Source organism: Ruegeria sp. G7, assembly GCF_056535465.1.
The window spans coordinates 1,696,646-1,749,574 of the sequence record NZ_JBQFIL010000001.1; the positions used below are offsets into that span (position 1 = coordinate 1,696,646).

The 52,929-nt window shown below is 61.0% G+C and carries 68 protein-coding genes and 1 pseudogene (2 of these 69 only partly in view); 33 read left to right on the forward strand and 36 right to left on the reverse strand.

What is annotated here, in order from left to right; genetic code table 11:
• From ACR3EN_RS08515 to hmgA, 4 genes are all read right to left on the reverse strand, one after another.
• On the reverse strand, nt 1-207 hold the 5' end (the start) of the coding sequence (locus ACR3EN_RS08515) for an FAD-dependent oxidoreductase (protein ID WP_480824774.1). Its footprint begins 1,404 nt before the window's first position; 207 of the gene's 1,611 nt are visible here — the first part of the coding sequence; the start codon lies at nt 205-207; the stop codon falls past the left edge of the window.
• A 137-nt stretch (nt 208-344) separates the two neighbouring features.
• Nucleotides 345-1,295: an MBL fold metallo-hydrolase gene (locus ACR3EN_RS08520; RefSeq protein WP_480824772.1), complete on the reverse strand. Its 951-nt coding sequence runs from the start codon at nt 1,293-1,295 to the stop codon at nt 345-347.
• A 10-nt stretch (nt 1,296-1,305) separates the two neighbouring features.
• Complete coding sequence (gene fahA, locus ACR3EN_RS08525) at nt 1,306-2,562, reverse strand: fumarylacetoacetase (RefSeq protein ID WP_480870968.1); 1,257 nt, start codon at nt 2,560-2,562, stop codon at nt 1,306-1,308.
• A 66-nt stretch (nt 2,563-2,628) separates the two neighbouring features.
• The gene (hmgA, locus tag ACR3EN_RS08530; RefSeq protein WP_480870970.1) at nt 2,629-3,984 is read right to left on the reverse strand and encodes a homogentisate 1,2-dioxygenase; all 1,356 of its coding nucleotides are present in this window, start codon (nt 3,982-3,984) and stop codon (nt 2,629-2,631) included.
• Nucleotides 3,985-4,042: 58 nt separating this feature from the next.
• Between hmgA and ACR3EN_RS08535 the strand changes: the two genes are divergently transcribed.
• Both ACR3EN_RS08535 and ACR3EN_RS08540 read left to right on the forward strand, forming a co-directional pair.
• Nucleotides 4,043-4,495, forward strand: a complete 453-nt coding sequence (locus tag ACR3EN_RS08535) for a MarR family winged helix-turn-helix transcriptional regulator (RefSeq protein WP_480870971.1) — start codon at nt 4,043-4,045, stop codon at nt 4,493-4,495.
• A gap of 62 nt (nt 4,496-4,557) precedes the next feature.
• Nucleotides 4,558-5,793 (forward strand): adenylate/guanylate cyclase domain-containing protein, encoded by a 1,236-nt coding sequence (locus ACR3EN_RS08540; RefSeq protein ID WP_480870973.1) that lies wholly within the window; start codon nt 4,558-4,560, stop codon nt 5,791-5,793.
• Between the two features lie 58 nt (nt 5,794-5,851).
• Here the strand turns inward: ACR3EN_RS08540 and ACR3EN_RS08545 are convergent, their stop codons facing one another.
• Complete coding sequence (locus ACR3EN_RS08545) at nt 5,852-6,787, reverse strand: hydrogen peroxide-inducible genes activator (RefSeq protein WP_480824762.1); 936 nt, start codon at nt 6,785-6,787, stop codon at nt 5,852-5,854.
• A gap of 244 nt (nt 6,788-7,031) precedes the next feature.
• Between ACR3EN_RS08545 and ACR3EN_RS08550 the strand changes: the two genes are divergently transcribed.
• Nucleotides 7,032-7,592 (forward strand): GNAT family N-acetyltransferase, encoded by a 561-nt coding sequence (locus ACR3EN_RS08550; protein WP_480843590.1) that lies wholly within the window; start codon nt 7,032-7,034, stop codon nt 7,590-7,592.
• Here the strand turns inward: ACR3EN_RS08550 and ACR3EN_RS08555 are convergent.
• Nucleotides 7,589-8,398, reverse strand: coding sequence for a division plane positioning ATPase MipZ (locus tag ACR3EN_RS08555; RefSeq protein ID WP_480824758.1), 810 nt, complete (start codon nt 8,396-8,398; stop codon nt 7,589-7,591). The two genes, ACR3EN_RS08550 and ACR3EN_RS08555, sit on opposite strands and share 4 nt — an antisense overlap.
• A 233-nt stretch (nt 8,399-8,631) precedes the next feature.
• Here ACR3EN_RS08555 and ACR3EN_RS08560 point away from each other — a divergent pair, with 233 nt between their 5' ends.
• Entirely contained in the window at nt 8,632-9,504 is an 873-nt protein-coding gene (locus tag ACR3EN_RS08560) for an AEC family transporter (protein WP_480824756.1), read from the forward strand.
• A 99-nt stretch (nt 9,505-9,603) separates the two neighbouring features.
• On the opposite strand, the gene rpmE is transcribed toward ACR3EN_RS08560, so the two are convergent.
• Together rpmE and rplS are read right to left on the reverse strand one after the other, a co-directional pair.
• The gene (gene rpmE / locus ACR3EN_RS08565) at nt 9,604-9,825 is read right to left on the reverse strand and encodes a 50S ribosomal protein L31 (protein ID WP_170428949.1); all 222 of its coding nucleotides are present in this window, start codon (nt 9,823-9,825) and stop codon (nt 9,604-9,606) included.
• An 11-nt stretch (nt 9,826-9,836) separates the two neighbouring features.
• Nucleotides 9,837-10,220, reverse strand: coding sequence for a 50S ribosomal protein L19 (gene rplS / locus ACR3EN_RS08570; RefSeq protein WP_039541573.1), 384 nt, complete (start codon nt 10,218-10,220; stop codon nt 9,837-9,839).
• Nucleotides 10,221-10,597: 377 nt separating this feature from the next.
• On the opposite strand from rplS, the gene ACR3EN_RS08575 reads away from it, so the two are divergent.
• The gene (locus tag ACR3EN_RS08575; protein ID WP_480824910.1) at nt 10,598-11,398 is read left to right on the forward strand and encodes a glycoside hydrolase family 25 protein; all 801 of its coding nucleotides are present in this window, start codon (nt 10,598-10,600) and stop codon (nt 11,396-11,398) included.
• Here ACR3EN_RS08575 and trmD read toward each other — a convergent pair.
• Genes trmD through ffh form a run of 10 tightly spaced genes read right to left on the reverse strand, consistent with a single transcriptional unit; the run spans nt 11,395 to nt 17,625 of the window.
• Nucleotides 11,395-12,198 (reverse strand): tRNA (guanosine(37)-N1)-methyltransferase TrmD, encoded by an 804-nt coding sequence (trmD, locus tag ACR3EN_RS08580; RefSeq protein WP_480824753.1) that lies wholly within the window; start codon nt 12,196-12,198, stop codon nt 11,395-11,397. The two genes, ACR3EN_RS08575 and trmD, sit on opposite strands and share 4 nt — an antisense overlap.
• A complete protein-coding gene (locus tag ACR3EN_RS08585; protein ID WP_480824751.1) occupies nt 12,195-13,010 on the reverse strand; it encodes a hypothetical protein in 816 nt (271 codons plus the stop codon). Before ACR3EN_RS08585 ends, trmD begins: the two co-directional genes overlap by 4 nt.
• Entirely contained in the window at nt 13,010-13,513 is a 504-nt protein-coding gene (rimM, locus tag ACR3EN_RS08590) for a ribosome maturation factor RimM (protein WP_480824749.1), read from the reverse strand. The genes ACR3EN_RS08585 and rimM overlap by 1 nt, the downstream gene beginning before the upstream one ends.
• Nucleotides 13,506-13,652 carry a hypothetical protein gene (locus ACR3EN_RS08595; RefSeq protein ID WP_480824747.1) on the reverse strand — a complete coding sequence of 49 codons (147 nt, stop codon included), beginning with the start codon at nt 13,650-13,652 and terminating at the stop codon, nt 13,506-13,508. The genes rimM and ACR3EN_RS08595 overlap by 8 nt, the downstream gene beginning before the upstream one ends.
• 4 nt (nt 13,653-13,656) lie before the next feature.
• Nucleotides 13,657-14,292 carry a 5,6-dimethylbenzimidazole synthase gene (bluB, locus tag ACR3EN_RS08600; RefSeq protein WP_480824745.1) on the reverse strand — a complete coding sequence of 212 codons (636 nt, stop codon included), beginning with the start codon at nt 14,290-14,292 and terminating at the stop codon, nt 13,657-13,659.
• A 12-nt stretch (nt 14,293-14,304) separates the two neighbouring features.
• Complete coding sequence (rpsP, locus tag ACR3EN_RS08605; protein ID WP_480824743.1) at nt 14,305-14,694, reverse strand: 30S ribosomal protein S16; 390 nt, start codon at nt 14,692-14,694, stop codon at nt 14,305-14,307.
• Between the two features lie 42 nt (nt 14,695-14,736).
• The gene (locus ACR3EN_RS08610) at nt 14,737-15,033 is read right to left on the reverse strand and encodes a chorismate mutase (RefSeq protein ID WP_039541590.1); all 297 of its coding nucleotides are present in this window, start codon (nt 15,031-15,033) and stop codon (nt 14,737-14,739) included.
• Nucleotides 15,030-15,569 (reverse strand): GNAT family N-acetyltransferase, encoded by a 540-nt coding sequence (locus ACR3EN_RS08615; RefSeq protein WP_480824741.1) that lies wholly within the window; start codon nt 15,567-15,569, stop codon nt 15,030-15,032. Before ACR3EN_RS08615 ends, ACR3EN_RS08610 begins: the two co-directional genes overlap by 4 nt.
• Nucleotides 15,566-16,120 carry a GNAT family N-acetyltransferase gene (locus tag ACR3EN_RS08620; RefSeq protein ID WP_480824739.1) on the reverse strand — a complete coding sequence of 185 codons (555 nt, stop codon included), beginning with the start codon at nt 16,118-16,120 and terminating at the stop codon, nt 15,566-15,568. Before ACR3EN_RS08620 ends, ACR3EN_RS08615 begins: the two co-directional genes overlap by 4 nt.
• On the reverse strand, nt 16,117-17,625 hold the full coding sequence (ffh, locus tag ACR3EN_RS08625; RefSeq protein ID WP_480824737.1) for a signal recognition particle protein: 1,509 nt from the start codon (nt 17,623-17,625) through the stop codon (nt 16,117-16,119). The genes ACR3EN_RS08620 and ffh overlap by 4 nt, the downstream gene beginning before the upstream one ends.
• 274 nt (nt 17,626-17,899) lie before the next feature.
• On the opposite strand from ffh, the gene ACR3EN_RS08630 reads away from it, so the two are divergent.
• Nucleotides 17,900-18,430: a prolyl-tRNA synthetase associated domain-containing protein gene (locus ACR3EN_RS08630; protein ID WP_480824735.1), complete on the forward strand. Its 531-nt coding sequence runs from the start codon at nt 17,900-17,902 to the stop codon at nt 18,428-18,430.
• Between the two features lie 66 nt (nt 18,431-18,496).
• Here the strand turns inward: ACR3EN_RS08630 and ACR3EN_RS08635 are convergent, their stop codons facing one another.
• Both ACR3EN_RS08635 and ACR3EN_RS08640 read right to left on the reverse strand, forming a co-directional pair.
• Nucleotides 18,497-19,240, reverse strand: a complete 744-nt coding sequence (locus tag ACR3EN_RS08635) for an aspartate/glutamate racemase family protein (protein ID WP_480534197.1) — start codon at nt 19,238-19,240, stop codon at nt 18,497-18,499.
• Nucleotides 19,241-19,305: 65 nt separating this feature from the next.
• Nucleotides 19,306-19,887 carry an FMN-dependent NADH-azoreductase gene (locus tag ACR3EN_RS08640; RefSeq protein ID WP_480824733.1) on the reverse strand — a complete coding sequence of 194 codons (582 nt, stop codon included), beginning with the start codon at nt 19,885-19,887 and terminating at the stop codon, nt 19,306-19,308.
• Nucleotides 19,888-20,007: 120 nt separating this feature from the next.
• Between ACR3EN_RS08640 and ACR3EN_RS08645 the strand changes: the two genes are divergently transcribed.
• From ACR3EN_RS08645 to ACR3EN_RS08660, 4 genes are all read left to right on the forward strand, one after another.
• Nucleotides 20,008-20,886, forward strand: a complete 879-nt coding sequence (locus ACR3EN_RS08645) for a LysR family transcriptional regulator (protein WP_480824731.1) — start codon at nt 20,008-20,010, stop codon at nt 20,884-20,886.
• Nucleotides 20,883-21,794, forward strand: a complete 912-nt coding sequence (locus ACR3EN_RS08650) for a DMT family transporter (protein ID WP_480824729.1) — start codon at nt 20,883-20,885, stop codon at nt 21,792-21,794. Before ACR3EN_RS08645 ends, ACR3EN_RS08650 begins: the two co-directional genes overlap by 4 nt.
• 59 nt (nt 21,795-21,853) lie before the next feature.
• Complete coding sequence (locus tag ACR3EN_RS08655; RefSeq protein WP_480870977.1) at nt 21,854-22,129, forward strand: hypothetical protein; 276 nt, start codon at nt 21,854-21,856, stop codon at nt 22,127-22,129.
• A gap of 75 nt (nt 22,130-22,204) precedes the next feature.
• A complete protein-coding gene (locus ACR3EN_RS08660) occupies nt 22,205-22,618 on the forward strand; it encodes a universal stress protein (protein ID WP_480824725.1) in 414 nt (137 codons plus the stop codon).
• On the opposite strand, the gene ACR3EN_RS08665 is transcribed toward ACR3EN_RS08660, so the two are convergent.
• Nucleotides 22,615-22,947, reverse strand: a complete 333-nt coding sequence (locus ACR3EN_RS08665; protein ID WP_170715622.1) for a metalloregulator ArsR/SmtB family transcription factor — start codon at nt 22,945-22,947, stop codon at nt 22,615-22,617. The two genes, ACR3EN_RS08660 and ACR3EN_RS08665, sit on opposite strands and share 4 nt — an antisense overlap.
• 82 nt (nt 22,948-23,029) lie before the next feature.
• Here ACR3EN_RS08665 and ACR3EN_RS08670 point away from each other — a divergent pair.
• From ACR3EN_RS08670 to ACR3EN_RS08695, 6 genes and pseudogenes are all read left to right on the forward strand, one after another.
• Nucleotides 23,030-23,940, forward strand: a pseudogene (locus tag ACR3EN_RS08670) (DMT family transporter).
• Nucleotides 23,941-24,124: 184 nt separating this feature from the next.
• Nucleotides 24,125-24,457: an AtpZ/AtpI family protein gene (locus ACR3EN_RS08675; protein WP_170673619.1), complete on the forward strand. Its 333-nt coding sequence runs from the start codon at nt 24,125-24,127 to the stop codon at nt 24,455-24,457.
• Between the two features lie 2 nt (nt 24,458-24,459).
• On the forward strand, nt 24,460-25,218 hold the full coding sequence (locus tag ACR3EN_RS08680) for a F0F1 ATP synthase subunit A (RefSeq protein WP_170587982.1): 759 nt from the start codon (nt 24,460-24,462) through the stop codon (nt 25,216-25,218).
• Between the two features lie 48 nt (nt 25,219-25,266).
• Nucleotides 25,267-25,491, forward strand: coding sequence for a F0F1 ATP synthase subunit C (locus ACR3EN_RS08685; RefSeq protein ID WP_005981269.1), 225 nt, complete (start codon nt 25,267-25,269; stop codon nt 25,489-25,491).
• 86 nt (nt 25,492-25,577) lie between these two features.
• A complete protein-coding gene (locus ACR3EN_RS08690) occupies nt 25,578-26,129 on the forward strand; it encodes a F0F1 ATP synthase subunit B' (RefSeq protein WP_480824721.1) in 552 nt (183 codons plus the stop codon).
• 5 nt (nt 26,130-26,134) lie between these two features.
• Nucleotides 26,135-26,695 carry a F0F1 ATP synthase subunit B gene (locus ACR3EN_RS08695; protein WP_480824719.1) on the forward strand — a complete coding sequence of 187 codons (561 nt, stop codon included), beginning with the start codon at nt 26,135-26,137 and terminating at the stop codon, nt 26,693-26,695.
• Nucleotides 26,696-26,753: 58 nt separating this feature from the next.
• On the opposite strand, the gene ACR3EN_RS08700 is transcribed toward ACR3EN_RS08695, so the two are convergent.
• Together ACR3EN_RS08700 and ACR3EN_RS08705 are read right to left on the reverse strand one after the other, a co-directional pair.
• Entirely contained in the window at nt 26,754-27,230 is a 477-nt protein-coding gene (locus ACR3EN_RS08700) for a metal-dependent hydrolase (RefSeq protein ID WP_480824717.1), read from the reverse strand.
• Nucleotides 27,230-28,000, reverse strand: a complete 771-nt coding sequence (locus ACR3EN_RS08705) for a FadR/GntR family transcriptional regulator (RefSeq protein ID WP_480824715.1) — start codon at nt 27,998-28,000, stop codon at nt 27,230-27,232. Before ACR3EN_RS08705 ends, ACR3EN_RS08700 begins: the two co-directional genes overlap by 1 nt.
• Nucleotides 28,001-28,145: 145 nt before the next feature.
• Here ACR3EN_RS08705 and ACR3EN_RS08710 point away from each other — a divergent pair, with 145 nt between their 5' ends.
• The 5 genes from ACR3EN_RS08710 (at nt 28,146) to ACR3EN_RS08730 (ending at nt 34,342) form a co-directional block, all read left to right on the forward strand.
• A complete protein-coding gene (locus tag ACR3EN_RS08710) occupies nt 28,146-29,339 on the forward strand; it encodes an aminotransferase-like domain-containing protein (RefSeq protein WP_480824713.1) in 1,194 nt (397 codons plus the stop codon).
• Nucleotides 29,340-29,383: 44 nt separating this feature from the next.
• Nucleotides 29,384-29,779, forward strand: coding sequence for a hypothetical protein (locus tag ACR3EN_RS08715; protein ID WP_480824711.1), 396 nt, complete (start codon nt 29,384-29,386; stop codon nt 29,777-29,779).
• A gap of 142 nt (nt 29,780-29,921) precedes the next feature.
• Nucleotides 29,922-33,377: a chromosome segregation SMC family protein gene (locus ACR3EN_RS08720; RefSeq protein WP_480824709.1), complete on the forward strand. Its 3,456-nt coding sequence runs from the start codon at nt 29,922-29,924 to the stop codon at nt 33,375-33,377.
• 54 nt (nt 33,378-33,431) lie between these two features.
• Complete coding sequence (locus tag ACR3EN_RS08725; RefSeq protein ID WP_480824707.1) at nt 33,432-33,782, forward strand: hypothetical protein; 351 nt, start codon at nt 33,432-33,434, stop codon at nt 33,780-33,782.
• Between the two features lie 221 nt (nt 33,783-34,003).
• Complete coding sequence (locus ACR3EN_RS08730; RefSeq protein WP_480870988.1) at nt 34,004-34,342, forward strand: acyl-CoA thioesterase; 339 nt, start codon at nt 34,004-34,006, stop codon at nt 34,340-34,342.
• Nucleotides 34,343-34,356: 14 nt separating this feature from the next.
• Here ACR3EN_RS08730 and ACR3EN_RS08735 read toward each other — a convergent pair whose 3' ends face one another.
• From ACR3EN_RS08735 to ACR3EN_RS08745, 3 genes are read right to left on the reverse strand one after another with little or no spacing between them, the layout of a single operon-like run.
• The gene (locus tag ACR3EN_RS08735) at nt 34,357-35,520 is read right to left on the reverse strand and encodes a lytic murein transglycosylase (RefSeq protein ID WP_480870979.1); all 1,164 of its coding nucleotides are present in this window, start codon (nt 35,518-35,520) and stop codon (nt 34,357-34,359) included.
• Nucleotides 35,521-35,530: 10 nt separating this feature from the next.
• Nucleotides 35,531-36,451, reverse strand: coding sequence for an adenosylcobinamide-phosphate synthase CbiB (gene cbiB / locus ACR3EN_RS08740; protein WP_480824701.1), 921 nt, complete (start codon nt 36,449-36,451; stop codon nt 35,531-35,533).
• Complete coding sequence (locus ACR3EN_RS08745) at nt 36,448-37,413, reverse strand: threonine-phosphate decarboxylase (RefSeq protein ID WP_480824699.1); 966 nt, start codon at nt 37,411-37,413, stop codon at nt 36,448-36,450. The genes cbiB and ACR3EN_RS08745 overlap by 4 nt, the downstream gene beginning before the upstream one ends.
• A gap of 182 nt (nt 37,414-37,595) precedes the next feature.
• Here ACR3EN_RS08745 and ACR3EN_RS08750 point away from each other — a divergent pair, with 182 nt between their 5' ends.
• Complete coding sequence (locus ACR3EN_RS08750) at nt 37,596-37,958, forward strand: response regulator transcription factor (protein WP_480534714.1); 363 nt, start codon at nt 37,596-37,598, stop codon at nt 37,956-37,958.
• Here the strand turns inward: ACR3EN_RS08750 and ACR3EN_RS08755 are convergent.
• Entirely contained in the window at nt 37,940-38,929 is a 990-nt protein-coding gene (locus ACR3EN_RS08755) for a glutathione S-transferase family protein (RefSeq protein WP_480824697.1), read from the reverse strand. The two genes, ACR3EN_RS08750 and ACR3EN_RS08755, sit on opposite strands and share 19 nt — an antisense overlap.
• 213 nt (nt 38,930-39,142) lie before the next feature.
• Here ACR3EN_RS08755 and ACR3EN_RS08760 point away from each other — a divergent pair, with 213 nt between their 5' ends.
• Nucleotides 39,143-39,496 (forward strand): hypothetical protein, encoded by a 354-nt coding sequence (locus ACR3EN_RS08760; protein ID WP_480824695.1) that lies wholly within the window; start codon nt 39,143-39,145, stop codon nt 39,494-39,496.
• 84 nt (nt 39,497-39,580) lie between these two features.
• Here ACR3EN_RS08760 and ACR3EN_RS08765 read toward each other — a convergent pair whose 3' ends face one another.
• Both ACR3EN_RS08765 and ACR3EN_RS08770 read right to left on the reverse strand, forming a co-directional pair.
• Nucleotides 39,581-40,279, reverse strand: coding sequence for a fumarylacetoacetate hydrolase family protein (locus tag ACR3EN_RS08765; RefSeq protein WP_480824693.1), 699 nt, complete (start codon nt 40,277-40,279; stop codon nt 39,581-39,583).
• Nucleotides 40,280-40,301: 22 nt separating this feature from the next.
• Complete coding sequence (locus ACR3EN_RS08770) at nt 40,302-41,474, reverse strand: MalY/PatB family protein (protein WP_480824691.1); 1,173 nt, start codon at nt 41,472-41,474, stop codon at nt 40,302-40,304.
• A 94-nt stretch (nt 41,475-41,568) separates the two neighbouring features.
• Here ACR3EN_RS08770 and def (ACR3EN_RS08775) point away from each other — a divergent pair, with 94 nt between their 5' ends.
• The 5 genes from def (ACR3EN_RS08775) to ACR3EN_RS08795 are packed head-to-tail and all read left to right on the forward strand — an operon-like array spanning nt 41,569 to nt 43,997.
• Nucleotides 41,569-42,087, forward strand: coding sequence for a peptide deformylase (gene def, locus ACR3EN_RS08775; protein ID WP_480824689.1), 519 nt, complete (start codon nt 41,569-41,571; stop codon nt 42,085-42,087).
• Nucleotides 42,084-42,578 carry a peptide deformylase gene (gene def / locus ACR3EN_RS08780; protein WP_480824687.1) on the forward strand — a complete coding sequence of 165 codons (495 nt, stop codon included), beginning with the start codon at nt 42,084-42,086 and terminating at the stop codon, nt 42,576-42,578. Before def (ACR3EN_RS08775) ends, def (ACR3EN_RS08780) begins: the two co-directional genes overlap by 4 nt.
• A 23-nt stretch (nt 42,579-42,601) precedes the next feature.
• Entirely contained in the window at nt 42,602-43,516 is a 915-nt protein-coding gene (gene fmt / locus ACR3EN_RS08785; protein ID WP_480824685.1) for a methionyl-tRNA formyltransferase, read from the forward strand.
• 6 nt (nt 43,517-43,522) lie between these two features.
• A complete protein-coding gene (locus tag ACR3EN_RS08790; RefSeq protein ID WP_480534255.1) occupies nt 43,523-43,759 on the forward strand; it encodes a hypothetical protein in 237 nt (78 codons plus the stop codon).
• 1 nt (nt 43,760) lies between these two features.
• A complete protein-coding gene (locus ACR3EN_RS08795; RefSeq protein WP_480824683.1) occupies nt 43,761-43,997 on the forward strand; it encodes a GlsB/YeaQ/YmgE family stress response membrane protein in 237 nt (78 codons plus the stop codon).
• A 6-nt stretch (nt 43,998-44,003) separates the two neighbouring features.
• On the opposite strand, the gene ACR3EN_RS08800 is transcribed toward ACR3EN_RS08795, so the two are convergent.
• The 7 genes from ACR3EN_RS08800 to ACR3EN_RS08830 form a co-directional block, all read right to left on the reverse strand.
• Entirely contained in the window at nt 44,004-44,603 is a 600-nt protein-coding gene (locus ACR3EN_RS08800) for a COG3904 family protein (protein WP_480870981.1), read from the reverse strand.
• A gap of 16 nt (nt 44,604-44,619) precedes the next feature.
• Nucleotides 44,620-45,243, reverse strand: coding sequence for a trimeric intracellular cation channel family protein (locus ACR3EN_RS08805; RefSeq protein ID WP_480870983.1), 624 nt, complete (start codon nt 45,241-45,243; stop codon nt 44,620-44,622).
• On the reverse strand, nt 45,240-45,707 hold the full coding sequence (gene rnhA, locus ACR3EN_RS08810) for a ribonuclease HI (protein ID WP_480824677.1): 468 nt from the start codon (nt 45,705-45,707) through the stop codon (nt 45,240-45,242). Before rnhA ends, ACR3EN_RS08805 begins: the two co-directional genes overlap by 4 nt.
• On the reverse strand, nt 45,700-46,287 hold the full coding sequence (locus ACR3EN_RS08815; RefSeq protein ID WP_480824675.1) for a class I SAM-dependent methyltransferase: 588 nt from the start codon (nt 46,285-46,287) through the stop codon (nt 45,700-45,702). The genes rnhA and ACR3EN_RS08815 overlap by 8 nt, the downstream gene beginning before the upstream one ends.
• Nucleotides 46,284-46,736: a DUF3429 domain-containing protein gene (locus ACR3EN_RS08820; RefSeq protein WP_480824673.1), complete on the reverse strand. Its 453-nt coding sequence runs from the start codon at nt 46,734-46,736 to the stop codon at nt 46,284-46,286. Before ACR3EN_RS08820 ends, ACR3EN_RS08815 begins: the two co-directional genes overlap by 4 nt.
• Complete coding sequence (gene ispH / locus ACR3EN_RS08825) at nt 46,733-47,683, reverse strand: 4-hydroxy-3-methylbut-2-enyl diphosphate reductase (protein ID WP_480824671.1); 951 nt, start codon at nt 47,681-47,683, stop codon at nt 46,733-46,735. The genes ACR3EN_RS08820 and ispH overlap by 4 nt, the downstream gene beginning before the upstream one ends.
• 202 nt (nt 47,684-47,885) lie before the next feature.
• A complete protein-coding gene (locus tag ACR3EN_RS08830; RefSeq protein ID WP_480824669.1) occupies nt 47,886-48,458 on the reverse strand; it encodes a LabA-like NYN domain-containing protein in 573 nt (190 codons plus the stop codon).
• A 125-nt stretch (nt 48,459-48,583) separates the two neighbouring features.
• Between ACR3EN_RS08830 and folK the strand changes: the two genes are divergently transcribed.
• From folK to ACR3EN_RS08855, 5 genes are all read left to right on the forward strand, one after another.
• Entirely contained in the window at nt 48,584-49,165 is a 582-nt protein-coding gene (folK, locus tag ACR3EN_RS08835) for a 2-amino-4-hydroxy-6-hydroxymethyldihydropteridine diphosphokinase (protein WP_480824667.1), read from the forward strand.
• Nucleotides 49,166-49,259: 94 nt separating this feature from the next.
• A complete protein-coding gene (gene rpoZ / locus ACR3EN_RS08840) occupies nt 49,260-49,613 on the forward strand; it encodes a DNA-directed RNA polymerase subunit omega (RefSeq protein WP_010437681.1) in 354 nt (117 codons plus the stop codon).
• Nucleotides 49,614-49,639: 26 nt separating this feature from the next.
• Nucleotides 49,640-51,772: a RelA/SpoT family protein gene (locus ACR3EN_RS08845; RefSeq protein WP_480824665.1), complete on the forward strand. Its 2,133-nt coding sequence runs from the start codon at nt 49,640-49,642 to the stop codon at nt 51,770-51,772.
• A 16-nt stretch (nt 51,773-51,788) separates the two neighbouring features.
• Nucleotides 51,789-52,487 carry a DUF2062 domain-containing protein gene (locus tag ACR3EN_RS08850; protein ID WP_480824663.1) on the forward strand — a complete coding sequence of 233 codons (699 nt, stop codon included), beginning with the start codon at nt 51,789-51,791 and terminating at the stop codon, nt 52,485-52,487.
• Nucleotides 52,480-52,929, forward strand: the 5' portion of a protein-coding gene (locus tag ACR3EN_RS08855) for a pyridoxine 5'-phosphate synthase (protein ID WP_480824661.1). Its footprint extends 306 nt past the window's final position; only the first 450 of its 756 coding nucleotides appear in the window; its start codon is at nt 52,480-52,482; the stop codon falls past the right edge of the window. Before ACR3EN_RS08850 ends, ACR3EN_RS08855 begins: the two co-directional genes overlap by 8 nt.

Below are 52,929 nucleotides of genomic sequence, written 5' to 3' on the forward strand. Positions count from 1 at the left end.
GAAACAGATGGCGCGGCTGCCGAAGCTGACCTTGTCATTTTCGTCCAGCACCAGAACCTCGACCCCCTGCTGGGCCAGATCGATGGCAGCGGCCAGACCCACGGGGCCTGCGCCGATGACGATGACCTGATGGCGAACCGGTGCCGAAGCCGACTGGTCCGGGCTGGCCTCGTAGGCATAAAGTGGAACTTCGAAGATCTTGTTCACGGTCTCTCTCCCCAGTGTTCTGCGCGCCGGGCGCACCTCATCCGGTCTCCGGCGCGATGCCGCGCGGAGGGCTCAACTTAACGTTTCATCGTCAAATCCGGGCCGCCACGATCTGGATCAAAAACGGCCCGGAATTCTTAGCCTTGCAGGGCCTCCCACATCTCAAGATCGCGCTGGGCGGTCCAGATGCGGGGGGTGTCGATGCCGCGTGCCTCGTCATAGGCGCGGGCGACGTTGAAGGGCAGGCAATGTTCGTAGATCGCGTAATCGGCGAATTTCGGGTCGCACTCCGCGCGCACCGCGTCCCATGCTTCTTTCAGGCTGCCGCCGCGCGCCGCGACCTTGGCCGCGGGGCGATAGGTGCTTTCGACGAAATCGCGGGTGTTTTCGATGGCCGCGTTGACCATGTCCTTGCCGATCAGGGCGTCGCCCCGCCCCGGAGCAATCGCGTCCACATCGAACCACTTGATCTCGTCCAGCGTGTCGCCCCAGTCGCTGAAATGCCCGTCGCCGCAATAGCAGGCCGAGTGGTATTCGACGATGTCGCCGGTGAACATGACGTTCTGATCGGGCACATGGATGACGATATCGCCTGCCGTGTGGGCGCGGCCCAGATGCATCAGATCGACCCGGCGGTTGCCCAGATAGACCGTCATCGTATCGCTGAAGGTGGTGGTCGGCCATGTCAGGCCGGGGATGCTTTCATGTCCTTCAAACAGGCGCGGGAAGCGTTGGAATTCACTATCCCAGTCCTCTTGCCCGCGTTCCACGACCATGGCGCGGGCCATGTCCGACATCAGGATCTGTTGCGCGCCGAACGCGCTGGCCCCCAGCACGCGGACCGCGTGATAATGGGTCAGCGCCACATGGGTGATCGGCTTGTCCGTCACCGAGCGCACGCATTCGATCACCTTGCTTGCCAAGCGCGGGGTCGCCTGCGCCTCGACGATCATCACGCTGTCATCACCGATGATGACGCCCGAGTTCGGGTCGCCCTCGGCGGTGAAGGCGTAAAGACCCTCGCCCACCTCGGTGAACGAGATTTTCTTTTCCGACATGTCCCCCTGGGACGCGAATGCCTTGGCCATGGTGGGTTCCTTATCGTGCGTATGGGTTTTCAAGCGCGGGCAGGACGGTGCCGGTGCAGTCGCCGAAGCCGATGGTATAGCCGTCGCCTTTGGCAGCGCCTGTCAGGGTCAGCGTGTCTCCGTCCTCGATAAAGCTGCGGGTCTCGCCGGTGTCCAGCGTCAGCGGTTCTTTCCCGCCCCAGCTGAGCTCCAGCAGCGAGCCGCGCTCGGGCTTGGTCGGGCCCGAGATGGTGCCCGAACCCAGCAGGTCGCCCGCGTTCATCGGGCAGCCCGAGGTCGTGTGGTGCGCCAGTTGCTGCGCGGCCGAATAATACATCTGGTTGTAGTTCGTCGCGGCAATGGTCGTTGCCGGCTGGCCCTCGGGGGCCATGGTGATCGACAGGTCGATGTCATAGAGCATTGGGCCGCAGTCTTTCAGGTGATCCAGCAGCTCGAATTCGCGCGCGGGCGTGTCGCAGCGGAACGGTTCCAGCGCGGCCTTGGTCACGATCCACGGGCTGATCGAGGTGGCTGTGGCCTTGGCCTGGAACGGGCCCAGCGGCTGATATTCCCAAGCCTGAATGTCGCGCGCCGACCAGTCGTTCAGCAGCACGTAGCCAAAGATGGCGTCATCGGCCTCCTGCACCGAGATCGGGCCGTCCGAGGGCGTGCCGACAATGGCGCCCATCTCAAGCTCGATATCAAAGCGACGGCAAGGCAGAAAGGCGGGCAAGTCCTGATCGGGGGATTTCAGCTGACCCCAGGGGCGGCGGACATCGGTGCCCGAGACCACCACGGACGACGCGCGCCCGTTATAGCCGATGGGGATGTGCAGCCAGTTGGGCGGCAGTGCATTTTCGGGGCCGCGGAACATGGTGCCGACGTTGAAGGCATGGTTCCGGCCTGCATAGAAATCGGTGTATTCGCTGACGGCAAAGGGCATGTGCATCTCGGCCTCGTCCTGCGGGATCAGCAAGCCTTCGACCTTGTGCTGTTCGTCCGCGCCCTCGGCCAGCAGTGCGGTCAGGCGGTCGCGCAGGGCGGCCCAGACGGCGGGGCCTTCCTCCATCAGCGGGTTCCAGAAGGGCAGATCGAACAGAGGTTCATCAGCCAGCGCGATCAGCCCGTCAGCCTCGGCCGCAGTCACGTCGAGGATCATATCACCGATGGCCACGCCGCAGCGGGGGTCGGTTTTTTCGGTCGAAAAAACCCCATAGGGCAGGTTGTTCAGAGGGAACGGGTGATTGGCGGAATTGGCCGATGTGACCCAGGATTTCTTCAAGGACATAGTGTCTCCAGACCTTTGTCAGGGTCCGAGATTATTCGACGAATAATCTCGGATCGCAGACGGTGTTCATTTCTTGCCGGGGGTGCCGTCGAATTTCTTTTCGATGTCGCTCCAGCAATCGATGTAGTCATCCTGCAACGGGGCTTCGGTGGCCGCAAATGCGGTCAGATGCTGCGGGAAGCGGGTTTCGAACATGAACGACATGGTGTTGTCCAGCTTGTCCGGGCCAAGATTGGAATTTGATGCCTTTTCAAAGGCTTCCTTGTCAGGTCCATGCGGGATCATCATGTTGTGCAGGCTCATGCCACCGGGGACGAAGCCCTGCGGTTTGGCGTCATACTGGCCATAGATATTGCCCATCAGCTCGGACATGATGTTCTTGTGATACCAGGGCGGGCGGAACGTGTCCTCCATCACCATCCAGCGTTCGCGGAACAGGACAAAGTCGATATTGGCCGTGCCCGGCTGGCCCGAGGGCGCGGTCAGCACGGTGAAAATCGACGGGTCGGGATGGTCGAACAGGATCGCGCCGACCGGGCAATAGGTGCGCAGGTCGTATTTGTAGGGCGTATAGTTCCCATGCCATGCGACCACGTCCAACGGGCTGTGGCCGATCTTTGTCGTGTGGAATTGCCCGCACCATTTGATCGTCACGGTCGAAGGCACCTCGCGATCCTCAAATGCCGCCACCGGCGCCTTGAAATCGCGCGGGTTGGCCATGCAGTTGGCCCCGATCGGGCCGCGGCCCGGCAGTTCGAATTTCTGGCCGTAATTCTCGCAGACAAAACCGCGCGCGGGGCCTTCCAATACCTCGACGCGGTACAGCAGGCCACGGGGAATGATCGCGATCTCTTTCGGTTCAAGGTCGATGATGCCCATCTCGGTGGCAAAGCGCAGGCGGCCTTCCTGCGGGACCACCAGCAGCTCGGAATCAGCCGAGAAGAAATAGTCATCCACCATCGACTCGGTGACCAGATAGATATGGCTGGCCATGCCGACCTGCGTGTTCACGTCACCTGCGGTGGTCATCGTGCGCATCCCGGTCAGCCATGTCAGGCCCTCATCCGAATGCGGCACCGGGTTCCAGCGGTACTGGCCCAGCGAGATCACGTCGGGGTCGACGGACGGGGCCGATTTCCAGTAGGGCAGATCGATCTTCTCATACCGATGCGAATGCTTCACCGAAGGCCGGATGCGATAGCACCACGTCCGTTCGGGCGGGTTGGCGGTGAAGGCTGTGCCGCTGAGTTGCTCGCCATATAGGCCATAGTTACATTTCTGCGGGCTGTTCATTCCCTGCGGCAGCGCACCGGGCAGGGCCTCGGTTTCAAAGTCGTTGCCAAAGCCGGGCATATAGCCGGGATGGGTGCCAACGGGTGTGCTGGCCTGAGTCATCTTGTGCGGATCGGTGGGGCGATTCATCGGACGCTCCTTCAAGTTACTGCTTGTCGAATAATAGTTGATTTTGTAACTAACAAGAATGACCCAGCAGAATAATGCCGAAAAAGATGAGTTTGATCTGCGAAATTTCCTGCCTTTCCTGTTGAATCAGGCGGCCGAGGAAAGCTCGCTTGAATTTCAACAGGTCTATAAGAATCGCTATGGGATGCTGCGCACCGAGTGGCGCGTGTTGTTTCATCTGGGCAATTACGGAGAAATGACCGCCAAGGATATCGGGCTGCGGGCCAAGATCCACAAGACCAAGATCAGCCGCGCGGTGCGCCGGTTGGAACAGTGCCGGTATTTGCGGCGCCTGCGGGATGAGACCGATCGCCGGTCTGAACGTCTGTCGCTAACGCATTCTGGCCAGACGGTGTATCGTGAGTTGCGGGGGATCGCGCGGGACTATGATGCAAAGCTGGCTGCGCGCTTTACGACCGGCGAGGTCGCTTTGTTGCGTATGATGTTGCGTCGTTTGGCCGGAATGGACTGACGCGGTGGTAATTCACCGTTGTTGACCCCAGATCAACATCAGCATCGACACAGGAACCTGAGATGACCGACCCCAGTCCAAGCACGACGAAATCGCATGACCTTATCGACTGGCTTGTGAACCGGGGCCTTGAAGGCGCGGGGAAACAAGAGCTGCTGGATGGCTATTGCAATCAGCTTGTTGCGCTTGGCGTACCGTTGATGCGATTTCATGCGGCCCAACCGGCGCTGCATCCTGTTTATGGTGGCACCGGCTACAGTTGGTATCAGGGGCGTGGAGGGGATCTTCAGACGTTTGAGTATTCAGAAACACCCAGCGAGGAATGGCAGAAAAGCCCGCTTTACGTCGTGCTGAACGAAGAGATGGATGCCATTCGCGAGCGGCTGGTCGACCAGAACGAGGCCAGTCGTTTTCCGTTGCTGAATGACCTCAGAGAGAACGGCGCAACGGACTACTATGCCACCGGCGTCAGCTTTGACGTGCCCACCCATCGCGGCCAGAGGGACGCGAAAAAGGCCATAGACGGCGTGCTTATGTCCTGGGCCAGCAACGCGCCCGAAGGGTTTCGCGACGATGATCTGGATTTGATCAACAGCGCGCTGCCGCATCTGGGATTGGCGTTGAAGTCGGCCTCGAATGCGCGGGTGTCGCAGGATTTGATGCGTGTGTATCTGGGGCGCGACGCCGGGCAGCGGGTGCTATCGGGTGAAATTCGCCGCGGGTCGTTGCAACAGATTGATGCGGTGATCTGGAATTTCGACCTTGAGGGGTTTACCAGCCTGTCCGAAGACATGCCTGGCGCTGAAGTGATCGACATGCTGAACGACTACCTCGCCGTGGCGGTCGATGTGGTCCATCAATGCGGTGGCAACATCCTGAAGTTCATGGGTGATGGCGTTATGGCAATGTTCGATGTAGGCGAAAGCGACGCCGACGCCCGCGCCGCGTTGGCTGCAGTAAGCCTTTTGCAAGAGCAGATGGCCGCGCTGAACGCGCAACGTGCCGCCCGTGGTCAACGGGTTTCGAATTATACGCTTGCGCTCCATTCCGGCGAGATTCTGTACGGCAATATCGGGTCTGACAGTCGTCTGGATTTCACTGTGATAGGGCCAGCGGTCAATCAGACCGCTCGGATCGCCGGTATGCACCGGTCCTTGGGGCAGCGTATCCTGATCTCGGACGATGTTGCCCGCGCGGCAGAGCCTTGCGATCCGGATTTGATCTCGGTTGGGCGGTATATGCTGCGCGGTGTCGCCGAACCGAAAGAGCTGTTTACGGTGTATCGCGAGACCGAATGAAAGCCGTTGATGGTTCGGCCCATAACAGCCAGTTGATGCCAGAGCCTTCGCAACACAGCTATCGTTCGACGCTGATCAGCCCCGTAAATTCTGCACGCGCCACATGGCAAATGACATCGGCAATGAAATTGAAGGCACGATGGTGCCCGCTTGAGGTGCGCCAGACCAGGCCAATTGATCTGTGCAGTCGTCCCGGGCGATAGGGGATTACCGCGACGTCTCTGCCCAAGTCAGGGACTTCGGACGCTGCATAAAGCGAAGGCAGAAGCGAAACGCCGATATTCATTGCGGTCATTTGCCGGATCGCGTCCAGACTCGTGCCTTCATAGTCGTACAGAAGGTTTGCTCCGACCTCTTTGGCCAATTCCTCAATCTGGCTGTGAAGGATAAACCGCCGCGAGAGCACGAGCACGTTTTCCCCGTTGAGATCGGCATCTTCAACAATATCTCTTTCGGCAAGCGGGTGATCGAGGGCGACGGCCAGATGCAGAGGCTCCCTGAGCAAACGCAAGACAATGACATCAGTCGAACTGACCGGCAATTGCGTCAGAATGACATCATGGACGCCTGCCAGCAGGTCCTGAAGCAGGTCGGATGGTGCGCCATCTCGCACAATCAGCCTTAAATCCGGGTGGTTCTGATGCAAATGGCGAAAGACGCGCGGCAACAAGTATGGCCCCAGCGTGGGCGATGCGCCGAGCCGGAAGCTGCCCGCAAACTCGGACTTCATCCTGGTCGAGGTCTCTTGCAACGCGGTAACATCCGACAGAATGCTGCGCGTTTTCTCAAGCACTTCGCGGCCTTCCGGAGTCAGCATTGCGCCCGCTCGACCACGTTCGACCAGATTCAAGCCAAGCGCCGTTTCCAGATTTGCGATCTGAAGACTCAAGGATGGCTGGCTGATCCCAATACGCTCGGCCGCTTTCCGATAATGCCCGGTTTCGGCCAGCGCCCGAAAGTAGAGAAGTTGTTTTAACGTCAGGTTGAGATTCATTGATAGGTTTTTCCAATCATTTATTCCATGACCATAGGCTATCATATTGCATCGGAACACCCGATTATTCTTAAAGGCACGTTTTTAGAGCGCTTTGTGTTGTTGCGTTGGCTCGGAGGTCTTTATGAATATTCAGAACAACTACATTCAATCGAAATCTACCCACCCTCTTGGGAGCGCGGTACCGCTTGGCCGGTTGCGCTCTCAAGGGGTCCTTTCGAAACATGAAATTGATTGGTGCCGTTTGAACGGTATCGAGGTCGCCTACGATCCAATTCAGATCGGCTGGGTTGCTTTGGCCTGTGAAGATGACATTGTCGGCTTGCATCAGCGACCAGTACTACAAGCGTTTCAGTTCCGTGCCTGGACAACCGAGGATGCACCGGTTTATGCCGAGATGTTGTCTTCGGAACGTCTGTGGCGCTACCTGCCCGAAGACTATCCTGGGATGCTTAGCGAACAGGATGCGCGTGAGTTGATTGCGGTGATGCAGGAAGATCACCATCAGGTCATGGCCGTTGTTGCAAATGATGCGGTTGTTGGACAGGTGCGGATGCTGAGCAAGGGGGCGGATTGCGCCGAAATCAGCTATTGGTTGGGTGTGCCCCATTGGGGAAAAGGGTACGCAAGCAGGATTGTAAGACAGTTCAGCGATCAGTATTTGCGCCAAAACCCCCAGATCAAGCGGCTGCTGGCGGTTGTCCATCACGAGAACGGTGCGTCTCGGGCGGTTCTCAACAAAGCTGCTTATTCTGAGGTTTCGCGCGATGCAGATTGGGTGACGCTGGAGCGGTCGCGCACCTAAAAATCGATCTCGACTCCGGGCAGGTTCAGTTCTTTCATCATGTCGCGCAGTTCCTGCCGCGCGGCGATGTTTGAGATATTCAGTTGTTTGACGCCAATGTCCTTGAGGTCCAGCAACGTCAGGCCGCGAGGGAAGAGTTCGCGGAAGATCACCCGCTCGGAAAAGCCCGAAGCGACGCGAAATCCGATGCGCTGCGACAGCATCTCAATCGCGCGCTGCATCTTTTCCTTGTTGACCATGCGCTGCGTGCCCACCCGGTTGCGCACAACCACCCAATCGATCGGTTTCAACCCGGCTTGGGCGCGCAACTGGCGCGCGTTCCAGACCATTTCTGAATAAACAGACGGCCCGAGGATTTTCTCACCCTTCGAATCGATCCGTGCCAGAAGGTCGAAATCGATGAAGCTGTCGTTCAGGGGGGTGATCAGCGTGTCGGCCAGGGAATGTGCCACCTGGCTGAGCCGCGTGTGCGAGCCGGGGCAGTCTATCAGGATGAAATCACTGTCACTTTCCAGTTCCGCAACCGCAGCCGAAAGACGATGGTCATAGATATTCTCGCCGGGTTTAAGGGTGCTGGCATCGATCTCGGGCAAATCGTGGTGGCGCGGGCTGGGCAGAGACAGGTCCGCGCCGTTCAAGAAATTCAGACGGTTCTCGAAATAGCGGCCAAGGCTGCGCTGCCGGAGGTCCAGATCCAGCGTGCTGACTTTGTGCCCCAGCCGGGCCAAAGCGGTGGCCACATGCATCGACACGGTCGATTTCCCGGCGCCGCCCTTTTCATTCCCCACCACGATGATATGTGCCATGCTTGTATTCCCAAGTCCCGCCGTGCTTAACCACACGTTGTTGTCGGCCACTATATGTTGTGTAAGCGGTGAAGGGAAGGACTTCGGCGGCCTTCAAAGGCCAATAACAGGCTCTATTTTGGAAAACTCAGCTTAGGCCGGGGTTTAGGGCGAAGACTTGTCAAAACCGCACCACTGTTTCACTGTCCGGGTCGGGCTTGTGCGATCGAGGGCTGTCTTTGGATCATCTGTTTTTGAACGTCTTGAACGTCGTTCTGCCGGTGCTGATCTGTGCCGGAATCGGTTATGGTCTGGCCCTTATCCGAGCACCCTTCGACAACGCTGTGATTGGCGGGATCGTGGCGAAGGTGGGGTACCCAACACTGATCATCTCGCACCTGTCGTCTACGAAGATTGCGGTGGGCACGTTTCTTGACGTCATGATAGCGGCGGCGCTGGCGATCGCGGCATTTGGTGTGCTTGGCTTTGCGGTGCTGAGGCTGCTCAAACTGCCGGTGCGCGCATTTCTGACCCCTTTGATGCACGGTAACGTGGGTAATATCGGTCTGCCTATCACGCTGCTGGCGCTGGGCGATGCGGGGATGGCCTATACAATGGGTTTCGTTGTCGTTGTGCTGATCAGCATCTTTACGGTTGGCATGTGGATCCCTGCGGGTGCGTTCTCGTCTAAGAAGCTGATGACCTCTCCGATTATTTATGCTGTGGCGCTGTCGCTGGTGTTGATGGGAACGGGGTACAGCCTGCCCCAGCCTTTGGCCAAGTCGTTCGACATTTTGGGTGGGCTTTCGATTCCGCTGATGTTGCTGACGCTGGGACACACTCTGGCGACGCTTAGAATCGCTAGCCTCGGGCGCGCCATTGTGTTGACAGCGCTGCATCTTGCATTGGCGGTTCTTATCGCCAGTACACTTGTCTGGGCGTTCGGCTTTACCGGGGTGGAACGCGGAGCCGTGATCCTGTGCTGTCTGATGCCGGCATCCGTCGCAACCTATCTGTTCATCGATCAACACGTGCCGGAATACGGCCCGGACGTGGCCGGTTTTATTCTGGTCTCAACGCTGGCCACCATCTTGGTGCTGCCGGTGGCGCTCGCCTACTGGATTTGAGCCTTTCCAGATCCGTCTGGCGCCTGCCCTGACGGCACCTCTGAAGCGCAAAAAAGGCCGCCCCGAGAGGCGGCCTTTTGCATTCGAAACCAGTCCGGCTTAGAAACCCAGACCTTCGTATTTCTTCTTGAACTTCGACACACGGCCGCCAGCGTCCATCAGGCGCGACGAGCCACCGGTCCACGCGGGGTGCGAGGAGGGGTCGATTTCCAGAGCCAGCTGGTCGCCCTCGGCGCCCCAGGTGGATTTCATCTGAACCACGGTGCCATCGGTCATTTTGACGTTGATGACGTGATAATCGGGATGGATGTCTTTTTTCATCTTTCCGCTCCTTACGCCTCGGCGCCAGCCTTGGGCTTGTAGTTGGTGACTTCTGCGATACGTGCGGATTTACCGCGGCGGGTGCGCAGATAGTACAGTTTGGCGCGACGGACGCGGCCACGGCGGACAACGGTGATGCTGTCGATGTTGGTCGAATGCAGCGGGAATACACGCTCTACGCCTTCGCCAAACGAAATCTTACGGACGGTGAACGAACCGGCGATGCCGCTGCCACCTTTACGCGCGATGCAGACACCTTCGTAGTTCTGCACACGGGTGCGCGACCCTTCGGTCACTTTAAAGCCGACACGGATTGTGTCACCGGCTTTGAAATCGGGGATGTCTTTCCCCAGGGCGGCAATCTGTTCCGCCTCAAGCTGTGCGATCAGGTCCATCGCAATTACTCCTATATGCTCGTGGTTGGTCCACGAAGTTTGGGCACGGCCTGAGAGCTCTTGGTCTTCACCGGGTCCTGCCATGCAGCCCGCCAGAGGTCAGATCGAATGTTCCTTTGGTCTGGTCCGCTCTGACACGCCACGGCAGAAGAAAGCCAAGCGTTGCGCCATGATGCAAACCAAAACACCGGAGTCGCGTGATGCGGCACCGGATTGCGGTCGTTTAAGGAATTTGCGGACAGGGATCAAGCCTTATTTTCCTTTGCCGGAACGGTAAAGCGGTGCGTTTTCGCCGTCTGTCAACTGGACCATTGCGTTGTGGCGTCGATCAGGCATTCTGGAGGGAATTATAAGAGCAGATTTGAGATATACGCATGATACGCAACGCCCTCTTGCTGGCTGTTTTAGGCCTTGCAATCATATCTTGCGGTCGCCGCGGTCCCGCCCCACAGGTGGTGGAACCGCAGGCGTTTGCAGATACAACGCCGCCTGCCGTCATCTTTCCTGCATTTGGGGACGCTAAACCACACCCGTGGGAGGGACGGCACCCCGGCCATTATCCGGTTCATGGTCTGGATGTGTCGCGCTGGCAGCCGGCAATCGACTGGCGCACCGCGCGTGCGTCTGGTGTTAGCTTTGTTTTCATCAAGGCAACCGAGGGCGGCGACTTTTCCGACCCGATGTTTGATGAGCATCGTCGCGGCGCGCAGGCAGCAGGGGTGCCGTGGGGTGCTTATCATTACTACTATTTCTGCCGTCCAGCCCATGAACAGGCCCGCTGGTTCATCCGCAACGTACCCAAAGGGGCCGATCTGCCGCATGTTCTGGACATGGAATGGACGCCCCATTCCAAAACCTGCACCCTGCGCCCCGATGGCCGTACCGTCCGGGCCGAGGCGCAAAAATTCCTTGATATTCTCGAGCGTCACTACGGACGTCGCCCGATTGTCTACACAACGGTCGATTTCTACGGGGACACCGATATTGGCCGCCTTCCCAAAACCGAGTTCTGGCTGCGTTCAGTCGCGGGGCACCCCCGCAATGTCTATCCGCGCGCGGTCTGGCGATTCTGGCAGTACACGGGTACCGGGCTGGTGCCGGGGGTTCCGGGCAGGGTGGATATCAACACCTTCAACGGCACGCCCGAGATTTGGGCGCGGTGGAAGGCGGGGGGTTAATCCTTGGCTTTGGACTTTTGGTGCTGCGCCCACAGATCGGGCCGCCGGTCGCGGGTGATCTGTTCCGACATCGCGTGCCGCCATTCCGCGATGCGGCCATGGTGCCCTGACATCAGGACATCCGGGATCGCGCGGCCCTTCCACTCGGCGGGGCGGGTGTATTGCGGATGTTCCAGCAGGCCAGAGGAAAAGCTTTCCTCCTCAGCCGAGGCCTGATTGCCCAACACGCCGGGTATCAGCCGGACGGTGGCGTCGATCAGGGCCTGCGCGGCGATCTCGCCCCCGGTCATGACGAAATCACCCAAGCTGACCTCCTGCACGCCGTAATGCTCCAGCACGCGCTCATCGACGCCCTCGAAGCGGCCACAAAGCAGGGTCATGCCATCACAGCGCGCAAGGTTCTGCATCATCTTCTGGTCCATCCGACGGCCGCGCGGGCTGAGATAGATCAGCGGCCAGTTGCCTTGAACACCGGCCATGGTGTGCTCGATCGCCTCGCCCAGCACATCGGCGCGCAGCACCATGCCCGCGCCGCCGCCTGCGGGCGTGTCGTCGACATTGCGGTGCTTGCCGACGCCGAACTGACGCAGATCGACGGTTTCCAGCTGCCACAGACCTTCTTGCAAGGCCTTGCCCGTCAGGCTTTCACCCAGCACGCCGGGGAAGGCGGATGGAAACAGGGTGATGATCTTGGCCTTCCACACCCCATGCAGGTCGGGCGTGGGCGTCATCAGCTCGCGCGGTTTCAGCGTGGGGCGGATGGCTTTGCGGCCATGAGATTTTCCGGGCGTGTCCGTCATGATGTGCCGATCAGCTCCGTTTGAGCGCGTTCAACCAGAGCCGCCTTGTGATCGATCAGCGCCGCGTCGTCCAGAGCGGATCGGTTCATATCCAGCATCTGCGCCAGCAGATCGTCAGGCAGGCCAGGGTTCCTGCGGGTCGGGCCGACCAGCTTTGCGGCCTCGGCTTTGGGCAGGTCGAGGAAATCGGCAAAGGGCGTACCGGGGCCGAAGGGCCGCGTCTGCAGGTCCTCAAGCCACTGGCTGCGCACCTGAACCGAGGGCAGGCGGCCCCGGATCTCTTCGGCGACAGACCGCGGCGCGGCCACCGAGGCCATGCGCTCGCGGAACGTGTCGTAATCCAGCACCAGCCGGGTGCGTTGCAGGTCATGCGCCCAGAGGCTGCGCAGCCAGCTCTCGCGCTGGCGCAGCGACAGATACAGCGTGATCTGCACCTCTTCGCGTTTGAACCGTTCGCGGACCAGATCCACCAGACAGGTGGCCAACGCGGGCGCTGTCTCATACCCCACTGCCGGGTTGCGGCTGGGGCGCAGGCCCGAGAAATTCTCTTCGCTCAGCACCAGTCCGCGTTTGCGGCCAAAGGTCAGCGATTTCAGGAACTGCCGCATCTGGTCGCTGAAATCCCCCAGTGCGCCGGGGGTGCCATACAGCGAATAGCGTGTCGCGGCATCAGACAGCCCCGAATCGCGCGTGCGATAGGGCAGGACCAGCGCGTGATGCGGCCAGATCAGTCTGCGGTTTTCGAACAGAAAGGATTGTGCTGCCGTCGTTCCGGTCTTGTGCAGACCCAGATGCAGCAACACGCGGCGCATTATAGAAGGCCCTCGGGCGGGTCGGCCACAATGCGGCCCTTGTCCAGATCGACCGTCGGCACTGCCTCAAGTGTAAACGGCAGCAGAACGGTGGCCTTCAGTCCCGGTCCGTGCAGTTCCAACAGGTCCGCCGCGCCGTGGTTCTGCACCGATTTCACCCGGCCCAGCAGGGTGCCGCCGGTGTCATAGACTTCAAGCCCGATCAGGTCGGTATGATAGAATTCGTCATCGGGCAGCGACGGCAACTGATCGCGGCGCGCATAAAGGCGCAGTCCGTTGATCGCGTCGGCCTGTTCCTTGGTCTCGATCCCGCCGAGCCGGGCAGCGAAGCCGTTCTTGATCGACCGGGTCAGGACCAGCGGATAGCGTTCCTTGCCCGCTTCATCGGTCAGGGGCGAATAGGCCTCGATATCTTCGGGCACAGCGCAAAAGCTTTTCAGCCGCACCTCGCCGCGCACTCCGTATGATCCGGCAATGCTGCCGACGCAGATCAGATCACTCATTTTGACCACCCGTCACACATAGACCGTCCCGCCATTGCCCGATCCCCTCGCACGCCTCGCGCTGGTTGCTGCGTTCGAAGAACACGCCGACAATAAAGGCGATCATCAGCAGGATGGGAAGCCGTAACAATCCGAACATGGGTCTATCGCACCTCGATCGACAAAGTGTCGTCACGGTTTTCCCAGCCGACCTGTTGCAGTTCCGGCGTGTCCGACAGGGTTTCCGGCCAGCCCACGCAGAAATAGCCGATCAGCCGCCAGTCATCAGACACATCCAGATCGCGCACCATCTGGTCTGGGTCCAGAATGGACACCCAGCCCAACCCCAGCCCCTCGGCCCGCAGGGCCAGCCAGAACAGGGTGATGGCTGAAACCACCGAATAGCGCCGCATCTCTGGCATAGTGCCCGCGCCCAGCCCTCGCCCCTTGTCGGTGGCATCGTCGCAGAATACGGCCAGTTGCACAGGGGCCTCTTGCATCCCCGACAGCTTCAACTGGCTGTATAGCTGCGCCTTCTCGCCGGAATAGCCGGTCAGCGCGTCAGCATTTGCGGTTTGGAAATTCTGCAGCGCCGCGTCGCGCGCGGCCTGACTTTCGACGCGAATGACGCGCCAGGGTTCGCTCAGCCCCACCGAAGGGGCCAGCCGAAATGCGTCGAGGCAGCGCGTCAGCACTGCCTCGTCCACAGGATCGGTGCGGAACCGGCGCACATCGCGCCGGAGCCGCAGCAACAGATCGAACTGCGTGCGAAAATCGTCCGAAAAAACCTGATCCCGCACGCGATCGCCTGCTTATTCTTCTGCCGCTGCTTCTTCAGCAGGTGCTTCGGCGGCTTCAGTTGCCTCGGCAGCTTTGGCTGCTTTTTCTTCCGCGCGTTCCTGAGCTTTCTTGCCCGGGGTGCCCTTGTTGGGGTTGTTGCGCTCGGCCTTGTCACGGGCGCCGGCGGCTTCCAGCATACGGGCGATCCGGTCGGTGGGCTGTGCGCCCTGATCCAGCCAGTACTGAACGCGCTCAAGGTTCATTTTCACGCGCTCTTCGCTGTCTTTCGGCAGCAGCGGGTTGTAGGTGCCCAGTTTCTCGATGAAACGGCCATCGCGGGGCATACGGCTGTCAGCCGCAACAATGCGATAGAAGGGACGTTTTTTCGAGCCGCCGCGGGCGAGACGAATTTTCATTGCCATGGTGGTATCTCCTTTAGATGGCGTGTGCCGGGAATTGCCCGGTCAATTTTGATGTTTCTTGTGGTGTCGGATGACTTCCTGAATGATGAAATTCAGGAAAGCCTTGGCGAAGTCGGGGTCCAGATCCGCCTCTTTCGCCAGGTCTTCTAACCGAGCGATCTGCGCAGCCTCGCGCGAGGGATCGGACGGGGGAAGGTCGTGTGCGGCCTTGAGCTTGCCAACCGCCTGCGTGTGCTTGAACCGCTCACCCAGCGTGTAGACAAGGATCGCGTCCAGCCGGTCTATGCTTTCGCGGTGATCTTTCAACAACGCGGCAGCCTGTGTCACGGGGTTGGTCATTGGCCGGTCCTTTCGGTGGTCAAGTCAATCTGCGGGTGGCGCCAGATCTGGGCGCGTTTGCCCAACAGCTCGGCATTCTCAAGCTCAAGCGTTGCGCCAAGCCGTTCGGCCAGCGCGCGCGAGCGATCATTGCTATGGGCGATATACGAGATCACGCCGTTCAAGCCCTGATGCCGGGCGGCGTAGTTACGCGCGGCCAGCGCGGCTTCAAAAGCGACCCCTTTGCCTTCGAATTCTTCGAGCACAGTCCAACCCAGTTCAGGCTCAGCCCAACCTGGCCCATTCATGATGCCGACCCAGCCCGCAAATTTTCCGCTGGATTTCTCTTCGATGTGCCAGCTGCCATAGCCTTGAACTACCCAGTGGCCAAAGCGACCTGTATATGATCTCCAGCATTCAAACTCATCTCTCGGCCCGCCCACCATATGGCTGCGCTCGGTCTTGAAGAATGCGGTCATTGCGGGCAGGTCATCCAGATGCGGCGCGCGCAGGATCAGGCGGTCGGTCTCGATGGTGGGGATCAAGACAGAGGTCATGCGTAAGCCTCCATCCCGCCATTCACCAGATCGGCAGGCGATGGGTGCCGCCAGATCTCGGATTTGCCGTATTTGGGATGTTCGTAGAGATATTCGAACTGCGCGCCCAACCGTTTGGCCACGGCCTTGCTGGCGTGGTTGTCCAGATCAATCAGCGAAATCGCGGTGTCCCAGCCCAGCACGTCATAAGCATGCGCTCGCGCTGCCATCGCCGCCTCGGTCGCATAGCCCTTGCCGGTGGCATGGGTCATCAGGGTCCAGCCGACCTCGGGTTCGGGCCAGCCTTCGGGGAACCATAGGCCGATACGCCCGACATACGTGCCGGTAGCTTTCTCATCGACGCTCCAATAGCCATAGCCGCGCACGGCCCAATGGCCCAGCAGCGACGCGAAAACCCGCCATACCTCGTCCCGGCGCAGCGGGCCGCCGACATAGGTCGCGGCATCGCTGGCGAAGAACGCGGTGTCTGCGTCCAGATCAGCCTCGGACGGGGCGCGCATAATCAGGCGCTCGGTCTCAAGCCGGGGGATATGATCGGCGATCAGGTTCACTTTTTCTTACCAAACCCGCTGAGGCCCGGTGGCAGGCCCATGCCGCCGCCCAGACCGGGCAAACCGCCGGGCATCTTGCCGCCCATCGCCTTCGCCGCCTGTTCCAGCGCCTTGGGGTCCATGCCTGCCGCCATCTCCTCGGGGCTGGGGCCGCCTTTGCCGAACATGCCTTTCATGGCCTGTTTCAGCATCTTGCCTTTGCCCATCTTGCCCATCTTCTTCATCATGTCCGACATCTGCCGGTGCATCTTGAGCAGTTTGTTGAGGTCGCTGACCTCCATCCCCGAACCCGCAGCAATCCGTTTCTTGCGGCTGGCCTGCAACAGCTGCGGGTTGGCGCGTTCGCGTTTGGTCATGGACTGGATCATGGCGATCTGCTGGCGCAGGATCTTGTCGTCCAGACCGGCCTGATCCATCTGCTTGGCCATCTTGCCCATGCCCGGCATCATGCCCATCATGCCCTGCATGCCGCCCATCTGGATCATCTGCTCCAGCTGCATTTTCAGGTCATTCATATTGAACTGACCTTTGACCATGCGCTTCATCATGCGCTCGGTCTGTTCCATCTCCATCGTTTCCTGGGCCTTTTCGACCAGAGCAACGATGTCGCCCATGCCCAGAATCCGACCCGCGATCCGGTCCGGCTCGAAGGTTTCGAGCGCGTCCATCTTCTCGCCCAGACCGACGAAGCGGATCGGCTTGCCGGTGACTGCACGCATCGACAGCGCCGCACCACCGCGCCCGTCACCGTCCATCCGCGTCAGAACCACGCCGGAAATGCCGACCTTGGCGTCGAACTCCTCGGCCACTTCAACGGCGACCTGACCGGTCAGACCGTCGACGACCAGCAGGGTTTCACGCGGGTCGACCACGTTGCGGACCTGCTCGACCTCGTCCATCAGGACTTCGTCGATATGCAGACGGCCCGCAGTGTCGAGCATGTAGACGTCATAGCCGCCCAGCGTTGCCTGTTGTTTGGCGCGCTTGGCAATATCGACCGGTTTCTGGCCCGGAACGATCGGCAGCGTATCGACGCCGACCTGTGTACCCAGAACAGCCAGCTGATCCATCGCCGCCGGGCGATAGACATCGAGCGAGGCCATGAGGACCTTCTTGCCCTCTTTCTCTTTCAGGCGTTTTGCCAGCTTACCGGTGGTCGTGGTCTTGCCCGAACCCTGCAGACCGACCATCAGGATCGGGGCAGGCGGATTGTCGATCTTGAGCTTACCGGGGTCTTCCTCGCCGCGCAGGGTATCAACCAACGCGTCATGCACGATCTTGACGACCTGCTGGCCGGGGGTGATCGATTTGGTCACCGCCTGGCCTGTCGCCTGTTCCTGTACCTTTTTGACGAAGGCGCGGGCAACCGGCAGCGAGACGTCAGCCTCAAGCAGCGCAACCCGAACTTCTCGCAAAGCAGTTTTGACGTCTTCCTCGGACAGGGCGCCCTGTTTGGTCAGCCGGTCGAAGACGCCGGAAAGGCGTTCGGATAGATTTTCAAACATGCCTTCGGCCTCCTTAGCCGGTTATCTGGTGGCACTTCCTAGGTAGGAAGCACCGGTTACATACACAATTGCCCCCACGGGCGAAACTCGCTGGTGGGGGGCGATCCCTGAACGACTCAAGGGACCGGAAGATCGAGAGGCTTCCGGATGTTTGCGGGGTGATTATTTGTATTTTTGTTCGGAGTCAACAAAAGACAAAACCAACAAATCATACACCGCTTGAGCCGGATGCGATTTCACGGCATGAGCAACCGGTGAATCAAAGGAGCCTTCTATGGACGCATCTTCTGCCTTTCAGGATACGTTGCCACTGAGTTCGGATGCATTGTTGGCGCAATTGGATGAATGGCGGCTGGCGTATCGGTTGCACACGCATATCCCGCTGCGCACGGTTGAGGATGCCAAGGGGGTCGAAGACCAGTTCATGGTGCCGGGCGAGAATGCGCTGCGGCTCAAGAACCTCTATCTGCGCGACAAGAAGAAGCGGAACTATTTGGTGACGCTGGAGCAGAGCCGCGAGATCGACCTCAAGGCGCTGGGGGCTGAGTTGGGGATTGGCAACCTGTCCTTTGGTTCAGCAGATCGGTTGTTTCAGAACCTTGGTATTCGGCCCGGGGCGGTCAGCCCTCTGGCGATGATCAACGGGGTGGGGAATGACGTGCGCTTCTTTATGGACGCCGCCGCGCAGCAGGCGGATGTCATCTATATGCACCCTTTGGTCAATGACCGGACCGTAGCGATGGCGCGCGGTGATCTGATGGGGTTCTTTGATCAGATCGGGTGCGAGGTGGCTTGGTTGGCGTGACGGGACGCGCCTTGCGGCGCGTGCCTCCGGCGGAAGTATTTTTGAACAGAAGAAGGGGCCTGCGCTTTATTGCGTGTCCAGCGCTTCTTTGAGTGCGGCCGCGACATGGGCGGCTGAGGGGTTGATGAAGAGGTGGCCGTCGGCCTCGAACACCGGGTCGTCGAGATGGTCGGGGAAGGCCAGCGGCAGTTCCGTGCAGGCCAGCAGGATTGCCGTGCCGGGTGTGGCGTGTGTATTGCAGAAGGCCAGCAGGCGGGTATGGGCGGTATCAGAAGCGCCACCGTAGAAGTCGCTGTCGATCATCGCCTGCATTTCGGCGATGTCGGGGTCGGGCAGGCGGGTGTTGGCGGTGATGCCCTCGGCGGCGAGGCGGTCGGCGTAGTTGGTGGCCTGCATCGTGACCGTGGTGCCGAGGATCAGCGCGTTTGACGCACCGGTCCGGGCCGTCACTTCAGCCGTGGCGTCAAAGATGCTGAGGATCGGCATCGACACGCCCTGCCGGATCGCGTGTAGCCGGGCGTGGGGGGTGTTCGAGGCGATGATGCCGAAATCGCAGCCCGCGCGTTCCAGCGTCAGCAGCGCCTCGCGGAATACGGCATCGAAACCGGCCCAGCTGGCCTCGTCTCCGGCGGTGCCGCGCAGAGCGCGGGTTTTGGCCTGCGTCACCGATTCAATGGTCATGGGTGGGATCGGCAGGGGGGAACCGTGGCCACGCTCGGCGAAGTGGCGACCTGCGCCCTCGGCAATCGCCCGGTAGTAGTCGACGGTCGAGGCCCAGCCCACACCGCCCAGAATTCCGATCTTTTTCATGGTAAACGCCCAGCCTGCCAATTCCTGTTTGGGGCAGACTGGACGGTTCAGGGGGTGCAGGTCAATCAGGCGGCCAGTTCAGTGACCGCTTTTTGCGCGTTCGCCAAAGTGGCCTCGGGGTCCAGCGCCATGCGGTCGGCGGCGATGACCTCGACGTCCTGGATGCCGATGAAGCCCAGAACGTGGCGGGCATAGGTGGTGGCAAAGTCGATCTTGGAGCCTACCGCAGTGCCGCCCGAGGCCACCGCGAGTATGGCGCGTTTGCCTTCAAGTAGACCTTTGGGGCCGTTCTCGGAATAGGCGAAGGTCACGCCCGCGCGGGCGACCAGATCGATCCAGGCTTTGAACGCGGCGGGGACCGAGAAGTTGTAGATCGGCAGGCCGATGACGATGGTGTCGGCCTTTTGCAGCTCGGCCACCAGCTCATCGGACAGGGCCAACAGGTCTTGCTGCGCCGCGTCGCGTTGGTCGGCGGGGGTGAAATTGGCGGCGATCCAGTCCTCAGTCAGCAGGGGCAAGGGCGTGGCCAGATCGCGACGGATGATGCGCCCGGCATTGAGGTGGCGGACAACGCGGTCCGACAGGTCGCGGGTGGTAGACCCGGTGCGGCGGGCCGAGGCGTCGATATGCAGGATGGTTTTGGTCATCTCAGAGTGTCCTGTGTAAGGGAATGATCGTCTGTTGTTCGAATATGATTGTTGCGCGCATGAACAAAACCCGGATATACCAACAGGTATTGTTGGAATTTGCACAGTGGATCGGATGCAATGGACAATTGGGACGAGGTGAGAACCGCCTATCAGGTGGCGCGAATGGGAACGGTCAGCGGGGCGGCGGATGTGCTGGGCGTGCATCATGCCACCGTGATCCGCCATATCGACGCGATCGAGGCGCGGCTGGGTGTCAAGCTGTTCCAGCGTCATGCGCGCGGCTATACCCCCACCGAAGCCGGAGAGGACCTGCTGCGCGTGGCACAGGCGACCGAGGATCAGTTCAACCAGTTGGTTGGCCGCATGAAAGGGCGCGGCGATGATGTCTCGGGCGAGCTGGTGGTCACGTCGCTGGCCTCGCTTGCGCCGCTGATCGTACCGACGCTGACTGAATTTCAGCAGACCCATCCGGATCTGATCGTGCGCTATCTGACCGGCGACCGCCTGTTCCGGCTGGAATATGGCGAGGCGCATGTGGCCATCCGTGCGGGTGCCGCGCCGGATCAGCCGGACAACGTGGTGCAGCCCTTCATCCCGCAAGAGGTCGGGCTGTTTGCCAGCAAGACCTATATCGCGCGCCACGGCAAACCCTCGGGCGTCAAGGATTTCGCCAATCACCACTTCGTCGGCAATGATGACGAAAACAGCCGCGCGCCGTTTTCCCGCTGGCTGCGCGCCAACGCGCCGGAACAGGCGATTACCTTCCGCTGCACCAACAATTTCTGTATGCGCGAGGCGGTTCTGGCCGGCGCCGGCATCGGTTTCATGGCCCGGTGGGAGGCGGCGCGCGACCCCGATCTGGTCGAGGTGATGGAGCCTCTGCCCGAATGGTCCGGCAAGCTGTGGCTGGTGACCCATGTGGACCTGCACCGGACCACCAAGGTGCAGGCCTTCCTGTCTTTCCTGAAAGACCAGTCCAAGGGCTGGCTGCCGTGACACCACAGGCGCGCGGCCATCTGGCCATGCTGACATTTTCGGCGCTGGTGGCGGGCAGTTTTTCGCTGGGCTCGATGGTGGCAAACGAAATCGCGCCATCGGCGATCACGGCGGCGCGCTTTGCTATCGCGGCGGTGGTCATCGGGATCGCGGCGCTTGCCACCACGGGGATATCGCGCAGCGCGGCGCGCGCGCCGTGGCGCTATCTGGTGCTGGGCGGGTTGTTCGGCAGCTATTTTGTGCTGATGTTCTATGGGCTCAAAACCGCACCGCCGGTCAGCGCGGCGGCGGTCTTTACCCTGACGCCTGTCATGTCGGCGCTTGCGGGGTGGGTGCTGCTGCGCCAGATCACCACGCCGCGTATGGCGCTGGCGTTGACCGTGGGGGCGGTGGGTGCGCTCTGGGTCATCTTCCGGGCCGATTGGCAGGCCTTCCTGGCCTTCCAGATCGGCGGCGGCGAGATCATCTATTTCTGGGGCTGCGCCGCCCATGCGATCTATACGCCGATGGTGCGGAAACTGAACCGGGGCGAGCCTGCGGTGGTGTTCACCTTCGGCACACTGCTGGCGGGCTGCCTGATCCTGACGTTCTGGGGTTGGTCCGATATTCGTACGACCGATTGGGCAAACCTGCCGGGTATCGTTTGGCTGACCCTGCTGTATATTTCGGTATTCGCCACCGCTGCCAGTTTTGTACTGGTCCAGTTTGCAGCCCTGCGCCTGCCTGCCGCCAAGGTCATGGCGTACACTTACCTGACGCCCAGCTGGGTGATCCTGTGGGAGATCGCGCTCGGCCGTCTTGCGCCGACGTCGCTGGTTCTTGTTGGGGCCGGGTTGACGGCCGTCGCATTGCTGTTGTTGCTAAAGGGCGATGACGCCCCTGCGAACGCGACTCTGCATTCGGAATGAAACTTGTCTTCTGCGCCGAATGTGGCAGCCTGCCTGCGTATCGCCTGAGGAGACGAGCCATGAAAACACCCTATGCCATCGCGGCGCTTCTGGCGCTTTCTGCTTGCGCGACAGGTGCAGGCAATTCGGCCGAGGCTGATCTGCAAGCCAGTTGCGAGGCCCTGGTGGCTGCCGAGACCGGAACTGCGCCAGGCGGAGTTGATGCAATCTCGACCCAGTCCGGGCCGACGGGGAAGGTCACCAGCGTGTTCGTGGCCGGGGCCGAGGCCCCGTGGCTTTGCCGTGCGGATGCAACCGGGGTCGTGATCGGGGTGGAATACAGCCGCGAGGGCTAGCCCTCGCCGTTTTGAGCCACATCAATGTGGATACATGCGCTTTTCTCTATGCTTTCAGGCGAGGAGGAAGATGTAATGTTTACTCATATTATGATCCCGCTGGACCTGCATATGCCGCCAGAAATCAAGAAAGCGGTCGAGGTCGCGACGCAACTGGCCAAATGGCAGGGCGCGAAGGTGACACTGGTCAGTGTGACAGGCACCCAGCCTGGTGATGTCACGCTGCCGCAAGGGTCCATCGACGAAAAGCTGGCCGCCTGCGCTGGCCAGATTGCCGAGCAAAGCGGCGCTGAGGTTGCCACGCGCAACATTCACTCGGTCGATGTGGCGGTTGAGGTCGATGGCGATCTGACCCGCGCCGCCGAAGATATCGGGGCTGACCTGATCGTCGTCGGCACCCATGCACCGCGGATCACGGACTATCTGTTCTCAAGCCATGCGGGCTATCTGGCCAAACATGCCAGCATGTCGGTCTTCGTCGTGCGCTAGGCCTCGTCCGAGGGCAGTTCGACCTCAAGAAATCGTTCAAACGCGTCCAGATTGACCGGCTCGAACTGCCCGAATCCCTGCATCCATACGGACGCTGCCCGCAGTGCGTCGGGTTCCAGCTTGCACCACTTCACCCGCCCTCGCTTTTCCTGTGAGATCAGCCCGGCGCGGGTCAGAATGACCAGATGTTTCGAGATGGCGGCCAGCGACATCTCGAACGGCTCGGCCACATCCGTGACCGCCATGTCATCCTCCAGCAGCATCGCAAGGATGGCGCGGCGGGTGGGGTCGGCAAGGGCCGCGAAAACGGTGTCGAGGTCGTTGGACATGGCACGTTCCTAAAGCGCCGGAAGCCGTTTGACAATTTCCCAGCCCACGCCATGCTGCGCCGGAACGTGTACGGGGGCGGCAATGACACTGAAATACTGGCTGGTCATCTGCATCCTCGGCATCGGCTGGGGCATGTCTTTCATGTTCAACGCCATTCTGTTGCGTGAACTCGGGCCGCTTTCGGTTTCGATGGGGCGTGTGGCGCTTGGAGCACTGGGCTGCTGGATCTATGTACTCGGTGCCAGCCTAAATGTAGGCCTGTCAGTCAACCGCGCGATTGCTTTGCTGGCGTTTGGCGCGCTCAGCTATGCCGCGCCGTTCGCGCTTTACGCGCTGGGCCAGCAGCATATCGGTGCCGGTGTAGCGGGTATCGTGAATGCAACGACACCTGCTTTCGCCGTCATCGTCTCGCATTTCTGGCCGGGGGTGAGCGGGCAACCTTCTTGAAGTCTCTGGGCGTGGTCTGCGGGTTCGCGGGCATTGTGGTGCTGTCGTTGCCGGTTCTGCATTCGGGGGCCGGTTCCCAGTTCTGGGCCATTCTGTTGATCCTGCTGGCTCCGGTCTGCTACGCCTTCTCAGTCAACTTCGCGCGCGCGTTCCGGGATATGCAGCCCGTGGTTCTGGTGGCCTTGGCCCTGACCGGAGCGACGCTGGCGATCACGCCGCTTGCCCTGTGGCAAGAGGGGGTGCCCCATGTCACCCGGATTGAGACCTGGGCGTCTCTGCTGATGATCGGATTTGTCCTGACCTCGGCGGCGTTCATCGTGTTTTATTGGCTGCTGCCCAAGGTGGGCCCAACGAACATTTCAACTGTTACCCTGATCGCCCCGGTCTCGGCGTTGGTGCTGGGAACATGGGTGTTGCAAGAGGCCCTGCGTCCCGAGCATTTGTTTGGTATGGCAGCGATCCTTCTCGGTCTTTTGCTGATCGATGGGCGCATCGTTCGGCGGTTGCGCCAAGGCAGGGAAGCCAAAGATCAACCAAAAGGTTGAATATGGCTTTTGGGGCGGATTACCTGATCTTGGCCTTTGCCCGTGCCGCTGACTGATGCCGCCCAAGGGATTTAATTATTTTAAATCAAATATTTAACCTGCGTCAATTCGGTCGCGCAACGGCGTTGACTCTGCGCCCATCGCCCCTTAGCACCCTACCCAAGACTGTACGAGGGACCCGCCCGTGACCGATGATGACCAAAAGCAGCGTATGGCGCAGCTTGAGGCCAAGATCGAAGCGGCGAAAAAGGCCAAAGCGCCAAAGCCCCGCGCAGATGCTGACGTGTCCGGGGGCGAGCTTGCCTGGAGGATGGTCATCGAAATGGTATCCGGTCTTGGGATCGGATTTGGCATCGGATACGGGCTGGACAGCCTGCTCGGGACGATCCCGATCTTTCTGGTGCTGTTCACATTGCTGGGCCTTGTCGCGGGCGTGAAGGTTATGCTCCGCAGCGCGAAAGAGGTTCAAGAGAAACAAGCGGCTGCAAGCGCGGCCGAGAAGGACGAGAGGGACTGAACGTGGCGACCGAGACCACCGCAGCAGAAGGCAGCAGCCTGGTATTCCACCCGATGGACCAGTTCATCGTCAAGCCGCTCTTTGGCGACGGCGCAATTGCCTGGTACACGCCCACCAACGTGACCCTGTGGATGTTCCTGGCGATTGCCGCGATATTCGGTCTGCTGGTTCTCAGCACTTCGAAGCGCGCGATTGTTCCGACCCGGATGCAGTCGGTGGCCGAACTGGCCTATGGCTTCATCTACAAGATGCTGGAAGACATCTGCGGCAAGGAAGGCGTCAAGTACTTCCCCTATGTCATGACCCTGTTCATGTTCATCGTCTGCGCGAACTTCCTGGGCATGATCCCCACATCCTTCACCACCACATCGCATTTCGCCGTGACCATCCCGCTGGCGCTGGCCGTGTTCCTGACCGTGACCGTTCTGGGTTTCGTTAAGAACGGTGCCGCGTTTCTGGGCCTGTTCTGGGTTTCCAGCGCACCGCTGGCGCTGCGTCCGGTTCTGGCGATTATCGAGCTGATCTCGTACTTCGTACGCCCCGTCAGCCACTCCATTCGTCTTGCTGGTAACGTCATGGCAGGCCACGCCGTGATCAAGGTGTTCGCAGGCTTTGCCGCGATTGCCGTGATCTCGCCCGTGTCGGTTCTGGCGATCACAGCAATGTACGGCCTTGAGGTCCTCGTGTCCTTCATCCAGGCCTACGTATTCACCATTCTGACCTGCGTATATCTGAAAGATGCGCTGCATCCGTCGCACTAAGGTCCGAACACCCAACATCGAAACTTCCAATTCGTAAGGAGACACATCATGGAAGGCGATCTCGCACATATCGGCGCAGGCCTGGCAGCAATCGGTTCCGGCGCAGCCGCAATCGGGGTGGGCAACGTTGCAGGCAACTTCCTGGCCGGCGCCCTGCGCAACCCTTCGGCGGCTGCTTCGCAGACCGCAACCCTCTTCATCGGTATCGCATTCGCAGAAGCGCTGGGCATCTTCGCATTCCTGGTCTCGCTGCTGCTGATGTTCGCCGTATAATCTGCGGAACCTGATCCTTACGCGCAGGTGGGCCCAAGCCATAGCGGCCCACCTGTTGTAAAGACAAGTTTCCGACGGAGGACATCATGGCGACTGAACCCCTTACAGAAGAGGTAGCTGGCACCTGCGTTGACTCTCATGGGTCGGCGATCGGTATGCCGCAGCTCTGCTTCGATTGGTTCCCCAACCAGATTTTCTGGCTGGTCATTACGCTGGTCGTCATCTTTCTGGTCCTGTCTCGCGTGGCTCTGCCGCGCATCGCGGCAATCCTGGCTGAACGTCAGGGGACCATTACAAATGACCTGGCTGCGGCCGAAGATCTGAAGGCCAAGGCTGTCGAGGCCGAAGAGGCCTATAACAAGGCGCTGGCCGATGCCCGTGCCGAAGCGCAGCGTATCGCTGCTGAGGCGCGCGCCGAAATCCAGTCTGGTCTGGATGACGCGATTGCCAAGGCGGATGCGGAAATCGCTGCAAAGGCGGCTGAATCGGAGAAGGCAATTGCCGAAATCCGTGCCGGTGCGCTGGAAAGCATTCAAGTGGTTGCCAAGGATACGGCGGCTGAACTGGTCACAGCACTGGGCGGCGAGGCGGATGCCAAAGCCATCGACGGTGCCGTTGACGCGCAGATGAAAGGATAAGTGACATGCGGAACACTCTTGCCCTTATCCTGACCTTCGGCGCAGCCAGCCCTGCATTTGCAGCCAAAGGCCCGTTCTTCTCGCTCGCCAACACCGACTTTGTGGTCCTGCTGGGCTTCATCGTCTTCATCGCGGTCCTGTTCTACTTCAAGGTCCCCGGCATGATCGGCGGCGCTCTGGACAATCGTGCCGCTGGCATTCAGTCCGAACTGGACGAAGCCCGCGCGCTACACGAAGAAGCCCGCAGCCTGCTGGCCTCGTACGAGCGCAAGCAGCGCGAAGTTCAGGGTCAGGCCGACGCCATCGTTGCTGCAGCCAAGGAAGACGCGGTTCTGGCAGCAGAGCAAGCCAAGGTCGATCTGGAGAAATCCATCGCACGCCGTCTGGCGGCTGCGCAGGATCAGATCGCATCGGCTGAGGCATCTGCAGTGAAAGAAGTCCGTGATCAGGCCATCACGGTTGCTGTTTCGGCAGCCAACGCTGTGCTGGCCAAGCAGATGACCGCCACGCAGGCGAACAAGCTGATCGACGCCGCCATCGCGGATGTTGGTGAAAAGCTGCACTGATCCGCTGGATCATATGAATTGAGAAACCCGAGCGCCGCGCGCTCGGGTTTTTCGTTCCTCAGGCCCTGCGCCAACTGAGAAACCAGACAAGCAGCGCTATCACAGTAACCACAATCTCAACCTTGAAGGTCCAATGGTTGAGAAAGGACAATATCCAATGAGAATGGGTCGCCTGCACCACCACCAGCGGGTGCGTCGCGTCCGAGAACGGCCAAAGCCACGCAACCTCTCCGGTGATCGAATCCAGCACCATATGAACCAGCCCGCCCGCGCCAAAGAAGGTCAGGAAGGTACCAGCTCTTAAGGCCCAGACACGTATCATCATCCCGGCAAGCAGAAACCCCGCCCAGATGATCGGGCGGTGGGTCAAGTAGGAATGGTGATGATGTCCCCGATCATCGACAAAATAGAACCAGAGAATATCCACATCGGGGGCGACGGCTCCCACCATCGCCGCAGCAAGGGCGAGCTTGCCGAGATTTGGCGCGGCAGCCCGAAAGACCAGATAAGCGCCCGGCAGGTGGCCGATGAACATCAGACCTCACCCGTCTCATGCTTTAGCCGCTGCTGCGCGATCTCTTCATTGCGCAGGGCCTTCTGCTGATCGGCCATGCAACTTTTGACAAAGTTCAGGTGATCCTCGACCGCGCGCCGCGCGCCCTTGGGGTCGCGGTCCTGCAGGGCGGCGTTAATGGCGCGGTGCTGGTCCAGAATGGCGTCGCGGGTAGTGCGTTGCTGGAACATGATCTGCCGGTTGTAGAACACGCCCTGCCGCAGCAAATCAAACATCGACCGCATCATATGCAGCATCACCACGTTATGGCTGGCCTCGATGATCGCCATGTGGAACTGGGCGTCCAGATGCGCCTCTTCCTCGGCGGCGTTTCGATCGTGGGCGGCCTCCATCTTGTCCAGAATGGCCTGCACAACCTTCAGATCGCTGCCCGACCCCATCCGTGCGGCCCGCTCGGCGGCCAGCCCCTCCATATCACGCCGGAACGAGAGATAGTCGAACACCGCCTCGTCATGATTGCCGAACAACCGCGTTAGTGCGGGCGAGAAGGCCGAGCCCAGAACCTCGGCCACATAGATGCCTGATCCGGCCTTGGCGGTCAGCAAGCCCTGATCCTGCAGGTCTGAGATTGCCTCGCGCAGCGACGGGCGCGACACACCCATGCGTTCGGCCAACTCGCGTTCGGACGGCAGGCGTTCGCCGGGGCGCAGGATGCCGCGCAGGATCAGCAGTTCGATCTGGCGCACAACGGCGAGGGACAGTTTCTCGGTCTGGACTTTTTGAAACGGCATGGGGTCAACAGTCTGAATTGGTCAACTCACATGACCACGTCAGCGGATGACGTTCAAGGCGAACACATATATTAGGTCATAATTATTGACATATAAGTGGCGATGCCTAGGCTGCCATGCAAGGGGCAGAGGAGGCCCCGTTCCGATGGATCAGCTCTACGCCACCCGCACGTCCCGTATGAAAGCATCCGAAATCCGCGAACTGCTGAAACTGCTGGGCCAGCCCGGTATCATTTCCTTCGCGGGCGGTATCCCTGATCCGGCGCTGTTTCCAGCAGACGCCTTTGCCGAGGCTTTCCAAAGCGCACTGGGTCCCGATTTTCAGGCGCAGGCATTGCAATATTCGGTCAGCGAAGGCTATGCGCCGCTGCGCGACTGGCTGGCTGATCATATGCGCGGGATCGGAGTGGACTGTGACAGCAATAACATCCTGATCACTTCCGGTTCGCAGCAGGCGCTGGATTACTTGGGTAAGCTGTTCCTGTCGCCGGGCGATACTGCGCTGGTCGGCTGGCCCACCTATCTGGGCGCGCTGAACGCCTTTGACGCCTATGAACCGCGCTTCGATCAGCTTAGTATCAACGGCAATCGCGGCGCCGCCGAATACCGGGCCGCCGCCGGGGGCAGCCCGATCAAGTTTGCCTATCTCTCTGCCGATTTCTCGAACCCGACCGGCGAGACCGTTGATCAGCGGGGCAGGGAAGCCCTGTTGGATCTGGCCGACGATCTGGACTGCGCGGTGATTGAGGACGGGGCCTATCAGGCGTTGCGCTATGACGGCGACCCGATCCCTCCGATCCTCGCACTGGAAATTGCGCGCAAGGGGTCGATCGAGAACTGCCGGACGATCTATTGCGGCAGTTTCTCGAAAACCCTGTCGCCGGGTTTGCGGCTGGGTTGGGTGGTTGCGGCGAAACCGGTGATCTCGCAACTGGTGCTGCTGAAACAGGCGGCTGATCTGCATTCCTCGACTATCAACCAGATGGCGGTGCACCAGGTGGCGCGGGACCGGTTCGACACCCACGTTCCCATGCTGCGCCAGACCTATTCCGCGCGCCGTGATGCGATGCTCAAGGCACTTCAGGACCACATGCCTGACGGTGTCGACTGGACCCGACCTGAGGGCGGCATGTTCGTCTGGGTCACCCTGCCCAAGGGTATGAACGGGGCCGAGTTGCTGGCCCGGGCGTTAGAGACGGTCAAACTGGCCTTTGTCCCCGGTCAGGCGTTCTACCCCGACGACACCGGGGCCAACACCATCCGATTGAGCTTTTCCAACTCGGACGAGGCCACGATCCGCGAAGGCATCCGTCGTCTGGGAGAGGTGCTGCGCGGCTGATCCGGGAAAGGTTTCGTTAACCATAGTGCCGCTAGAAAGGCGGCATGATCCGTCTATTTGCCTTCCTGCTCCTTGCCGCCTGTTCGGGCGGCTCGCCTCATTTTCGGGGTCTGCCCGCGACGCGAGTCGAGGTCAACGGCAGCGTCTTTGACGTCCGCGTTAGGGACGCGCTGGCCGAGGCGGTGCGCATAAACCCCCAATACGCCCCGCGTCTGGGTCCGATCCGCGACCGCGCCGCGCTGGCCATGGCGCAGGTTTCGGGCTGTCCGCTGCTGGATGTTCTGGGCGATGCAGCGGTGACCGTGGGGGTGCTGGCTTGCGACGGCGAACTGGGCGAAAAGCTTATTTTTGGTGCGCTCCTGATGCGATCCTACGAATGCGTCAACTATGGTTATTCGGGTGGATACGGCTATCAGGTCTTTGAATGCACACCCTACTGAGATACGCGGACCTGCGCGTAGTTTCGCCAAGATGTTGTGGATAACTCGGGCGAATGACCCATATCCTGCGCAATCACGTTGACACCTCGCCCCTCGGTTGCGCACACTTAATAGTCAGAGGAATCATACCAAGAGCAGCCATTTGCGTTTCAGCAAACTCAAACTGACCGGCTTCAAAAGCTTTGTCGACCCGACCGATCTGATTATCGCGGACGGGCTAACCGGTGTTGTTGGTCCCAATGGCTGCGGCAAGTCCAACCTGCTTGAGGCTCTGCGCTGGGTGATGGGCGAAAACCGCCCCAAATCCATGCGCGGCGGTGCGATGGAGGATGTGATCTTTGCCGGTGCCGCAACGCGGCCCGCCCGCAACTTTGCCGAGGTGGTCCTGACCATGGACAACTCGGAACGCCTCGCGCCCTCGGGTTTCAATGACAGTGACCAGCTTGAGATCGTGCGCCGCATCACCCGCGACGTGGGCAGCGCCTATAAGACCAACGGCAAGGACGTTCGCGCCCGCGATGTGCAGATGCTGTTCGCCGATGCCTCGACCGGGGCACATTCGCCCGCGCTGGTGGGGCAGAACCGCATTGCTGAGCTGATCAACGCCAAGCCCCGTGCCCGCCGTCGCATTCTGGAAGAGGCGGCTGGGATTTCCGGCCTCTATCAGCGCCGCCATGAGGCCGAGTTGAAGCTGAAAGGCACCGAGGCCAACCTGACTCGTGTTGATGACGTGCTGGAACAGTTGGGCGGCCAACTGGCGCAACTCGCCCGTCAAGCCCGTCAGGCCGCGCGCTATCGCGAGATTGGTGAGCAGTTGCGTCAGGCCGAAGGGATGCTGCTCTATCGCCGCTGGAAAGAGGCTGACATGGCCCGTCAAGCGGCAGAAGAAAAGCTGCGCGATCGCATTACCGAGGCCTCGCGTGCTGAGGCCGAAGCCCGCGAAGCCGCTGCCAAACGCGCCCAGATCGAAGAAACCCTGCCGCCCCTGCGCGAGGAAGAGGCCATCGCCGCCGCCGTTCTGCAGCGCCAGATGGTGCAGCGCGATCAGCTGAGCGATCAGGAAACCCGCGCCCGCCAGACCATTGAAACCCTGACCAACCGCATCCAGCAGCTTGGCAACGATATCGAACGCGAATCCGGCCTGAACCGGGATGCGGGAGAGATGATTGAACGGCTGGAGTGGGAGGCCCGCGAGCTTGCCAAAGCCGCCGAAGGTTATGACGAAAAGGTCGCTGAGGCTGCCGAGATCGCCCGCGAGGCCGCGTCGGTTCTGCAGGATCGCGAAGATCACCTCTCGCAGCAGACCGAAGACATGGCCCGCCTGGTCGCCCGTCACCAATCGGCGCAGCGACTGGTTGAAGACAGCCGCAAGACACTGGCCCGGTCCGAGGGCGAAGAAGAAAAAGCCCGCGCCGCCGTGGATGACGCCAAAACCGCCCTGATCCGCGCCAATGAGGCGTTCGAGGCTGCGCAAGAGGGCGAAGAGGAAGCCCGCGAAGCGGCCGAGGCCGCCGAAGAAGCGCTCGCCGCCGCCGATGAGCTGCGCAACGACACGCAGGCGCGTGAGGCCGAGGCCCGTGCCAAGCGGTCAGAGGCCGAAGGTGAGTTGGGCGCGATCCGGGCCGAAACCACCGCGCTGGCCAAACTGGTCGAACGCGACACCGCCGAAGGCGGACAGGTGCTGGACCTGCTGCGGGTGGCACCGGGCTATGAAAAGGCGCTGGGGGCGGCTTTGGCCGATGACTTGCGCGCGCCTCTGGTTGAAGGCGACGGGCCATCCGGTTGGGTGCAGGTTGCAGGCTATGACGCCGATCAACCGCTGCCCGATGGGGCCGAACCGCTGGCCCTGCACATCTCCGGCCCCGACCGCCTCAGCCGCCGCATTGCGCAGATTGGTCTGGTCGACGCAGATCAGGGCGCACGCCTGCAAGCCTCGCTGAAGCCGGGTCAACGTCTGGTCTCGCGCTCGGGCGACCTGTGGCGCTGGGACGGGTTCCGCGCCTGGGCCGAGGACGCCCCAAGCGCCGCCGCCCTGCGGCTGGAGCAGCTCAACAAGCTGGAAACGCTGAAACAGGAACTCACCCGCACCGAGGCGCAGGCCGACGGGGCCCGCGCCGCGCATGAGGCGCTGTCGCAGCAACTGGCCGACGTGACCGAAGCCGACCGCCGCGCCCGCGAGGCCCGCCGCGCCGCCGATCAGCGCATGGCCGACACCGCGCGCCAGCTGAGTCGGGCCGAGGCGGACCGCAATCTGGCGCAAGGCAAGTTGGAGACTCTGACGCTGGCCGTCGACCGCCACAAAGAAGACGCCATGTCTGCCCGCGCCCAGCTGCGCGAGGCCGAGGGCGCGCTGACCGGTCTGGGCGATCTTGACAGCGCCCGCGCGCAGGTCGAAGACATCAAGCAGACGGTCGAGGCCGCGCGGATCACCATGCTGACCCACCGTTCGACCCATGACGAGTTGCGGCGTGAGGGCGAGGCCCGGACGCGCCGTTCGCAAGAGGTCACGAAAGACCTCAGCGGCTGGAAGCATCGTCTTGAAACCGCCGAGAAACGCATTGCGGAACTGGCCGAGCGCAAGGAAAGTTCTGAAGAGGAATTGCAAGAGGCCATGGCCGCCCCCGGCGAGATTGCCGAGGCGCGCGAGGAACTGAATGAACTGATCGAAACAGCTGAGGCCCGCCGCGCCGAGGCCGCCGACAAGCTGGCCGAGGCCGAGACCGCGCAGCGCGAGGTGGTGCTGGCCGAACGCGAAGCGGAACGTCAGGCCTCGGAAGCGCGCGAAACCCGCGCGGCGGCTGAGGCGCGCTGTGACGCGGCCAAGGAAAGCGTGATGGCGGCGGCAGAACGCATCGCCGAGGATCAGCAACTGACGCCCAACCAGTTGCTGAACCAGTTGGACGTGAACCCCGATCAGATGCCCGCCGCCGATGCGCTTGAGGCCGAAGTGAATCGCCACAAGCGCCAGCGCGATGCGATGGGGGCCGTGAACCTGCGCGCGGAGGAAGACAGCAAAGAGGTTCAGGAAGAATTCGACACGCTGAACGGCGAAAAGGCCGATCTGGAAGAGGCGATCAAGGCCCTGCGCAGCGGCATCGCCAGCCTCAACCGCGAGGGGCGTGAGCGCCTGCTGACGGCGTTTGAGCAGGTGAACTCGAACTTCGCCATGCTGTTCAAGCACCTCTTTGGCGGTGGCGAAGCCAATCTGGTCATGGTCGAAAGCGACGATCCGCTGGATGCAGGTCTGGAAATCATGTGCCAGCCTCCGGGCAAGAAACTCTCGACCCTCAGCCTGTTGTCGGGCGGGGAACAGACCCTGACCGCCACCGCGCTGATCTTTGGCGTCTTCCTCGCCAACCCGGCCCCGATCTGTGTGCTGGACGAGGTCGACGCCCCGCTGGATGATGCCAACGTCACCCGCTTCTGTGATCTGCTGGACGAGATGTGCCGCCAGACCGACACCCGGTTCTTGATCATCACCCACCACGCGGTGACGATGGCGCGGATGGACCGGCTGTTCGGTGTGACCATGCAGGAACAGGGCGTCAGCCAGCTGGTCTCGGTCGATCTTAAGAAGGCCGAGCAGATGGTGGCCTGAGCCCTCACCGGATCGTTACGCCCCTCAGTCGCGGTCTCAGGTTAAGCTGCTGCCATGAGATTTGCATTCCTGATCCTGAGTATCGCCGCATCACCCGTCATGGCCGCTGAATGGGCGACAAAACCTGATGACGTCCCGCTTAGCCAGCACGAGTTGGAGGCGCTGGCAGGCCAAACACTGACGTTTTATGACGATGGACAATCCAGATTCTCGGCCGGGGGCGCGTATTCCTACACCTACGCCAGCGGAGAATCCGCCTTTGGCACCTATTCGATCGCCGAGGACGGCAGCGTCTGTATCGCTTATCGCAACGGCTTTGGACGATGCGATCTCTATGTGCGCAGTGGAGAGCGATTGATCCTGATTGATGAGAAGGGCGACCGATATCCGGTGCGCCCGAAGTGACCATTCCCCTTGGTCCCGACCCGCTTGGTGAAATACGATCAAAGCAAACAGGGTTTTGCTTTCGTTCCGCGCGTGGACTCGTCAGACTGATGCCGTGAACGCGCCATCAAAGGACTTATCCAGTGACACAAGACATCGACAACGCGCTTTTGCGCGGAAGACAACTGGGATCTCACGGCCGTCAGCAAGAGGATGGGGTGATTGTCATCCGCACCATTGCGATGCCGGCTGACACCAATCCGGCCGGCGACATCTTTGGCGGATGGCTGATGTCACAAATGGACCTTGCCGCAGGTAATATGGCGGCGCGGGTTGCTCAGGGACGTACAGCAACAGTTTCGGTTGAGGCGATGCAGTTCCTGCATCCGGTCAAGGTCGGGGATGAGGTGACTTTGTATGCCTCGCTGATGAAAGTGGGGCGCACATCCATCCGTGTTCATGTGGATGTCTGGGCGCGACCCAGACAATCTCATAACGGGCGAAAAGTGACTGACGCGGATTTTGTGTTTGTGGCGTTGGCCGACGATGGCGCTCCGCGCCCGGTCTTTGAAGACGTTTAGAAATGTCTGCGCTGCTAAAGGCGCTTCAGCAGCTCAGGCGTTGGCCAAGCATCCGCTGGCAACCCCAGCCGCACTTGCTCGGCCTGAACCGCAGCCCGCGTACCTGCGCCCAGAATGCCATCGATCTTGCCGACGTCATGCCCGCGCGCCTGCAGCTTGCTCTGCAGTTGCTTCATCTGCGCGCCAGAAAGCCCCGGAGCCGGGTTGCCTGCGTCATAGATCTGACCACCCTCCAGCCGCGTCCCGAAATAGGCGGCGGTCAGGACATAGACAAAGCTCTGGTTCCATTCGAAATAGACGTCGAAATTCGGATAGGCCAGAAACGCAGGCCCTTTGTGCCCCTGCGGCAGGATCAGCGAGGCGGGCAGGTTGGTCAATGACCCGCTGCGTGCCTTTACCCCCATGGCCTGCCATTCAGACACGGCGCGCGGCTTGCCCGGACCGGACAGGGACCAGTCCATAGTGCCGGGCACCGTCACCTCTTGCAGCCATGGCTGGCCCGGCTGCCAGCCCAGATGCGACAGCATCTTGCCCCCCGACATGAGCGCATCAGGGGCCGAGGTTTTCAACGAGACCTGACCATCCCCATCCCCGTCGACGCCATTGTCCAGAATGTCCTGCGGCAGCATCTGCACCATGCCGATCTCACCGGCCCAAGCGCCGGTGGTGCGGGCGGGGTCGAAATCGCCTTGATCGTACAGCTCGATGGCGGCGAAGATCTGCGGCCGGAACAGTTCGGGGCGGCGGCAGTCATGGGCCAGCGTCACCAGCGCGTTGCGGGTGTTGAAATCACCCTGAAACGCGCCATAGTCCGTCTCGAACGCCCAGAATGCCAGCAACACCCCACGCGAGACGCCATATTCCGCCTCGATCCGGTCAAACACGGCGTCGTATTTCTGCGCCATCGTCTTGCCCCGGTCGATCCGGTTTTGCGAGATCAGGCGGCGTGAGAACTCGATGAACGGTTTCTGAAATACCCCCTGCGCCCGGTCGGCTTTCAGCACCGCATTGTCCTGCTGGACGCCTTGGAAGAAGGCGTTGACGGTTGCGGCGTCATAACCACGCTCGGCCGCCTCGGATTTCAGGCCCTTCACGAAGGCATTGAACCCGTCGCCGCATTGGGCAAAGGCGGGCGAGGCGAACAGGGCGGTGGCCACGAGGGCAGAGAGAAAGCGCATCCGGCGTCCTTCAAAAGATCAGGCTGACCCCAACCCACACCGAGATCAGCCCAAGCGCAAGCCCCCAGACGCGCCACAGCATGTCACATGCGCGGAAAATCTCCTCCGCACCGATTTCGCGCGGGGCATCGCCGTTGACCCAGGCCAGATCCCGCATCTGCCCGTCGTAACTGCGCGGTCCGGCCAGCGCGACGTTCAGCGCCCGCGCCATGGCGGCCTCGGGCCAGCCTGCGTTCGGTGAGACGTGACGGCGGGCATCCCTCACCATCTCAGCCCAGCGAGACCATTGGCCGGACAGGGCCACGATCAGCAGGAATGTCAGCCGCGCCGGGATCAGGTTCAGCAGATCATCCAGCCGTGCGGCCGCCCAGCCGAAGGCCGCGTATTTGTCATTGCGGTAGCCGATCATGCTGTCTGCGGTGTTGACGGCCTTGTAGATCAAAAGGCCGGGCAGCCCCCCGATCAGAATCCAGAAGGCAGGGGCGATCACCCCGTCGCTGAGGTTCTCGGCGGCGCTTTCGATGGCGGACCGGGCGACTTGTGCCTCGGTCATGTCGCGTGTGTCGCGTGAGACGATCATGGCAACCTGCGCCCGCCCCTCGGCCAGCGTGCTGCGCAGGCCGTCGCCTACAGCGCGCACATGCTCGACAAGTGATTTTTGCGCCAGTAGGATCGCGCAGATCACGACTTCTGCAATAGGTCCAAACAGCGCCAGACCCCGGCCCAAAAGATACGCGCCCATAACAAGCAGCAGAACAACGATGACCCCCTTGATCCGTCGCGAGTTTCCGTGATTCAGCTGCATGTCCAGCCAGCCGATGGCGGTGCCAATCATCACAGCCGGGTGACGCAGGCGCGACCAAAGCCAATCTGGCTCACCCAGTGCGGCGTCTAAACAAAGCGCGCAGATCAGGATGAAAGCTGTGCTCACAGCGCAGCCTCAAGTCGAGCCCAGCCTGCTGTCGGAGGTAGACCAAGGCGCAGATAGGTGTTGGAATAGGGGAATATACGGCTCCAGATATGTGCCTTTGCCAGTCGATCTTGCCAAGCTGCGGCGTCGTCGACCTCATAGAGACGAAACAGGCTGGTGCCGCCCAGCAAACCTGCACTTTTGGCGGTAATGAGCTGATCCAGCCGCGCGGCCTCGTCCGCCAGCCGTACACGGGTTACCTCGGCCCATTCCACATCGAGCAATGCCCGAGCACCTATCCGCAAGGCAGGACCGGAGACTGCCCACGGGCCCGTCAGATCGTTCAGGCGTGCGATCAAGTCCGGGTGACCAATCGCAAACCCCAACCGGAGGCCGGCCAACCCCCAGAATTTACCAAAGCTTTTCAGCACGATCACGCCGGGCCGTTCGGCCAGCCGCACCAATGACGCCTCGGGCGCGACATCGCAGAAGCTTTCATCGATAACAGTGAGTGCGGCATTGGCATCCGCCTGTTGCCAGAGGCGGCCATCGGGGTTGTTAGGGTGCACAATCACGCGTGCGTCGGCTGGGCCAGTGTCCTGCACCTTCCAGTCCTGCGCCGCAAAGGCTGCCGCGTGTTCATTGTAGGTTGGTGGCGTGATCTCAACACACCCCGTCTGAGCCAGCGCAGGGATGCGCGCGATGACGGCAGACGCGCCGGGTGCGGGTAGAATCTCTGCCCCGTCCGGCACATTCCAGAAGCCGCGCGCCGCGTCCGACAGGCGTTGGAACGCGCCATGATCGGGCAGTTCCATCCAGTCCGGGGGCTGCAGCCCGGATACCGGGTAGGGGTGGGGATTGATCCCGGTGGACAGGTCGATCCAATCGCCGCGCGCACCGCCATAGCGCGCCATAGCTCCGTCGAGCCCGCCGCCATGATCGCGCGTGCCCCGCGGGTTCAACCTGTCATCCTGTCCAAACATCTGCCCCTGCCGGAATCGCCGTCTTGCGCTGCTTCAAGCGGATTTTTGCCGTTCGCACAAGCGAATCCGCCGAATCACGGGCCTGTGCAGGCATCGTTAACACTTTGTTAAGGAAATCGCGTGATCACGGACCACAGGGGTCGGCACCTACTCACCCATATCACGTGCCGAGGTTGTTGCAAATGAAAGTACTGATTGTTGAGAGTAACCCCGACCTCGGTCGGGTCTGGCAGCGGCATCTGCAAAGGCAGGGGGCCGAGGTCACATTGGTTGAGACGCAAGAGGCGGCGATCCTTGCGCTGTATGGCACCGATTTTGAGATCATCGTGCTGGATCTGGTTCTGGAAACCGGCAGCGCGCTGGCGGTGGCGGATTTCGCCAGCTACCGTCGGCCCGACGCGCGGGTTATTTTTGTCACCAACACCACCTTCTTCTCGGACGGGTCAATCTTTGCCCACAGCGCCAATGCCTGCGCTTATGTCCAAAGCTCGACCCCGCCCGAGGATCTGGCGGCCATGGTGGAACATTACGCCGCCGGGCGCTGATCCCGCCCATGAGGTTCTGAATAATCCAGCACCGGGTTCACCGGGATGATCCGGTGCGGGTTTATGCTCTCGTGGCTATAATGATAGTGGCGCACGATGTGGTTCATATTGACCGTATCGGCCACGCCGGGCCATTGATACAGCTCACGGGTGTAGGCCCATAGGTTTGGGTAATCGACCAGCCGCCGCCGGTTGCACTTGAAATGCAGGTGATAGACCGGATCGAACCGGATCAGGGTGGTGAACAGCCGCCAGTCGGCTTCGGTGATGCGGTCGCCCATCAGGTAACGGTTGCGGCCCAGCCGGTCTTCCAGCCAGTCCAGCGTGTCGAACAGTGGGCCGACGGCGGTGTCATAGGCCTCTTGCGTGGTGGCAAAGCCGGATTTGTAGACCCCGTTGTTCACGTCCGAATAAATGCGCGCGTTGACCTCTTCGATCTGGTCGCGCATGCCCTCGGGCCAGTAGTCGTCATGATTGCCGGTGATTTCGTTGAAGGCCGAATTGAACATCCGGATGATTTCGGAGCTTTCGTTCGAGACGATGGTCTTCTCAACCTTGTCCCAAAGAATCGGCACGGTGACCCGGCCCGAGTAGTTGGGATCGGCGCGCGTATAGATTTGATGGGCAAAGTCATGCCCGAACAGCCGATCGCCCGTCGCGCCCTGACTGTCAGTCTCAAAGGTCCAGCCCTTGTCCAGCATATCGGGATGCACCACCGAGACAGAGATGTGATCGCTCAGCCCCTTCAGTTCGCGAAAGATCAGGGTGCGGTGCGCCCAGGGGCAGGCATGAGAGACGTAAAGATGATAGCGACCCGATTCCGCATCGAACCCGCCACGCCCCGAGGGGCCGGGCGCGCCATCGGCGGTAATCCAATTGCGAAACTGCGCAGCCGAGCGTTTGAACGCCCCGCCTGTGGATTTGGTGTCATACCAGGTGTCATGCCATACGCCGTCGACAAGTAGGCCCATCGTTTGTCCTTTCGCTTTGCGATTGAGGCAAAGATAGGCCGCCCGCGCCCATGTTCCTATTTCATCGCGCGCGCATCTGGCCTGCATCCGTGCACAGACCCAGACGGCACTGCTGTGCAACAGAACACAAATCCGAAGATTCAAGTGACGTAGTTCACTGGATTTTTACACATGCTGGTCCAAAATAGACTGAGTTAGCGGGGGAAATTGATTATGAGTACCTATGTTTCAAGGGAAATTCGTGCCGAACTGGATGCGGCCCGAATCGCGACCCTTAAGAAATCCAGCCGTTTGCGGGTGGAAATGGGCGACAATACCTTCAAAATTCTGACATTGTGGAAGGACGGTTTCACCGTCGAGGCCGAAACGACACCGCGTTTGCGCGGGCTAGTCGATATCTATGACGGGGCCAATCACATGTATCAATGCCTGATCATCGCGGATGAGGAAGCGCTGGGTGAAATGCGCTATGAATTCAAGCGCAGCACCGTGGCCGCTGATCAGGCTCCGCTGGATTTCTACCGCGCACCGGATGCGCCGATTGCTTTGCTTGAAAACCGCGACTGAACCTTCAATCTTTAACCCCTCGCCAGACTGTGGGCGTTCTCGGAGCATTGGAGCCCAAAGCTTCCCGGTTTGCGGCGGGACCGATTAGTTGGGCTCCGTCAGAGTCAGATGTACCGGGGTCAGCCCATCGATGCCGCCTTCGATGCGATCTCCGGCGACAACGGGTCCGACACCGGCGGGCGTTCCGGTCAGGATCAGATCGCCGGGGCGCAGGTGATAGAAACCCGACAGGTGGCAGATCAATTCGTCGATCTTCCAGACCAGCTCGGACAGAGTGGCATCCTGTGTCACATGCCCATTGACGCTTAGGTGGATGCGCTTGTCATCCGATGGGCTCCAGTGATCGGTTCGGGTCAGCGGAGCGAAAACTGCGCCGTTTTCCACATCCTTACCCAGATCCCAGGGGCGCTGTTTGTTGCGCTCGCGGATCTGCAGGTCGCGGCGCGTCATGTCCAGCGCGCACCCATAGCCAAAGATCGCGGCATGGGCCTGCGCCGCCGTAGCCTGAAAAACCGGCGTGCCGATGGCGACGGCCAGTTCCATTTCATGGTGATAATTCTCGGTGCCCGCCGGATACGGCACGGATGCGCCCGTCAAAACCGCGTTAGGCGCGGATTTGGTGAAATAGAACGGCGTCTGGCGATCCACCTCATGCCCCATCTCGGCGGCATGGGCGGCATAATTGCGGCCCACGCAGAAAATCCGCCCGATCGGATAGGTCGCCTGTTCCCCCTGCACCGGGATGCTTGGGATGTCCGGCAGCGTAAATAGGGTCTCGGGCATAGTGCGCGTCCGTCTGTAAGTCTTATTGCAAATCGCCGAAGGCTGCCTTCAGCCGCGTGCAGGCTTCTTCCACCCGTGCGCGTTGCGTGGCCAGATTGAACCGCTCAAACGTCTCGCCGCCGGTGCCGAAACCGGGGCCCGGGGAGGTTGCGATCCGTGCGTCGTTGCGCAGGCGTTTTACGAATTCGTCGTGGCTCATACCCGTGCCCGAGAAATCGACCCAAGCCAGATAGGTCGCCTGCAGCGGCATCGACCACAGGCCCGGAATCTCGGCGATGGCGGCGTCGAACACCCGACAGTTCTCGGCCAGATGCGCGATCTGCGCGTCGACCCATGCCGCCCCCTCGGGCGAATAGGCGGCGGTGATCATCGCCACCCCCAGCGCGCTGGGGTCATAATCCAGTGTCTGCAACCGGTGCTTCATCTCGGCCCGCAGCTTGGCGTCGGGTATGATCATGTTGCCGGTGCGCTGGCCCGCAATGTTGAACGTCTTCGAGGCCGCCGTCAGCGTCACGGTCCACGCCCGCGCGTCCGGTGCGGCCACATCCATCGGCACGAAGGTATGGCCGGGATAGACCAAATCATGGTGAATCTCATCCGAGACCAGGATCAACCCGTTGCGTTCGGCAAACGCCGCCACCGCCCGCAATTCGTCCGGCGTCCAGACCCGGCCCGAGGGGTTCTGCGGCGAACACCACAGCAGCAGCTTTTCGGACCCGTCCAACCGCGACTGCGCATCGTCCAGATCAAGTGCATAGCTGTTGCCGTCCCGCACCAGCGGGCATTCCACCACGCGCCGACCGGATTTGTTCACCTTGTGCGCAAACTCGTGATAAACAGGGGGGAAGATCACCACGCCGTCGCCGGGTTCGCTCCAGACATCCAGACACAGGGCAATTGCGTTGCCCAACCCTTGCGACGTCAGAATCCAATCGGTGTCGATCTCCCAATTGTGACGGGTCTTCATCCACCACTGGATCGCGTTCAGATAGTCCGGATGCATCCAAGAATAGCCAAACGCGCCGTGATCCGCCGCTTTGCGCACCGCTTCGATCACGCAAGGCGCTGTGGCATAGTCGGAATCGGCGGTCCACATCGCCAGCCCATCCTCGGGCGAGACGCCGTACAGGTGCTCCATCTTGTCCCATTTCGAAGACTGTGTGCCCCGGCGGTCGATCAGGTCGTTGAAAGTCATGTCATCTCCATCTGTCGAGGCGAAAGCTAACCTCAAATCCGCCATGTGCAAGGGGGCCGTTGCGGTGGCGGGCGCGATGGCCTAAATCAGCCTCATGAAACGCAATATCCTGATCCATCCCGATCCCCGCCTGAAAAAGGTCTGCGCGCCGGTGGCCGACATCACCGACGACCTGCGCAAACTGGCCGACGACATGCTGGAGACGATGTATGACGCGCCTGGCATTGGCCTTGCGGCGCCGCAGATCGGAGTGCTGGATCGGCTGATCGTGGTGGATTGCGTCAAGGAAGAAGGCGAGGCCCCGCGCCCGCTGGTGATGTTCAACCCCGAGGTCATCGCGTCCTCGGACGAGACCAATGTCTACGAGGAAGGCTGCCTGTCGATCCCCGAGCAATATGCCGAGGTCACCCGCCCCAAAACGGTGGACGTGTCGTGGATGGACCGCGACGGCAATCTGCAGCAGGAAACCTTTGACGATCTCTGGGCCACCTGCGTGCAGCACGAGATCGACCATCTGAACGGCAAGCTGTTCATCGACTATCTCAAGCCGCTCAAACGCCAGATGATCACGCGCAAGATGCAGAAGCTCAAGCGCGAAAAGGCCCGCACATGACCGTGCGGACCTGCCTGCCATGGCCCGACAAGCGCCTGCGCACCAAGGCTGAGGACGTCCCCGAGATCACCGATGAGATCCGCGCCATCTGGAACGACATGATCGACACGATGGAGGCGATGCCCGGCGTCGGCCTTGCTGCGCCCCAGATCGGGGTGATGCTGCGGCTGGCCGTGGTCGATGGCTCCACCCAGCGGGGCAGGGCAGTACGTCTGGCCAATCCCGAAATCCTGCACAGCTCGGGCGAGCTGCGCGAACATGACGAGGCCAGCCCGAACCTGCCCGGCGTCTCGGCCAAGGTGAAACGCCCGCGCGCGGTGACGGTGAAATTCCTCAACGAACAGGGCCAGATCGACCGCCGCGATTTCGTTGGCATCGAGGCCACAAGCGTGCAGCACCAGATCGACCATCTAAACGGGCGCATGTATTTCGACCGGCTCAGCAAGGTCAAACGCGACATGCTGCTGCGCAAGGCAAAGAAGATGGGGTGAAACCCCATCCTACGGAGGGACGTATGCGCATCATCTTCATGGGAACCCCTGATTTCTCAGTGCCGGTGCTGGATGCCCTGGTCGAAGCAGGCCACGAGATTGCCGCCGTCTATTGTCAGCCTCCGCGCCCTGCAGGCCGGGGCAAGAAAGATCGCCCAACTCCGGTCCATGCGCGGGCCGAGGCGCTGGGCCTGACCGTCCGCCATCCGATCTCGCTTAAATCGTCCGATGAACAGGCTGAATTTGCCGCCCTGAACGCGGATATCGCCGTGGTCGTGGCCTACGGCCTGATCTTGCCGCAGCCCATTCTGGACGCACCCACCCATGGCTGCCTGAACATCCACGCCAGCCTGTTGCCGCGTTGGCGCGGGGCGGCTCCGATCCATCGCGCGATCATGGCGGGTGATGCGCAGACCGGTATCTGCATCATGCAGATGGAGGCTGGGCTGGATACCGGCCCAGTTCTGCTGCGCGAGGCCACCGCTATCGGGCCCGAGGAAACGACCGCGCAGCTCCATGACCGCCTCTCGGATATGGGTGCGGCCTTGATCATCGAGGCGCTGAGCAAGCTGCCCGATCTGACCCCCGAGCCGCAGCCCGAAGAGGGCGTCACCTACGCCGCCAAGATTGACAAGGCCGAAGCGCGGATCGACTGGTCAGCGCCAGCCATCGAAGTTGATCGGAAAATCCGCGGGCTGTCCCCCTTCCCCGGTGCGTGGACCGAGATTGAAGGCGACCGGATCAAACTTCTCGCCTCTCGTCTGGCCGAGGGCCAGGGCATTCCGGGTGAGGTTCTGGACGACCACCTCCGCGTGGCCTGCGGCGACGGCGCGGTCGAGCTGCTGCGCTTGCAAAGGGCAGGCAAAGGCGCGCAGGATAGCGAAACTTTTCTGCGGGGCTGGCCCATCCCGGCCGGTACCCGCCTGACATCGGAGTAAAGCCAGATGTTCATGATCCTGATGGGCACCGTCGTGATCGCCGGGATCGTGGGCTATCTGTCGGAAAAGACCGGCTTTACCCATAACGGTTACCTGCCGTCCATCATCATCTGCGTGGGTGGGGCCTTCCTGTTCTATTTCGTCCGCATCATGTTCGGCATCAGCTTTGGCCCGCCGGGATTGGACGCGGTGCTGTCGTCGATCGGCGCCCTGATCATCGTGCCCACCCATTGGAGGAAATGACATGCCCATCGTCGCCCTGATCATCATCGGAGCCGCCGCCGGTTTCCTGGCCACCCGCCTGATGCGGATCGAGGCCGATATCCCCACGACGATGTTCATTGGCATCATTGGCGCGCTGATCGGTGGATTGATCCTGCGCACTTTGATCACGATGATGGGATGGCTCTCGGGCTTTGTCGGTGCGGTGCTGGGGGCTTTGCTGGTGATTTGGGTCTGGAAGACCTATCTGCGGCGCTGAATCGGCTTATCTCGCGTCGCAAACGGCTGCATTTCCCAGATCCGAAGCCGCGCGAGATGTCATCGCGAAGCGGTTTACCTCTGCGGATGTCATCCAGTGAATCTCGTCTTCTGGCGCAGCATCCAGCGTGAACCAGTAGAAAGCAGGGTCGACCCCGATATCCTCAAAGTAATCCAGGTATCGGTCATGTTCCGGGTGCCCCTCGGGCAGGTCCGCGGCCACGTACCCGCCGCCGCCCCAACTGTGGACGCCGACGCAGGCCCCGGGTTCCAGCACCCGCCGGTTGCCCGCCAGAAACAGGTCGGTCCCGCCCGAGGCGACCAGCCCGTCCGAGGGCACCACCGTATCGAACCCTTCCGCGCGCACCACGCGGCTGAAGACCACATTGGCGTCATCATCGACCGAGCCTTCGATGTTCTGCAGCACCAGCGTCCGCGCCCCGGGATTTTCGGCGATCACCTCTTCAAACGCGCTTAAGGTCGTGTGGTCGATGGTGCCGCTGGCCACGATCTGAGTCCCCTGCGCCGTGAAACTGACCGGCGTGTAGGGGGCTGCACATCCCGCCAGCAGCAGCGCCGCAGCCAGATATGAAAATCGAAAGGTCATTCTGTCGTCCTAAGCCCTATTGCCGTGGTGGCCGGGCTTTATAGACCGGCAGCCGCCACCCAAACAACAGCGACCCGGCCCGCAATGCCCAGCATACAAGCGCGCATATCCCCAGCGCAGGCAGACCCTCGAACCCCGCGCGTGTGGCCAGCACTGCTGTCAGGGCTCCGGCAAAGGCGCAAGAGACGTATAGCTCACCCTGTTTCAAAACCAGTGGCACCTCGTTGCAGACCACATCGCGCATCAACCCACCCAGACAGCCGGTGGTAATGCCCATCAGAACGACGATGATGCCGGATTGGCTCAGCGACAGCGCCGCCGCCGTGCCCGCGGCCACCGCAATCGATAGGGCGAAACTGTCCAGCCAGATCAGTAGGTTATATCGGCTCTCGACCAGATGGGCGGTGAAAAAGACCAGGAGCGCCGCACCGCAGGCGATCAGGATGTAATCGGGCTGGCCGACCCAGAAGACCGGATGCCGGTCCAGCAGCAGGTCGCGCACAGTGCCGCCGCCCACCGCCGTCAGACAGGCGATAAAGGCGAAGCCAATCAGGTCCAACTGCGCCCGACTGGCCACCAGGGCTCCGGTCAGCGCAAAGACCAGAACCGAGGCGTAGTCCAGCAGGGCGAGCCCGCTCACGCCTGTTCTTTCTTGGGTTTGAACGGGGCCATACCCGCGCGGGCCAGTTCGTCCGCACGTTCATTCTCGGGGTGGCCTGCATGGCCCTTGACCCATTCCCACGTCACCTCGTGTCTCTGTGCGGCTTCATCCAGCCGCTGCCACAGATCGACATTCTTCACAGGCTTCTTGTTCGAAGTTTTCCAGCCATTCCGCTTCCACCCGAAAATCCACCCCGTCACGCCGTTCTTCACATAGGCACTGTCGGTCACGATGGTCAGTTTCGAGGGCCGCTCCAACGTCTCAAGCGCGCTGATCGCGGCCAGCAATTCCATCCGGTTGTTGGTGGTTTCCGCCTCGCCGCCGTTCAGCTCGCGCTCTTTCAGAACGGTCTCGCCGTTCATTGCGCGCAGCAGTACACCCCAGCCGCCGGGGCCGGGATTGCCGGAACAGGCACCGTCGGTATAGGCAAAAAGATCAGGCATGGGCAAACACCAGAATGAACCCGTCATATGACCCGGCCAGACCTTTGCCCACCCCTTTGACGCTGCGGTCGATGGTGAACCCGGCCTCGGTCAGAGCGGCCTCGATCTCGGCCTCCGAGTAATAGGTATAGTATCGATCAATGCCGTCGCGGTGCTCGCCTGTGCCCAGTTTCATGCCAAGAAACAGTTGACCACCGGGTTTCAGCGCCGTGTGGATCGCACCAAGATGGCGGGGGAAATCGGCGCGCGGAGCGTGCAGCAGGGAAAAGCTGGCATAGATGCCGTCATATTCGGCGACTTCCGTGACATCATCAAACGTGCCCAGATGCGCATCCACGCCGTTCTCGCGCGCATGGTCGACAAAGGTAGGCGTCGCGTCCAGCGCCCGCACCTTCAGCCCCTGCCGCATCAGAAATGCGCTGTCGGATCCGGGGCCCGAGCCCAGATCCAGCACATAGCCGCCCACGCCAACTGCGTCGGCAAAGGCCTGCCGCGCCTCAAGTTGTTCGGGGGGCAGGGGGATGTTCAGATAATCCGCGACGCGCGCCGTATAGGCGTCGATCGTTCGTTCGTCGGTCACAGGTAAACTCCTACCGCAAGACAGGCCAATACCACACAGGTCAGCAGGATGCGCAGGCGCATCCACCAGACCGGGGTTAGCCGCCAATACGAGAACAGCGCATCCAGCACGAGTAAACCAGCGAACCCGTACATCAGGTTCGTCCCGGCACTGACTGGCCCGCCGCCGGTCATGAAAAATGCCCACAGCGCGGGCAGAACGGACAGCGTATAACAGGTCGTCGCCTTGCTGCCTGAGGTTTTGGTGGCAAAGCCCCACAACACGCCCGACATGAAGCTCAGGATCACTGAACCGTAGAACAACTGAACATACGGTCCCACAAAACGCGACCCCAGTTCCTGCCGGCCCCAATCGTTCAGATCGCCGCTCAGATAGGTCAGCGCGCCCCAGACGAACGGGATCAGCCCGGCCAGCCCAAGGAATAGCGGCGCGCGGGGGATGCCGCTCATGCCGGTTGCCGCAGGACGCGGGGCACTTTGAATTCGACGTTTTCGACGGCGGTCTCGACCAGTTCGACGGTGACATCGTAATGGTCGCGGAAGGCGTCAATCACCTCGTTCACCAGCACCTCGGGGGCCGAGGCCCCGGCTGTGATGGCAACACTGGAAATCCCCTCCAAAGCACGCCAATCGATCTCTGTCGCGCGCTGCACCAGTTGCGCGTAATTGCAGCCCGCGCGTGCGGCGACCTCGACCAGACGGCGTGAATTGGATGAGTTCGGCGCGCCCACCACCAGCAGTGCGTCGGATTTCGGCGCAACCGCCTTTACCGCCTCCTGCCGATTGGTCGTGGCATAACAGATGTCTTCCTTATGTGGTCCGACAATGGCCGGGAACCGCGCCTCGAGCGCCGCAATAATGTCCTTGGTGTCATCCACCGACAGGGTGGTCTGGGTGACAAAGGCCAGTTTCGCAGGGTCCCGGACCGCGACCTCGGCCACATCCTCGACCGTTTCGACCAGCAGCACTTCGCCCTCGGGCAGTTGCCCCATGGTACCGACGGTTTCGGGATGGCCCTTATGACCGATCATGATCATCTGCAGCCCCGCATCCGCATGGCGCTGCGCCTCGACATGAACCTTCGACACCAGAGGGCAGGTCGCATCCACATAGATCATCTCGCGCCGCTCTGCCGTTGCGGGCACGGATTTCGGCACGCCATGAGCGGAAAAGATCACGGGCCGGTCGTCGGGGCATTCATCCAGCTCCTCGACAAACACCGCACCCTTGGCGCGCAGCCCGTCGACGACGAATTTGTTATGCACGATTTCATGGCGCACATAGACCGGCGCGCCCCATTTCTGCAGCGCCATTTCCACGATCTTGATCGCGCGGTCCACACCCGCACAGAACCCGCGCGGGGCGGCCAGAAACAATGTCAGCGGCGGCTTTGTCATTCGGCGTTCTCCTCGACCGAACACCTAGGTCTTTTCATTGCCATGGTCCAGACAGGAGCGCGTCATTTACCTGACATGAATCGCTGTTAGCAAAGAGGTGTTTTGAGCACCTAACCCTTTAAAGTCGCGCGGCCAGAGCGTTTGCCCTGGCCGCGCATATTCTCGCGTATCCCCATGTGGTGAGTGGTGGGGTGCGGCGATATCACTGCCCGGCAGCGGCGACGCTGCGCGGTTCAGAGGGCATTTCGCGCGGAGGCCGCCCGATCACGTCGCGCAGGTCTTCCAGCTCAATGAAGTTGTCGGCCTGACGGCGCAGCTCGTCCGAGATCATCGGCGGCTGGCTGCGGATGGTCGACACGACGGAAACGCGTACGCCCTGACGCTGCAAGCTGGCTATCAGCGGGCGGAAATCCCCATCGCCCGAGAAAAGCACGATATGATCAACGCGCGGTGCCAGTTCCATGGCATCAACGGTCAGTTCGATATCCATATTTCCTTTGACTTTCCGACGCCCCATGCTGTCGGTGTATTCCTTGGCCGGTTTGGTGACCATGGTGAAGCCGTTATAGTGCAGCCAGTCCACCAGAGGTCTGATCGGGGAATACTCGTCATTTTCCAGTAGCGCTGTGTAGTAGAAAGCTCTAAGCAGTTTGCCTCTGCGCATGAATTCCTGACGCAGCAACTTGTAGTCGATGTCAAACCCCAGTGCTTTGGCGGCTGCGTAAAGATTCGAGCCGTCGATGAACAGCGCTAGCCGTTCGTCTTTGTAAAACATAAAATGGTCCTTCCGGTATAAGCCACCGCACTGTGAGCTCCGTGAGTGAAAAGTAATTGGTCAGTGCAATGGTGACCCTAAAATAGGCGTTTTAGCTTACATCGCAAGCATTCTCTGGACGGAATATGGGGTTAAAAGTGGACAATTCCTTGTCAAAAGCGGTCATTGCACTCGGTGCAAATCTCAGCCTGAGAGATAATGGGCCCAAGGTGACACTTGAGCAGTCAGTGATGGAACTGGCGAAGGCCGGTCTGATGATTCGCGCCACAAGCCGGTTTTTTGCCACGCCGTGCTTTCCGGCGGGGGCGGGACCGGACTACGTCAATGCAGCGATTCTGGTCGAAACCGAGCTGACACCGCAGCAGGTTCTGGACCTGCTGCACCGGATCGAGCATGACTTTGGCCGCGCGCGGGTTCAGCGCTGGGGCATGCGCACGCTGGATCTGGATCTGGTCTGCTGGGGCGACCGGGTTCTGCCCGATCCGGCGGAATATCAGCGCTGGCTGACCCTGCCGCCCGAGGATCAGATCAAATCCGCACCCGAGCAGCTGATCCTGCCCCATCCCCGCCTGCAGGACCGCGCCTTTGTGCTGGTGCCGATGGCCGATGTGGCACCCGATTGGTCCCATCCGGTGCTGGGGCAGACCGTGGCGCAGATGGTGGCCGCGCTGCCGCCTGCAGATGTGGCGGCGGTCACGCCTCTGTGATCCTCGCATTTGCGGCATTTCCTGCTTGTCAAGGTGGGGATTCGCGCTTAGATAAACCCCTTCCTGCCACGGATTCATTTACGGAGAGCGCCCAATGGCCCGCGTTACGGTCGAAGATTGTGTAGACAAGGTCCCGAACCGGTTCGAACTGGTGATGCTTGCCGCCCACCGGGCGCGCGAGATTTCCGCCGGTGGCCCGATCACCGTCGACCGCGACAACGACAAGAACCCCGTTGTCTCGCTGCGCGAAATCGCCGACGAAACCCAAAGCGCCGATGAGCTGCGCGAGCGTCTGATCGAGGCCAACCAGACCCAGATCGAGGTTGATGAGCCTGAAGAAGATCAGATGGCGCTGCTGATGGGTGCGGAATCCGACAAGCCTGCGGATGACGACATGTCCGAAGAAAAACTCCTGCGCGCTCTGATGGAGGCTCAGGGCCAGGGGTAAAGCCCAGACACGAAGGTGCGGACCGGATGATTTCAGCAGAAGACCTGATTGCGCTGGTCCGCAATTACAATCCCAAGACAAATGCCGAACGCATCGAGCGGGCCTATGAATTCGGCCAGCAGATGCACGAAGGCCAGTTCCGCCATTCCGGCGAACCCTATTTTTCCCACCCCGTTGCAGTTGCCGCCATCCTGACCGAACAGCGTCTGGATGATGCGACCATCATCACTGCGCTGCTGCACGATACGATTGAAGACACCAAGGCCAACTACGGCAAAGTGGCCGAGCTGTTCGGGGAAGAGGTCGCCAAGCTGGTCGACGGCGTAACAAAGCTGACCAATCTGCAGCTGTCCAGCCGCGAGACGAAACAGGCCGAAAACTTCCGCAAGCTTTTCATGGCGATGTCCAAGGACCTGCGGGTTATCCTGGTCAAACTGGCCGACCGTCTGCATAACATGCGCACTATCAAGGCGATGCGCCCGGAAAAGCAGGTGCAGAAGGCCCGCGAGACTATGGATATCTACGCGCCGCTTGCAGGCCGCATGGGTATGCAGTGGATGCGCGAAGAGTTGGAAGACCTCGCCTTCCGCGTTCTGAACCCTGAAGGCCGCCAGTCGATCATCCGCCGCTTTATCACTCTGCAGCGTGAAACCGGTGACGTGATTCATCGCATCACCGGCGATATGCGGCATGAGCTGGAGAAGGCCGGGATCGAGGCCGAGGTGTTTGGCCGTGCCAAGAAGCCCTATTCGATCTGGCGCAAGATGCAGGAAAAGGATCAGGGCTTTTCGCGCCTGTCCGACATCTACGGATTCCGCATCATCACCCGGACCGAAGAAGACTGCTATCGCACGCTCGGGGCGATCCACCAGCGTTGGCGCGCGGTGCCCGGGCGGTTCAAGGACTATATCAGCCAGCCGAAATCGAACGGCTACCGCTCGATTCATACGACTGTATCGGGCCGTGACGGCAAGCGGGTCGAAGTTCAGATCCGCACGCGCCAGATGCATGACGTCGCCGAAACCGGTGTGGCTGCTCACTGGTCCTATCGCGATGGGGTCCGGTCCGAGAACCCGTTTGCCGTGGACCCGGCGAAATGGATTTCAAACCTGACCGAGCAGTTCGACAGCGAGGACGATCACGAGGATTTCCTCGAAGCCGTCAAGCTTGAGATGTATTCGGACCAGGTGTTCTGCTTCACTCCCAAGGGCGATGTGGTGAAACTGCCGCGTGGAGCGACGCCGATCGACTTTGCCTATGCCATCCATACCCGCATCGGCCACGCTTGTGTGGGTGCCAAGGTTGACGGTATCCGCGTGCCGCTCTGGACCCGGATCAAGAATGGTCAATCGGTCGATATCATCACGGCAGATGGTCAGACGCCGCAGGTGACATGGCTGGAAATCGCGGTGACCGGCAAGGCCCGTACGGCCATCCGCCGCGCCCTGCGCGAGGTTGATCGCGAACGCTTCATCAAATTGGGCAAGGAGCTGGCCCGCGCGGGCTTTGAAAACCTTGGTCGCAAAGCCACCGACAAGGCGCTGGACACTGCCGCCAAGCATCTGCGCCTGAAGGATCGTCACGAATTGCTGGCGCGCCTCGGCAGCGCCGAACTGACGGCCCATGAGGTAGTCGAGGCCGTCTATCCGGAACTGACCAAAGACGAAGGCGATGCCATCTCGCCCCGCCGTGCGGTGATTGGCCTTGAACCGGGGCAGAAATTCGATCGCGCGCCCTGCTGTCAGCCGCTGCCGGGTGAACGCATCGTTGGCATTACGTATCGCGGCAAGGGTGTGGTGGTGCATGCCATCGATTGCGACCGCCTGTCCGAATTTGAAAACGAGCTTGAGCGCTGGGTCGATCTACACTGGCATTCAGGCACCCACCCGGCGGTTTATGGCGCGACGCTGGACCTGACCATCGGCAATGATGCGGGCGTGCTGGGGCGTATTTGCACATTGATTGGTGAGAAAAAGGCCAATATCTCGAACCTCGAATTCGTCGACCGCAAACCGGATTTTTACCGTCTGATGATCAATGTCGAACTGCGTGACCTTGAACAGCTGCATTCGCTGATGCTGATGCTTGAGGCCGAAAGCGATGTGGCGGCGGTCGAACGCTACCGCGAAAGCGCAAAACCCGCCGTCGCGGCTGGCTGAGAAGGGGTGATCACGAGTGGTTTTCAAGCGCCGAGATCGCCGCTCAGCCGTTCAGATCGCGTCCGAGTTCGTCTATCCGCGCGGCGGCTGGACCCGCGCCTTTCACTATGTCAAACACCGCGTCCGACGCCTGCCGGACAGCCCCGAACGCATCGCGCGTGGCATAGGGGCGGGGGTATTCGCCGCTTTTACACCGTTCTATGGCCTGCACTTTCTGGTCGCTGCGGTGCTGGCGCGGCTGCTGAACGGCAACATACTTGCGGCGTTGTCCGGCACCTTCTTCGGCAACCCGCTGACCTATGTGCCTATCGGCGTGGTCAGCCTGCAAACCGGGCATTTCCTGCTTGGCACCCGCTTTCGCAAGGGCGATACCGACGGGCTGATGGGCAAATTCGCCGATGCGATGGGCGATCTGAAAGACAATTGCATCGCGATCTTCACCGGACGCGAGGCCGATTGGCATGGCCTCAGCCGGTTCTATGACGATGTGTTCTTTCCTTACATGGTGGGGGGTGTCATCCCCGGCATCATCGCAGGTGTGGTGTGCGCCTATCTCAGCCTGCCTTTGATCCGCACCTACCAGCAGCGTCGCCGCGCCAAGATCAAGGCGAAATTCGAACAAATCAAACGCCTTGCGCAGGCGGAGGCTGACGTTCCAGCTTCAAAACCACTAGGGTCGACCTCAGGGACAATGAAGGATTCGAAAGATGTCTGATAACCACTTGCGTCTGGGCGTGAATATCGACCATGTGGCCACCATCCGCAACGCGCGCGGGGGGGACTATCCGGACCCGATCCGGGCCGCAAAACTGGCCGAAGAAGCCGGGGCTGACGGCATCACCGCACATTTGCGCGAAGACCGCCGCCATATCCTTGACGCTGATATCGAAGGTCTGATGGACGCGCTGAGCGTACCGCTCAACTTCGAGATGGCGGCGACGGACGAGATGCAAAAGATCGCCTTGCGCCACAAACCTCACGCTGTCTGCATCGTGCCCGAAAAGCGCGAAGAACGCACGACCGAAGGCGGGCTTGAGGTCGCGCGTGAGGAGAACAAACTGGCGCATTTCATCGCTCCGTTGCGCGATGTCGGGTGCCGTGTGTCGATCTTCATTGCTGCCGACAAGCGCCAGATCGAAGCCGCCCACCGCATCGGC

Bases quoted from the DNA above. Each gene is read 5' to 3' on its own strand.
- ACR3EN_RS08520 (WP_480824772.1), bottom strand. From the start codon at position 1,295: ATGGCCAAGGCATTCGCGTCCCAGGGGGACATGTCGGAAAAGAAAATC.
- fahA (WP_480870968.1), bottom strand. From the start codon at position 2,562: ATGTCCTTGAAGAAATCCTGGGTCACATCGGCCAATTCCGCCAATCAC.
- hmgA (WP_480870970.1), bottom strand. From the start codon at position 3,984: ATGAATCGCCCCACCGATCCGCACAAGATGACTCAGGCCAGCACACCC.
- ACR3EN_RS08535 (WP_480870971.1), top strand. From the start codon at position 4,043: ATGACCCAGCAGAATAATGCCGAAAAAGATGAGTTTGATCTGCGAAAT.
- ACR3EN_RS08540 (WP_480870973.1), top strand. From the start codon at position 4,558: ATGACCGACCCCAGTCCAAGCACGACGAAATCGCATGACCTTATCGAC.
- ACR3EN_RS08545 (WP_480824762.1), bottom strand. From the start codon at position 6,787: ATGAATCTCAACCTGACGTTAAAACAACTTCTCTACTTTCGGGCGCTG.
- ACR3EN_RS08555 (WP_480824758.1), bottom strand. From the start codon at position 8,398: ATGGCACATATCATCGTGGTGGGGAATGAAAAGGGCGGCGCCGGGAAA.
- rpmE (WP_170428949.1), bottom strand. From the start codon at position 9,825: ATGAAAAAAGACATCCATCCCGATTATCACGTCATCAACGTCAAAATG.
- rplS (WP_039541573.1), bottom strand. From the start codon at position 10,220: ATGGACCTGATCGCACAGCTTGAGGCGGAACAGATTGCCGCCCTGGGG.
- trmD (WP_480824753.1), bottom strand. From the start codon at position 12,198: ATGACGGACACGCCCGGAAAATCTCATGGCCGCAAAGCCATCCGCCCC.
- ACR3EN_RS08585 (WP_480824751.1), bottom strand. From the start codon at position 13,010: ATGCGCCGCGTGTTGCTGCATCTGGGTCTGCACAAGACCGGAACGACG.
- rimM (WP_480824749.1), bottom strand. From the start codon at position 13,513: ATGAGTGATCTGATCTGCGTCGGCAGCATTGCCGGATCATACGGAGTG.
- ACR3EN_RS08595 (WP_480824747.1), bottom strand. From the start codon at position 13,652: ATGTTCGGATTGTTACGGCTTCCCATCCTGCTGATGATCGCCTTTATT.
- rpsP (WP_480824743.1), bottom strand. From the start codon at position 14,694: ATGGCAATGAAAATTCGTCTCGCCCGCGGCGGCTCGAAAAAACGTCCC.
- ACR3EN_RS08610 (WP_039541590.1), bottom strand. From the start codon at position 15,033: ATGACCAACCCCGTGACACAGGCTGCCGCGTTGTTGAAAGATCACCGC.
- ACR3EN_RS08615 (WP_480824741.1), bottom strand. From the start codon at position 15,569: ATGACCTCTGTCTTGATCCCCACCATCGAGACCGACCGCCTGATCCTG.
- ffh (WP_480824737.1), bottom strand. From the start codon at position 17,625: ATGTTTGAAAATCTATCCGAACGCCTTTCCGGCGTCTTCGACCGGCTG.
- ACR3EN_RS08630 (WP_480824735.1), top strand. From the start codon at position 17,900: ATGGACGCATCTTCTGCCTTTCAGGATACGTTGCCACTGAGTTCGGAT.
- ACR3EN_RS08635 (WP_480534197.1), bottom strand. From the start codon at position 19,240: ATGAAAAAGATCGGAATTCTGGGCGGTGTGGGCTGGGCCTCGACCGTC.
- ACR3EN_RS08640 (WP_480824733.1), bottom strand. From the start codon at position 19,887: ATGACCAAAACCATCCTGCATATCGACGCCTCGGCCCGCCGCACCGGG.
- ACR3EN_RS08645 (WP_480824731.1), top strand. From the start codon at position 20,008: ATGGACAATTGGGACGAGGTGAGAACCGCCTATCAGGTGGCGCGAATG.
- ACR3EN_RS08655 (WP_480870977.1), top strand. From the start codon at position 21,854: ATGAAAACACCCTATGCCATCGCGGCGCTTCTGGCGCTTTCTGCTTGC.
- ACR3EN_RS08660 (WP_480824725.1), top strand. From the start codon at position 22,205: ATGTTTACTCATATTATGATCCCGCTGGACCTGCATATGCCGCCAGAA.
- ACR3EN_RS08665 (WP_170715622.1), bottom strand. From the start codon at position 22,947: ATGTCCAACGACCTCGACACCGTTTTCGCGGCCCTTGCCGACCCCACC.
- ACR3EN_RS08685 (WP_005981269.1), top strand. From the start codon at position 25,267: ATGGAAGGCGATCTCGCACATATCGGCGCAGGCCTGGCAGCAATCGGT.
- ACR3EN_RS08690 (WP_480824721.1), top strand. From the start codon at position 25,578: ATGGCGACTGAACCCCTTACAGAAGAGGTAGCTGGCACCTGCGTTGAC.
- ACR3EN_RS08695 (WP_480824719.1), top strand. From the start codon at position 26,135: ATGCGGAACACTCTTGCCCTTATCCTGACCTTCGGCGCAGCCAGCCCT.
- ACR3EN_RS08700 (WP_480824717.1), bottom strand. From the start codon at position 27,230: ATGTTCATCGGCCACCTGCCGGGCGCTTATCTGGTCTTTCGGGCTGCC.
- ACR3EN_RS08705 (WP_480824715.1), bottom strand. From the start codon at position 28,000: ATGCCGTTTCAAAAAGTCCAGACCGAGAAACTGTCCCTCGCCGTTGTG.
- ACR3EN_RS08710 (WP_480824713.1), top strand. From the start codon at position 28,146: ATGGATCAGCTCTACGCCACCCGCACGTCCCGTATGAAAGCATCCGAA.
- ACR3EN_RS08715 (WP_480824711.1), top strand. From the start codon at position 29,384: ATGATCCGTCTATTTGCCTTCCTGCTCCTTGCCGCCTGTTCGGGCGGC.
- ACR3EN_RS08725 (WP_480824707.1), top strand. From the start codon at position 33,432: ATGAGATTTGCATTCCTGATCCTGAGTATCGCCGCATCACCCGTCATG.
- ACR3EN_RS08730 (WP_480870988.1), top strand. From the start codon at position 34,004: ATGCCGGCTGACACCAATCCGGCCGGCGACATCTTTGGCGGATGGCTG.
- ACR3EN_RS08735 (WP_480870979.1), bottom strand. From the start codon at position 35,520: ATGCGCTTTCTCTCTGCCCTCGTGGCCACCGCCCTGTTCGCCTCGCCC.
- ACR3EN_RS08745 (WP_480824699.1), bottom strand. From the start codon at position 37,413: ATGTTTGGACAGGATGACAGGTTGAACCCGCGGGGCACGCGCGATCAT.
- ACR3EN_RS08750 (WP_480534714.1), top strand. From the start codon at position 37,596: ATGAAAGTACTGATTGTTGAGAGTAACCCCGACCTCGGTCGGGTCTGG.
- ACR3EN_RS08755 (WP_480824697.1), bottom strand. From the start codon at position 38,929: ATGGGCCTACTTGTCGACGGCGTATGGCATGACACCTGGTATGACACC.
- ACR3EN_RS08760 (WP_480824695.1), top strand. From the start codon at position 39,143: ATGAGTACCTATGTTTCAAGGGAAATTCGTGCCGAACTGGATGCGGCC.
- ACR3EN_RS08765 (WP_480824693.1), bottom strand. From the start codon at position 40,279: ATGCCCGAGACCCTATTTACGCTGCCGGACATCCCAAGCATCCCGGTG.
- ACR3EN_RS08770 (WP_480824691.1), bottom strand. From the start codon at position 41,474: ATGACTTTCAACGACCTGATCGACCGCCGGGGCACACAGTCTTCGAAA.
- def (WP_480824689.1), top strand. From the start codon at position 41,569: ATGAAACGCAATATCCTGATCCATCCCGATCCCCGCCTGAAAAAGGTC.
- def (WP_480824687.1), top strand. From the start codon at position 42,084: ATGACCGTGCGGACCTGCCTGCCATGGCCCGACAAGCGCCTGCGCACC.
- fmt (WP_480824685.1), top strand. From the start codon at position 42,602: ATGCGCATCATCTTCATGGGAACCCCTGATTTCTCAGTGCCGGTGCTG.
- ACR3EN_RS08790 (WP_480534255.1), top strand. From the start codon at position 43,523: ATGTTCATGATCCTGATGGGCACCGTCGTGATCGCCGGGATCGTGGGC.
- ACR3EN_RS08795 (WP_480824683.1), top strand. From the start codon at position 43,761: ATGCCCATCGTCGCCCTGATCATCATCGGAGCCGCCGCCGGTTTCCTG.
- ACR3EN_RS08800 (WP_480870981.1), bottom strand. From the start codon at position 44,603: ATGACCTTTCGATTTTCATATCTGGCTGCGGCGCTGCTGCTGGCGGGA.
- rnhA (WP_480824677.1), bottom strand. From the start codon at position 45,707: ATGCCTGATCTTTTTGCCTATACCGACGGTGCCTGTTCCGGCAATCCC.
- ACR3EN_RS08820 (WP_480824673.1), bottom strand. From the start codon at position 46,736: ATGAGCGGCATCCCCCGCGCGCCGCTATTCCTTGGGCTGGCCGGGCTG.
- ispH (WP_480824671.1), bottom strand. From the start codon at position 47,683: ATGACAAAGCCGCCGCTGACATTGTTTCTGGCCGCCCCGCGCGGGTTC.
- ACR3EN_RS08830 (WP_480824669.1), bottom strand. From the start codon at position 48,458: ATGTTTTACAAAGACGAACGGCTAGCGCTGTTCATCGACGGCTCGAAT.
- folK (WP_480824667.1), top strand. From the start codon at position 48,584: ATGGGGTTAAAAGTGGACAATTCCTTGTCAAAAGCGGTCATTGCACTC.
- rpoZ (WP_010437681.1), top strand. From the start codon at position 49,260: ATGGCCCGCGTTACGGTCGAAGATTGTGTAGACAAGGTCCCGAACCGG.
- ACR3EN_RS08845 (WP_480824665.1), top strand. From the start codon at position 49,640: ATGATTTCAGCAGAAGACCTGATTGCGCTGGTCCGCAATTACAATCCC.